The sequence below is a fragment of the Pseudomonas sp. PB101 genome (genome assembly GCF_009764265.1).
GTDB lineage: Bacteria > Pseudomonadota > Gammaproteobacteria > Pseudomonadales > Pseudomonadaceae > Aquipseudomonas.
Genome location: NZ_RWIR01000031.1, coordinates 1 through 57,671, shown reverse-complemented (window position 1 = coordinate 57,671; position 57,671 = coordinate 1). Strand labels below are relative to the sequence as shown.

Annotated in this window: 47 protein-coding genes (1 of these 47 running past the window's edge); 24 read left to right on the top strand and 23 right to left on the bottom strand. The window is 63.0% G+C overall.

From position 1 onward, the window contains the following. The 6 genes from EI969_RS10105 to EI969_RS10080 form a co-directional block, all read left to right on the top strand. Positions 1 to 70, top strand: the end of a protein-coding gene (locus tag EI969_RS10105) for a hypothetical protein (protein ID WP_160387506.1). 992 nt of this gene lie to the left of the window's left edge; only the last 70 of its 1,062 coding nucleotides appear in the window; its start codon lies beyond the left edge, outside the window; it ends in the stop codon at positions 68 to 70. 96 nt (positions 71 to 166) lie between these two features. Then, positions 167 to 1,699, top strand: coding sequence for an arylsulfatase (locus tag EI969_RS10100; RefSeq protein WP_160387504.1), 1,533 nt, complete (start codon positions 167 to 169; stop codon positions 1,697 to 1,699). Between the two features lie 87 nt (positions 1,700 to 1,786). After that, positions 1,787 to 3,223, top strand: coding sequence for a DUF1254 domain-containing protein (locus tag EI969_RS10095; protein WP_160387502.1), 1,437 nt, complete (start codon positions 1,787 to 1,789; stop codon positions 3,221 to 3,223). Continuing rightward, the gene (locus tag EI969_RS10090; RefSeq protein WP_256678292.1) at positions 3,216 to 4,694 is read left to right on the top strand and encodes a DUF1254 domain-containing protein; all 1,479 of its coding nucleotides are present in this window, start codon (positions 3,216 to 3,218) and stop codon (positions 4,692 to 4,694) included. The genes EI969_RS10095 and EI969_RS10090 overlap by 8 nt, the downstream gene beginning before the upstream one ends. A gap of 161 nt (positions 4,695 to 4,855) precedes the next feature. Further along, complete coding sequence (locus tag EI969_RS10085; protein ID WP_160387500.1) at positions 4,856 to 6,133, top strand: OmpP1/FadL family transporter; 1,278 nt, start codon at positions 4,856 to 4,858, stop codon at positions 6,131 to 6,133. 58 nt (positions 6,134 to 6,191) lie between these two features. Then, positions 6,192 to 7,199, top strand: a complete 1,008-nt coding sequence (locus EI969_RS10080) for an AraC family transcriptional regulator (RefSeq protein WP_160387498.1) — start codon at positions 6,192 to 6,194, stop codon at positions 7,197 to 7,199. Between the two features lie 133 nt (positions 7,200 to 7,332). On the opposite strand, the gene EI969_RS10075 is transcribed toward EI969_RS10080, so the two are convergent. From EI969_RS10075 to EI969_RS09985, 19 genes are all read right to left on the bottom strand, one after another. Then, positions 7,333 to 7,788, bottom strand: a complete 456-nt coding sequence (locus EI969_RS10075) for a YMGG-like glycine zipper-containing protein (protein ID WP_160387496.1) — start codon at positions 7,786 to 7,788, stop codon at positions 7,333 to 7,335. A gap of 100 nt (positions 7,789 to 7,888) precedes the next feature. Further along, positions 7,889 to 8,599 (bottom strand): NAD(P)H-dependent oxidoreductase, encoded by a 711-nt coding sequence (locus EI969_RS10070; RefSeq protein WP_160387494.1) that lies wholly within the window; start codon positions 8,597 to 8,599, stop codon positions 7,889 to 7,891. Positions 8,600 to 8,608: 9 nt separating this feature from the next. Continuing rightward, the gene (locus EI969_RS10065; protein ID WP_160387492.1) at positions 8,609 to 10,255 is read right to left on the bottom strand and encodes an ABC transporter ATP-binding protein; all 1,647 of its coding nucleotides are present in this window, start codon (positions 10,253 to 10,255) and stop codon (positions 8,609 to 8,611) included. Positions 10,256 to 10,257: 2 nt separating this feature from the next. Further along, entirely contained in the window at positions 10,258 to 11,085 is an 828-nt protein-coding gene (locus EI969_RS10060) for an ABC transporter permease (RefSeq protein ID WP_160387490.1), read from the bottom strand. 3 nt (positions 11,086 to 11,088) lie between these two features. Further along, complete coding sequence (locus tag EI969_RS10055; protein WP_110661184.1) at positions 11,089 to 12,048, bottom strand: ABC transporter permease; 960 nt, start codon at positions 12,046 to 12,048, stop codon at positions 11,089 to 11,091. Between the two features lie 168 nt (positions 12,049 to 12,216). Continuing rightward, positions 12,217 to 13,818 (bottom strand): ABC transporter substrate-binding protein, encoded by a 1,602-nt coding sequence (locus tag EI969_RS10050; RefSeq protein WP_160387488.1) that lies wholly within the window; start codon positions 13,816 to 13,818, stop codon positions 12,217 to 12,219. Between the two features lie 98 nt (positions 13,819 to 13,916). Continuing rightward, entirely contained in the window at positions 13,917 to 15,332 is a 1,416-nt protein-coding gene (locus tag EI969_RS10045) for an aldehyde dehydrogenase family protein (RefSeq protein WP_160387486.1), read from the bottom strand. Next, entirely contained in the window at positions 15,325 to 16,515 is a 1,191-nt protein-coding gene (locus tag EI969_RS10040; RefSeq protein ID WP_160387484.1) for a pyridoxal phosphate-dependent aminotransferase, read from the bottom strand. Before EI969_RS10040 ends, EI969_RS10045 begins: the two co-directional genes overlap by 8 nt. 13 nt (positions 16,516 to 16,528) lie before the next feature. Next, positions 16,529 to 18,139, bottom strand: coding sequence for a 5-guanidino-2-oxopentanoate decarboxylase (locus EI969_RS10035; protein ID WP_160387482.1), 1,611 nt, complete (start codon positions 18,137 to 18,139; stop codon positions 16,529 to 16,531). Positions 18,140 to 18,149: 10 nt separating this feature from the next. Next, complete coding sequence (locus EI969_RS10030) at positions 18,150 to 20,249, bottom strand: acetate--CoA ligase family protein (protein ID WP_160387480.1); 2,100 nt, start codon at positions 20,247 to 20,249, stop codon at positions 18,150 to 18,152. 18 nt (positions 20,250 to 20,267) lie between these two features. Then, positions 20,268 to 21,428, bottom strand: a complete 1,161-nt coding sequence (locus EI969_RS10025; protein WP_103393516.1) for an acyl-CoA dehydrogenase family protein — start codon at positions 21,426 to 21,428, stop codon at positions 20,268 to 20,270. 86 nt (positions 21,429 to 21,514) lie between these two features. After that, the gene (locus EI969_RS10020; RefSeq protein WP_160387478.1) at positions 21,515 to 22,306 is read right to left on the bottom strand and encodes an enoyl-CoA hydratase/isomerase family protein; all 792 of its coding nucleotides are present in this window, start codon (positions 22,304 to 22,306) and stop codon (positions 21,515 to 21,517) included. Positions 22,307 to 22,793: 487 nt separating this feature from the next. Continuing rightward, the gene (locus tag EI969_RS10015) at positions 22,794 to 24,206 is read right to left on the bottom strand and encodes an amino acid permease (protein WP_160387476.1); all 1,413 of its coding nucleotides are present in this window, start codon (positions 24,204 to 24,206) and stop codon (positions 22,794 to 22,796) included. A 208-nt stretch (positions 24,207 to 24,414) separates the two neighbouring features. Next, on the bottom strand, positions 24,415 to 26,670 hold the full coding sequence (locus EI969_RS10010) for an ATP-binding protein (RefSeq protein ID WP_160387474.1): 2,256 nt from the start codon (positions 26,668 to 26,670) through the stop codon (positions 24,415 to 24,417). Continuing rightward, a complete protein-coding gene (locus tag EI969_RS10005) occupies positions 26,667 to 27,440 on the bottom strand; it encodes an ABC transporter substrate-binding protein (RefSeq protein WP_160387472.1) in 774 nt (257 codons plus the stop codon). The genes EI969_RS10010 and EI969_RS10005 overlap by 4 nt, the downstream gene beginning before the upstream one ends. A gap of 5 nt (positions 27,441 to 27,445) precedes the next feature. Further along, positions 27,446 to 28,162, bottom strand: coding sequence for a response regulator (locus EI969_RS10000; protein WP_160387470.1), 717 nt, complete (start codon positions 28,160 to 28,162; stop codon positions 27,446 to 27,448). A gap of 92 nt (positions 28,163 to 28,254) precedes the next feature. Continuing rightward, positions 28,255 to 28,902, bottom strand: coding sequence for a TetR family transcriptional regulator C-terminal domain-containing protein (locus EI969_RS09995; protein ID WP_110659255.1), 648 nt, complete (start codon positions 28,900 to 28,902; stop codon positions 28,255 to 28,257). A gap of 245 nt (positions 28,903 to 29,147) precedes the next feature. Continuing rightward, the gene (locus EI969_RS09990; RefSeq protein ID WP_160387468.1) at positions 29,148 to 29,936 is read right to left on the bottom strand and encodes a class II aldolase/adducin family protein; all 789 of its coding nucleotides are present in this window, start codon (positions 29,934 to 29,936) and stop codon (positions 29,148 to 29,150) included. A 184-nt stretch (positions 29,937 to 30,120) separates the two neighbouring features. Further along, a complete protein-coding gene (locus EI969_RS09985; RefSeq protein WP_160387466.1) occupies positions 30,121 to 31,170 on the bottom strand; it encodes an ABC transporter substrate-binding protein in 1,050 nt (349 codons plus the stop codon). A 315-nt stretch (positions 31,171 to 31,485) separates the two neighbouring features. On the opposite strand from EI969_RS09985, the gene EI969_RS09980 reads away from it, so the two are divergent. Further along, positions 31,486 to 33,441 carry an FAD-dependent oxidoreductase gene (locus tag EI969_RS09980; RefSeq protein ID WP_160387464.1) on the top strand — a complete coding sequence of 652 codons (1,956 nt, stop codon included), beginning with the start codon at positions 31,486 to 31,488 and terminating at the stop codon, positions 33,439 to 33,441. A gap of 178 nt (positions 33,442 to 33,619) precedes the next feature. Further along, positions 33,620 to 34,207 (top strand): cupin domain-containing protein, encoded by a 588-nt coding sequence (locus EI969_RS09975; protein ID WP_160387462.1) that lies wholly within the window; start codon positions 33,620 to 33,622, stop codon positions 34,205 to 34,207. On the opposite strand, the gene EI969_RS09970 is transcribed toward EI969_RS09975, so the two are convergent. Continuing rightward, positions 34,204 to 35,136, bottom strand: coding sequence for a helix-turn-helix domain-containing protein (locus EI969_RS09970; RefSeq protein WP_110661034.1), 933 nt, complete (start codon positions 35,134 to 35,136; stop codon positions 34,204 to 34,206). The two genes, EI969_RS09975 and EI969_RS09970, sit on opposite strands and share 4 nt — an antisense overlap. Positions 35,137 to 35,298: 162 nt before the next feature. Between EI969_RS09970 and EI969_RS09965 the strand changes: the two genes are divergently transcribed. The 3 genes from EI969_RS09965 (at position 35,299) to EI969_RS09955 (ending at position 39,215) form a co-directional block, all read left to right on the top strand. After that, complete coding sequence (locus EI969_RS09965) at positions 35,299 to 36,657, top strand: glutamine synthetase family protein (RefSeq protein ID WP_160387460.1); 1,359 nt, start codon at positions 35,299 to 35,301, stop codon at positions 36,655 to 36,657. A 171-nt stretch (positions 36,658 to 36,828) separates the two neighbouring features. Then, positions 36,829 to 37,917 (top strand): polyamine ABC transporter substrate-binding protein, encoded by a 1,089-nt coding sequence (locus EI969_RS09960; protein WP_160387458.1) that lies wholly within the window; start codon positions 36,829 to 36,831, stop codon positions 37,915 to 37,917. Beyond that, on the top strand, positions 37,914 to 39,215 hold the full coding sequence (locus EI969_RS09955; RefSeq protein ID WP_160387456.1) for an FAD-binding oxidoreductase: 1,302 nt from the start codon (positions 37,914 to 37,916) through the stop codon (positions 39,213 to 39,215). The genes EI969_RS09960 and EI969_RS09955 overlap by 4 nt, the downstream gene beginning before the upstream one ends. Before the next feature lie 54 nt (positions 39,216 to 39,269). Here EI969_RS09955 and EI969_RS09950 read toward each other — a convergent pair whose 3' ends face one another. Then, positions 39,270 to 40,922 carry an arylsulfatase gene (locus tag EI969_RS09950; protein ID WP_160387454.1) on the bottom strand — a complete coding sequence of 551 codons (1,653 nt, stop codon included), beginning with the start codon at positions 40,920 to 40,922 and terminating at the stop codon, positions 39,270 to 39,272. 350 nt (positions 40,923 to 41,272) lie between these two features. Here EI969_RS09950 and EI969_RS09945 point away from each other — a divergent pair, with 350 nt between their 5' ends. From EI969_RS09945 to EI969_RS09915, 7 genes are all read left to right on the top strand, one after another. Then, a complete protein-coding gene (locus EI969_RS09945; RefSeq protein ID WP_160387453.1) occupies positions 41,273 to 41,869 on the top strand; it encodes a paraquat-inducible protein A in 597 nt (198 codons plus the stop codon). Continuing rightward, a complete protein-coding gene (locus tag EI969_RS09940) occupies positions 41,866 to 42,522 on the top strand; it encodes a paraquat-inducible protein A (protein WP_160387451.1) in 657 nt (218 codons plus the stop codon). The genes EI969_RS09945 and EI969_RS09940 overlap by 4 nt, the downstream gene beginning before the upstream one ends. Then, positions 42,503 to 44,179: an intermembrane transport protein PqiB gene (locus EI969_RS09935; protein WP_160387449.1), complete on the top strand. Its 1,677-nt coding sequence runs from the start codon at positions 42,503 to 42,505 to the stop codon at positions 44,177 to 44,179. Before EI969_RS09940 ends, EI969_RS09935 begins: the two co-directional genes overlap by 20 nt. Positions 44,180 to 44,196: 17 nt before the next feature. Next, complete coding sequence (locus tag EI969_RS09930; RefSeq protein ID WP_160387447.1) at positions 44,197 to 44,754, top strand: membrane integrity-associated transporter subunit PqiC; 558 nt, start codon at positions 44,197 to 44,199, stop codon at positions 44,752 to 44,754. A gap of 277 nt (positions 44,755 to 45,031) precedes the next feature. Continuing rightward, entirely contained in the window at positions 45,032 to 46,045 is a 1,014-nt protein-coding gene (locus tag EI969_RS09925; protein ID WP_160387445.1) for an iron ABC transporter substrate-binding protein, read from the top strand. A gap of 4 nt (positions 46,046 to 46,049) precedes the next feature. Beyond that, positions 46,050 to 47,648 carry an iron ABC transporter permease gene (locus EI969_RS09920; RefSeq protein WP_160387443.1) on the top strand — a complete coding sequence of 533 codons (1,599 nt, stop codon included), beginning with the start codon at positions 46,050 to 46,052 and terminating at the stop codon, positions 47,646 to 47,648. Further along, positions 47,645 to 48,715 (top strand): ABC transporter ATP-binding protein, encoded by a 1,071-nt coding sequence (locus tag EI969_RS09915; RefSeq protein ID WP_160387441.1) that lies wholly within the window; start codon positions 47,645 to 47,647, stop codon positions 48,713 to 48,715. Before EI969_RS09920 ends, EI969_RS09915 begins: the two co-directional genes overlap by 4 nt. Before the next feature lie 4 nt (positions 48,716 to 48,719). On the opposite strand, the gene xerC is transcribed toward EI969_RS09915, so the two are convergent. Further along, the gene (xerC, locus tag EI969_RS09910; RefSeq protein ID WP_160387440.1) at positions 48,720 to 49,658 is read right to left on the bottom strand and encodes a tyrosine recombinase XerC; all 939 of its coding nucleotides are present in this window, start codon (positions 49,656 to 49,658) and stop codon (positions 48,720 to 48,722) included. 256 nt (positions 49,659 to 49,914) lie between these two features. On the opposite strand from xerC, the gene EI969_RS09905 reads away from it, so the two are divergent. The 6 genes from EI969_RS09905 to EI969_RS09880 all read left to right on the top strand — a co-directional run bounded on the left by EI969_RS09905 (position 49,915) and on the right by EI969_RS09880 (position 56,167). Beyond that, positions 49,915 to 51,294: a UDP-glucose/GDP-mannose dehydrogenase family protein gene (locus tag EI969_RS09905; RefSeq protein ID WP_160387438.1), complete on the top strand. Its 1,380-nt coding sequence runs from the start codon at positions 49,915 to 49,917 to the stop codon at positions 51,292 to 51,294. A gap of 156 nt (positions 51,295 to 51,450) precedes the next feature. After that, the gene (locus EI969_RS09900; RefSeq protein WP_160387436.1) at positions 51,451 to 52,629 is read left to right on the top strand and encodes an MFS transporter; all 1,179 of its coding nucleotides are present in this window, start codon (positions 51,451 to 51,453) and stop codon (positions 52,627 to 52,629) included. Positions 52,630 to 52,789: 160 nt separating this feature from the next. Beyond that, on the top strand, positions 52,790 to 53,497 hold the full coding sequence (locus EI969_RS09895; protein WP_160387434.1) for an HPP family protein: 708 nt from the start codon (positions 52,790 to 52,792) through the stop codon (positions 53,495 to 53,497). Between the two features lie 97 nt (positions 53,498 to 53,594). Further along, a complete protein-coding gene (locus EI969_RS09890) occupies positions 53,595 to 55,058 on the top strand; it encodes a nucleobase:cation symporter-2 family protein (protein WP_160387432.1) in 1,464 nt (487 codons plus the stop codon). Between the two features lie 65 nt (positions 55,059 to 55,123). Next, positions 55,124 to 55,594, top strand: a complete 471-nt coding sequence (locus tag EI969_RS09885) for an LEA type 2 family protein (protein WP_160387430.1) — start codon at positions 55,124 to 55,126, stop codon at positions 55,592 to 55,594. Positions 55,595 to 55,621: 27 nt separating this feature from the next. Next, positions 55,622 to 56,167 carry a GNAT family N-acetyltransferase gene (locus EI969_RS09880; protein WP_160387428.1) on the top strand — a complete coding sequence of 182 codons (546 nt, stop codon included), beginning with the start codon at positions 55,622 to 55,624 and terminating at the stop codon, positions 56,165 to 56,167. Between the two features lie 2 nt (positions 56,168 to 56,169). Here the strand turns inward: EI969_RS09880 and EI969_RS09875 are convergent, their stop codons facing one another. Then, positions 56,170 to 57,186, bottom strand: a complete 1,017-nt coding sequence (locus EI969_RS09875) for an AraC family transcriptional regulator (protein WP_160387426.1) — start codon at positions 57,184 to 57,186, stop codon at positions 56,170 to 56,172. Between the last annotated feature and the right edge of the window lie 485 nt (positions 57,187 to 57,671).

Here is a 57,671-nt window from a genome sequence, read left to right as displayed (position 1 = left end):
GGGCACCCGTCCGGCGTTCTACGTCGGCCATGCCAGGCACGGCTCGCTGCAGCCGCGCCGAGGCGTCTAGCCAACCGAAAAACCCTCGCGCGCATTTTTGCGCAACCACAGATCGTGAACCACACTTCCAGCGGTTTGCCATCGCGCGCTTGAACAGGAATTCAACATGCACTTGATTCGAACTGCCCTGCTGGGCATCGGCCTGAGCCTCGCGGCGATGGGCGTTTCCCAGGCTGCGGAAAAGCCCAACATCGTCGTGATCATGATCGACGACATGGCCCCCATGGACGTCTCGGCCTACAACCGTGGGCTTGGCGCCGTGAAGACGCCGAACATCGACCGCCTCGCCCAGGAAGGCATGATGGTCTCGGACTACTACGCGCAACCGAGCTGCACCGCCGGCCGAGCGGCGTTCATCACCGGCCAGTATCCGATCCGCACCGGCCTGACCGCCGTGGGCCAGCCGGGAGCGAAAGTCGGCATCCAGGACAGCGACGTGACCCTGGCCCAGTTGCTCAAGGCCCAGGGCTATGCCACCGGCATGTTCGGCAAGTCGCACATCGGCGACCGCAACGAATACCTGCCGACCGCCCATGGTTTCGACGAGTTCTTCGGCTTTCTCTATCACCTGAACGTGATGGAGATCGCCGAGATGACCAACTTCCCCAAGGACCCGAACTTCCCCGGCATTCCGCGCAACATGATCCATTCCGTCGCGACCACGACCGACGACGCCACCGTCGATCCGCGCTGGGGGCGTGTCGGCAAGCAGAAGATCACCGACGAAGGCCCGCTGACCATCGAGCGCATGAAGAGCGTCGACGACCAGTTCACCGACCTGTCGATTGACTGGATCAAAAAGCAAAAAGCCGCCGACAAGCCGTTCTTCCTTTGGTACAACCCGTCGCGCATGCACCAGAAGATCCACGTCAGTGACGAGTGGCTGGGCAAGAGCGGCCATACCGAATACACCGACGCCATCCTGCAGCTCGACTCGCTGGTGGGCAAACTGCTGAAAAGCCTGGATGACCAGGGGCTGGCGCAAAACACCATCGTGCTGTTCACCTCCGACAACGGGGTCAACCTGTCCCACTGGCCGGACTCCGGCGCGGCTTCGTTCCGTGGTGAAAAGGGCCTGACCTGGGACGGCGGTTTCCGTGTGCCGATGCTGGTGCGCTGGCCGGGCAACATCAAGCCCAATACCTGGACGGGTGAGTTCATGACCTCCGAAGACTGGGTGCCGACCCTGATGGCGGCGGTGGGTCAAGCGGATGTAAAGGAAAAACTGCTGACCGGCCTTGAGGTCGACGGCAAAACCTTCAAGAACCACCTGGACGGCTACAACCAGCTGGACATGCTGACCAAACCCGACGGCAAGTCGAACCGCCATGAGTTCTTCTTCTTTGCCGAAACCAACATGAACGCCGTGCGTGTCGACCAGTGGAAAATCCACACCGCGGTGAAGGACAAGTGGATGGAGGATGCGAAGAAGATCCCGGGCGGCCTGGTCATCGACATCAAGGTCGATCCGTACGAGCGCTCGCCTGAAGCCGGCGACCATTTCCGCTGGCAGCAACAGCGCAGCTGGATCATCCCGATCATCGCACCGTACATGCAGGCCTTCGCCAAGAGCATGAAGGACTTCCCGCCGTCGCAGAAAGGTGCGGGCGGGATCGGCATGGCCTCGATGGCGAACTGACGCAACACCCTCCTTCTCATCACTGTCAGCACGTGCGACAGCGGGCGCCCCCATCGGGGCGTCCGCCGGGCGCACGGGAGAACGTTCATGTCGAAAAAAACCGTATGGCTGCGCTGCGCCCTCGCCACCGCCCTGCTTGGCGCCGGACTTCCCGGCGCCAGCGTTTTCGCCCAGGGTCAAGCCGATGCGCTGTTGAGCATGCCCACCAGCCAGGAAAACATCGTCGCCGGCCTTGAAGCCGACGCCTACGCCAACGGCATCAACGCCTATGTCTGGGGTTATCCGCTGGTGCGCATGGAGCGCGTGATGCGCGACTACAGCTCGGTGCCGAGCCCGCGCCCCGCCACCAGCTACCGTGCCCCGCTCAATCAGCTGGGCTGGGCGCAAGCGCTGGCCACGCCGGCGGCCAAGGACATGCCGACCGCCAACAACGACACGCTGTACCTGAGCGCGGTGGTGCAACTCGATGAACCTTACGTGCTGCACGTGCCCGACACCGCCGACCGCTACTACGTGGTCGACGTGTTCAACATGTGGCAGGAGCTGGAGCATTACGTCGGCCGCCGCACCACCGGCACGGCGGCCGGGGACTACGTACTGGTCCCGCCGGGCTGGCAGGGCACATTGCCGGAAGGCCTCAAGCGCCTGGATGTCAGCACCAAAAAGGTCTGGCTCTGGGGCCGCCTGCACGTCAAGGACGGCGAAGACCTGGCGCCACTGCATGCCTTGCAGCAGCAATTCACCTTGCGTCCGCTGTCGCAACGCGACAACCGCGACTACCAGCCCAAGGCGCAAGCCCTGGCGCCCCTGCCGGCAGCGAGCGACGACGGCCTGGACTTCTTCCGCGAGCTGGCGGCGGCGCTCAAGGACAATCCGCCGGCCCCGCGCGACGAGGCGTTGTTCGCCCAGTTCGCCCGCTTCGGCCTGACCGCCAAGGGTTTCGATCCAGCGCGGCTTTCGCCACCACAGAAAGCCGGGCTGCTGCGCGCCCTGGCGGACGGCCCGAAGGTCGCGGTGTCGGCACTGGCCACGGCAGCGACCCAGCGCAATGGCTGGGCCTGGGCCACCGGGCTTGACCACTTCGGCACCAACTACCCGTTGCGCGCGCTGGTCTCCGGCCCGTACCTGGGCGGCCAGGGCGAGAAAGAAGCGATGTATCCGCTGCGTTCCACGGACGCCAAGGGCGAGCAGCTCAGCGGTGCCAAGCGCTACGTGCTGCGCTTCAAGAGCGCACCGCCGGTCGATGCCTTCTGGTCGCTGACGGTCTACAACGCCGTGGACAAGATGCTGGTGGACAACCCCATCGCCCGCTACAAGCTCGGTTCCGATACCCGGGGCTTGAAAGTGCGCGCCGACGGATCGTTCGAAGTGCCGTTGCAGGCCGACAAGCCCGAAGGCGAATTCGCGGCCAACTGGCTGCCGGCACCCAAAGGGCCGTTCTACATGATCCTGCGGCTCTACCAGCCGAAAGGCCAAGTCCTAGAGGGCAAATATGAACTGCCACAGGTGCAAGCCATTGAATAAGCTCAGCCCCCCGCCATTCGTGCGCATGACCCTCACTGCATTGGCCGTGAGCGGCCTGCTGCTGGCCCTGCCGGCCAGCGCCAACGAAACCGTGGCTCCCGCAGGCCCGGTGGCCAACACCGTGATGACACCCGGCTACGCCCGCGCCGTGGCGCAAATGGCCTATGCCTGGGGCTGGCCGCTGGTGAACCTGCAAACCCGGCGCATGATGTACGAGCAGGTGCCGACCATCGGCCTGCTCGGCCCGACACCGGTTGCGCCGGTCAACCAGTTGGCGATGCTGTCGGACTACATCGACCCGGACATCCGCATCGTCGCCCATCCCAATCAGGACGTGGTCTACGGTTTCGGCGCCCTGGCGCTGGATAAAGCGCCGGTGATCCTGCAAGTGCCGGACTTCGGCGAGCGTTTCTGGATGTTCGAACTGGCCGACCAGCGTACCGACAGCTTTGCCCGGGTGGCGAAGATCTACGGCACCCAACCGGGTTTCTACCTGATCGTCGGCCCGGACTGGACAGGCGAAAAACCGGCCGGTGTCGAGGCCGTGCTGCGTTCGCCGACCAACACCGGCGTGGTGATCCCGCGCGTGTTCATGGCCGATACCGCCCAGGACCGCGAGGCGATCCAGCCGCTGCTCAACCAGATCGCCATGTACCCTCTGTCGACGTTCGACGGCAAGATCAAAACCATCGACTGGAAACACCTGCCCCGGTTGCCGCTGCCCAAGGCCGCCGCCGACAAACCGGCGGGTGAAACCCGATGGGTCACGCCCGAGCGTTTTTTTGCGCAATTGAAGGGTGTTCTGGCCCAGGTGCCGCCGCTGCCCGGCGAAGAGTCGTTGTATGCACAGTTCCGTGCGCTGATTGCCGCTGGCGAAACCGACCCGGCGATCGCCAAAGTGCTGCAGGACAGCGCGCAGCAAAGCGAGAAAGACATCGTCGATCCGTTGTTCTATCTGAGCCGCAATGGCGTGCGCATCGCCAATGGCTGGAACCGTCCATTCAACAACGCCGCCTTCGGCACCGATTACCTGACACGGCTGGCGATTGCCAAATCCAACATCTTCGAGAACCACGCCAGGGAAACCACCTACCTGTTCCGCGAAGAGGACGGCGACGGCCAGCGCCTGAGCGGCGAGCGCAGCTACACCCTGACCTTCCCGGCCGGGCAGACGCCACCGGTATCGGGTTTCTGGTCGCTGACCCTGTATGACCCGCTGCACTTCTTTGCCGCCAACGAGATCAAGCGCTACTCGACCGGCACCAAGAACAAGGACCTGAAATACAACGCCGACGGTTCGCTGACCCTGTACATCCAGCACCAGCGCCCGACCGAAGACAAAGTGGGCAACTGGCTGCCCGCGCCGCAGGGTGAATTCGCCCTGACCCTCCGCGCCTACGGGCCTTCGGATGCGCTGATCAAGGGCGACTGGGCACCGCCACCGTTGGTGCCGGGTCCGCAACACCACTAATCCCTTTGGCCTGATGCTGCCCCTGTGGGAGCGAGCCTGCTCGCGATGGTCGTTAACGATGACGCGGGCATTCTGTATGCACGCGTCGCCCTTATGTCCATCGCGAGCAGGCTCGCTCCTACAAGGGGTCCACAAGCAGCGCAATGACCAGGAAAGACCTGATGAAATCGATTCACCCCTTGATCCTCCTCGCCCTTGCCGGCAACGCAACCCAGGCTTTGGCCGGCGGCATCCAGCTCTACGAGGTCGGCCAGGAAGGCGCCGGGCTGGCCAACGCCGGTTCTGCAGCGCTGGCCAGCGACCCGAGCGTGCTGATGAGCAACCCCGCCGGCATCGCCGCCCTTGAGGGCACCCAGGTCAGCCTCAACGGCCAGGCAGTCCTCGGCGACCTGGGCTTTCAGCGCGACAGCGGCAATGACTTTTCCGGCAATGAAGGCGGCAACCCGCTGCCGATCCTGCCGGGCAGCAGCTTCTTCATCAGCCATGCCGTCAACGACCGCGCCAGCATCGGTTTCGGCCTGTACGGCAACTTCGGCCTGAGCGTGGATTACGGCGATGACTGGGCCGGGCGCTACTTCACGCAGAAGTCGACCCTGCTCGGCGTCTCGATGCAGCCGACCTTCGCCTACAAGATCAACGACGACCTGTCGTTCGGCATCGGCCCGCGCCTGGTCTACGGCTACTACAACACCGAAATGGCGGTCGACAACAACGCCCTGCTGCCGGTCAGCCCGTTCAAGCAGGATGGCCAGCTTCAGTACAAGGACACCACCACCGGTGTCGGCCTGAACCTCGGCCTGCGCTATCAACTGGATGCGCGCACCACGCTCGGCCTGGCCTACACCAGCAAGGTCAAGCTCGACTTCGAGGACTCGCCGCAAGCCAGCGGCATCCGCAACCCGCTGCTCCAGCAGGCGCTGTCCGGCCTGCAGGCCAACGACCTGGAACTCGACATGAACATTCCGCAGACGCTGACCCTGAGCGTGGCCCACCAGCTCAATGATCAGTGGACGCTGCTGGGTTCGGCGAACTGGCAGGACTGGAGTGATTTCGGCGACATCGGCGTCTCGGTGGACACGGCGGGCGGATCGCCTTCGGGCACTGTCAGCCGCCAGTACCAGGACACCTGGCACCTGTCCTTCGGCGCGCAGAACCAGCTCAGCCCGAAACTGCGCTGGAACATGGGCGTGGCCTACGACAGCTCTGCGGTCAAGGACAAGGACCGCACCGTGGACAACCCGATGAACGAGACCTGGCGCCTGGCGACCGGGCTCAACTACAAGCTCGCCGAGGACATGGACGTCAACCTCAGCTACACGCTGGTCTGGCTCGGCGACATGGACGTGCAGCAGCGCAAGCGTTCAGGCGAAACCCTGTCGGGCACCTACCCCGACAGCGCCCTGCATATCATCGGCGGCGGCGTGACCTGGCGTTTCTGATTCAACCTGGAAATGGCCCGCAGCCGGGCCAACCCGCAAAACAGGCAGACCCTTCGACATGACTTACCTCACCCGTGCGTCATCACTTCACGGCTTCCATGAATTCGCCCGCAGCCAGCACCTCAACCCCGCCGAGCTGCTGCGCGAAGCCGGCCTGGCCAGGGATGTGCTGGACAACCCGGACGCGCTGATTTCCTTCCACCGCTTCGCACTGGTGCTGGAGCTGGCCAGCAAAGCCAGCGATAACCTGCTGTTCGGCCTTGAGTTCGGCCTGTACCAGGGCGTGGGGATCTTCGGGTCCTTGCTCTACCTGATGCGCAATGCCAAGAGTGTCGGCGATGCCCTGCGCGACCTCGGGCACTATTTTCACGTGCACGACAACTATGGTGATGTCGCGGTGCACCGGGCGGACGATCACGCCCTGCTCTACTACGCCACCGAAGCGCAAAACCTGCCCGGCGGCCGCCAGGTCAGTGAATTGGTGGTGGGGGTCGGGCATCAGTTGATGCGCACCTTGCTTGGCAGCCGCTGGCAGCCGGCCGTGGCGATGTTCCAGCATGCGCCGGCCGTCAATCCGGCGCGCTACCGTCGTTTGCTCGGCGTGGCCCCGCGGTTCAACAGCGCTTTCGATGCCTGGATGTTCGACGTCAATCTGTTGAACGTCTCGCTGACCGATGCCGACCCGGCGTTGCACCGGCTCATGCAGCAGCACCTGGACAATGCCAGCCGCCTGCACAGCCACCAGTTGCCCAACCATATCCAGCGCCTGTTGCGCAGTTTCCTGCCGAGCGGCCGGGTGACCATCGACTACATCGCCGACTTCATGCGCCTGAGCCCGCGCTCCCTGCAACGCCATCTCGCCGAGCAAGGCACCTCGTTCCAGACGTTGCTGGACGACACCCGGCAGACCATGACCCTGCGCTACCTCGAAGAGTCCGACATGACCCTGATGCAACTGACCGAAGTGCTCGGTTATGCCAACCAGAGCGCCTTCAGCCGAGCCTTCCAGCGCTGGTTTGGCGTCAGCCCGCGACAGTGGCTCAAACAACAGAAAGCACGCCCCTGACTGGATCTGGATCCCTGTAGGAGCGAGCCTGCTCGCGATGGACTCAAGAGCGCCGCGTTAAACCAGTAAACACGCGTAATCGTTAACGACCATCGCGAGCAGGCTCGCTCCTACAGTGTGATCTGTACCCGATTCAAGGATTGACCTGATAACCCTTGCCCTGCAGACAGCTGCTGTAAGCCGACGAGGTATTCGCCTGGGTGGTTTTCTCGTCCGCCCGGCGTTCCTGGCGCTGACGCGAACCACCGACCACCATCCCGGCCGCGGCGGTCTGTTTGGCACGGTCCTGGCGATAGTCCTGCTTCCTGTCATCGTCGACACGATCATAAGCTTCGTCATGCTGATTGCCGCGCACCTGTGCCCCTGCCGCGCCGGCGGCGGCCCCGACGGCAGCGCCCTTGACCCTGCCGCCCGAAGGCGTGGAAGCCGTCGAGGCACTCTGGCTGGCGGCGATGCTGTTGCATTCGTTGATGTCGGTCTGGGTTTGTTGCGAACTCTGACCTTTCATAGGCACCACCGTTTGCGCCCATCCCGGGGCACTGAAAACCGACAGGGCGATACATAAACTGAGCGGTGAAAACCTTTTCATGATGACCTCCGGATGACCCCCAAAAGGAGTTTAGATCAGCCCCGCTCAGCCACCCGGTTACTGACCGACGGTGGGCCCGATTTCCCCCTGTAGGCGCTGATCAGGCGTTGGTGGTCAGCGGATAGAGCTTGTCATCGAACTGCGCCAGCTTCGGGAATCCCAGCGGTTGGTCGTCGCTCAGGTGCTGCAACCGCTGGTCGTAGTCGACCAGAAATTGCTGGCGCGCCTCTTCACTGATGTACGGCACGTGCCAGGCCACGAAGGGTTCCAGCACATCGAACCCAACATAGGCCAACGTGCCACGCAGGATAGGCCGCAGCATGTCCTCCAGCGGCCCATGAATCGCGCCTTCGCCAAACATGTGTTCACGACCGCCCAGGGTCACGGTCACCAGCGCTTTCTTGCCGGCCAGGCCGCCCTGGTCGTAGAAGCGTTTGCCGCCGTAGCAGATGCCGGACACCAGCACCCGGTCGATCCAGCCCTTGAGCATGGCCGGGGCGGAGAACCAGAAGATCGGGAAGTTGAGGATCAGCAGGTCGGCCCACAGCAGTTTGTCCAGCTCGGCCTGGATGTCCGCCGCCAGTGACTGGCTCTTCGCGCCCAGGCGTTGTTCCAGGGCATAGACCAGGTACTCGGGGTTTTCCCGGTTCGAGAAGTCGGCGTCGCTGGCCACCGGGTTCCAGTTCATTTTGTACAGGTCGCTGACCTGCACTTCGTGGCCCTGGGCCTGGAGGCTGGCGACAGCCTGGTCGCGCAGGGCGGCGGTGAAGGATTGCGGCTCCGGGTGAGCGTGGACGATCAGTACTTTCATGGTGGTTCCTTAGACTTGTTCCAGCGAATCGGTTGAAGGTGAAGTAGCGCGCGTGGCCAGCAAGCGGTCGAGCCAGTCGGGGTCCATTTGCGGTTCGGAAGAAAACAGCAGCCCGGTGTAGTCCTGATGCGGCGGAGTGAAGATCTGGCTGCGCGAGCCGTGATCGACCACCTTGCCCCGTTGCATCACCAATACCTCATCGGCAATCGCCCGCACTGTAGCAACATCGTGGGTGATGAACAGGTAGGCGACACCCAGTTGCTGCTGGATGCGATTGAGCAGTTTGAGTACGCCTTCGGCCACCAGTTGATCGAGGGCCGAGGTCACTTCGTCGCAGATGATCAGTTGCGGTTCGGCCGCCAGGGCCCGGGCGATGCAGATGCGTTGTTTCTGCCCGCCGGACAGCTCCCGGGGCTGACGCTCCATGAAGGTCGCCGGGTCGAGTTCGATCATCTCCAGCAGCTCGGCAACCCGGGCGCGCATGGCCTTGCCCTTGAGGCCGAGGTAGAACGTCAACGGCCGGCCGATGATGTCGACGATGCGCTGACGCGGATTGAGCGCCGTATCGGGGATCTGGTAGATCATCTGGACGCGCCGCAGTTGTTCCTTGCTGCGTTGGCGAAAGTCCGCCGGCAAGGGTTCACCGTCGTACAGTACCTGGCCGTAAGTCGGCGGCAGCAAACCGGTGATCAAGCGCGCAGTGGAGCTTTTGCCGCTGCCGGATTCGCCGATCACCGCGAGGGTCTGGCCGCGATACAGCTTCAGCGAAACGTCGTGCAGCACCGGTTGCTGGCCATAACTGGCGCAGCTGTTGCGCAACTCCAGTAGCGGTTGTTCCTGTTGCGGGCAGGCCTTGGGTTCGGTGCGGAAACTGCGCACCGCCCACAGCGACTTGGTGTAGTCCTCCTGCGGGTCGCCGAGCATTTTGCGGGTCTCGGCCTCTTCCACCAGTTTACCGTGGCGCAGCACCATGATGCGGTCGGCCATCTGCGCCACCACCGCCAGGTCGTGGCTGATGTAGATCGCCGCGCTGCCGTAGGTGGCTACCGCATCGCGAATGGCCGCCAGCACTTCGATCTGGGTGGTGACGTCCAGCGCGGTGGTCGGCTCGTCGAAGATGATCAGGTCCGGGTGGCAGGCCATCGCCATCGCGGTCATCACCCGCTGCAACTGGCCACCGGAGACCTGATGCGGATAGCGCTGGCCGATGGTTTCGGGATTGGGCAAGCGCAGCACGCGATACAACTCGACGGCTTCTTTCATCGCTTGATCGCGGCTCATGCCGCCGTTCTTCACGGCGGTTTCGACGTGCTGGTCGATCAGTCGGTGGGCCGGGTTGAACGAGGCCGCCGCGCTCTGTGCCACGTAGGCGATGCGCAGGCCACGCAGTTTGCGCAAGGCTTCAGGCCTGGCCTTGAGCAAGTCGATGCCGTCGAAATGCACCGAGCCACCGGTGATCCGGCAGCCATCGCGGGTGTAGCCCATGGCCGAGAGGCCGAGGGTCGACTTGCCCGCGCCGGACTCGCCGATCAGCCCCAACACTTCGCCCCGCTGCAGGGTCAGGTCGATGCCCTTGATCAGCGGATGCCAGGCATCTTCGTAATGGCCTTCGATGTGCAGGTCGCGGATTTCCAGCAAAGGTTTTGCAGTCGTCATGTTCAGCACTCCTTGAGGCCGCTGGATTTGTGCAGCATCCAGTCGACGACGAAATTGACGCTGACCGTGATCAAGGCCACGGCCAGGGCGGGCAGCAACGGGCTGATGTCGCCGAAAGTGATCAGCACGGCGTTGTCGCGCACCATGCTGCCCCAGTCGGCGGTGGGCGGCTGGATGCCCAGGCCAAGGAACGACAGCGCACTGATGAACAGGAACACGAAGCAGAAGCGCAGGCCGAACTCGGCAATCAGCGGTGCCGCCGCGTTCGGCAGCACCTCGCGGGTCACCAGCCACCACAGGCCCTCACCGCGCAGGCGTGCGGCTTCGACGAAGTCCTGCACCACCACGTTCATCGCCACCGCGCGGGACAGGCGAAACACCCGGGTCGCATCCAGCAGCGCAATCACCAGCACCAGCGAGGTCGCCGTGGTGCCGACCACGCTGAGGATCAGCAAGGCAAAGATCAGTTGCGGAATGGCCATCAGGATGTCCACCACCCGCGACAATCCCTGATCGACCCAGCCGCCCTTGATCGCCGCGACCAGGCCACTCAAGCCACCGAGCAGGAACGCCAGCACCGTGGTCAGGAAGGCAATGCCCAGGGTGTTGCGTGCGCCATAGACCAGGCGGCTGAACATGTCGCGCCCGAGGTTATCGGTGCCCAACAGGAACTGTCCGCCCCAGGGTTCAAAGCCCCCGCCCACCACCTGGGTTTCGCCGAATGGCGCCAATACCGGCGCGAACACCGCCACCAGCACGTACAGCACGATCATCGACAAACCGAACTTGGCGCTCAGGGGCGCCCGCCACACTTGTTTCAACAGGCTCATGGTCTACCCCTTCGGATGCATCAGGCGTGGGTTGCTGGCAATCGACAGCACGTCGGCACTGGTATTGAGCAGGATGTAGGTCGCGGCGAAGATCAGGCTGCAGGCCTGCACCACCGGGATATCGCGCTTGGCCACCGAGTCCACCAGCAACTGGCCGAGCCCCGGATAAACGAACACCACTTCGACCACCACCACGCCGACCACCAGGTACGCCAGGTTCAGCGCCACCACGTTGACGATCGGTGCCAGGGCATTGGGCAAGGCGTGGCGAAAGATGATCCGCGACTGGCTGATGCCCTTGAGCCGGGCCATTTCGATGTAGGGGCTGGCCAACAGGTTGATCAGGGAGGCGCGGGTCATGCGCATCATCTGCGCGATCACCACCAGGCTGAGGGTCGCCACCGGCAACACCGAGCGTTCCAGTATCGTGCCCAACGAAGCGTCCGGCGCCAGGTTCGAAATGCTCGGGAACCAGTTGAGTTTCACCGCGAACACCAGGATCAGGATGTAGGCGACGAAGAACTCGGGGAACGACACGGCGCTCAGGGCCGAGGTGTTGAGCAAGCGGTCGAACCAGCTGTTGCGATACAGCGCCGCGAGCATGCCCAGCAGCAAGGCCAGGGGCACCGACACCAGCGCCGCCAGCAATGCGAGGCTGAAGGTGTTGCCCAGGCGCGAGCTGACCAGATCGGCGATGGGCCGCTGGTTGGCCAGTGACACCCCGAGATCACCGTGCAGCAACTGCCAGATCCAGTGGCCGAAGCGGGTTAATGGCGGCAGGTCCAGGCCCAGTTGCGCGCGATAGGCGGCCACGGTTTCCGGGGTGGCCGACTGGCCGAGCATGGCCTGGGCGATATCGCCCGGGAGCATGCCGACGGCGAGGAAAATGATCACTGAAACGGCGAACAGCGAGAGCAGGCCTAAAGCAAGGCGCTGCCCCAACAGCTTGAAAATACTTCTCATCGTGCAGTTCCTTGAAGTGGGCACGCTGGTGAAGATTGCAAATTCCACTGTGGGAGCTGGCTTGCCAGCGATAGCGGTATGTCAGCCAACATCTATGTCGACTGTTACGGCGCCATCGCGGGCAAGCCCGCTCCCACAGGGATCTTCATTGTTTGATGGATCCGGGCATTACGCCTGCCACCACCGCTCTATCACCCGCAGGCCGTCCAGTTCGCCGTACGGCGCCGTCTGCCCACCATGCACGACCTTGTTCGAGCGCGCCGCCACGGAACTGGCGAACAGCGGCAAGATCGCCCCGCCCTCGTCCCGGCACAGCGCCTGCATTTCGTTGTACATCTCGCGGCGCAGCGGGTCGTTCATCTCGCCCCGGGCGGCGTTGAGCAGTTGGTTGAAACGCGGGTTGTCCCAGTGGGTTTCGTTCCATGCCGCGCCCTTGGCGTAGCCGATGCTGAACATGCGGTCGGCGGTCAGGCTGCTGTACCAGAACGAGGTGGTGAAGGGCTGCTTCATCCACACATTGGAGAAGAAGCCGTCGGCCGGCTCGCGCACCACGTCGATGTCGATCCCGGCGGCACGCGCCTGTTCCTTGAACAGCACCGAGGCGTCCACGGCGCCGGTGTAGGCCGCGTCGGAGGCTTGCAGGCGGACCTTGAGCGAATCCAGGCCGGCCTTTTTCAGGTAGAAGCGCGACTTGTCCGGGTCGTAGGTGCGTTGTTCCAGCGCGGTGTTGATGAAGCGGCTGCCGGGCTGGATCGGGTGGTCGTTGCCCACCAGGCCGTAACCGTGCAGCACCGAGGCCAGCAGGGTTTCGCGGTTGATCGCGTGCTTCATCGCCAGACGCACGTCGTTGTTCAGGAACACCTGGCTGTCGGTGAGCATCGGGAAGGTGTAGTGCTGGGCGCCCTTGGTTTCTTCGATGACCAGGTTCGGGTTGCGCTTGAGCAGCGCGACGGTCTTCAGGTCGACCTTGTTGATCACGTCCACTTGCCCGGTGACCAGCGCATTGACCCGCGCCGCGCCGTCGGCGATGGCAATCAGCTCGGCGCTGGCGAAATGCGCCCGGCCCGGTTTCCAGTAGTCCGGGCTGCGCTCCAGGGTCATGCGCACGCCCGGCTCGAAGTCCTTGAGGCGATAGCCACCGGTGCCGGCGCCGGCCTGCCAGTCCGCCGCGCCGTCCTTGCTCGGCATGATCGCCAGGTGATAATCGGCGACCACATAGGAGAAATCGGCGTTGCCCGAGTGCAGTTCGAACACCACGCTGTCGCTGCCGTTGGCGCTGACCTTGGCCACGTCGCCCAGCACGGTCTTGGCCGCCGAGGTGGATTTCTCGCCGAGGTGATGCTGGATCGAAGCGACCACATCGTCGGCGGTCAGGGTCTTGCCGTTGTGGAAGGTCACGCCCTGACGGATCTTGAAGGTCCAGATGCGCGCGTCCGGGGTCGAGGTCCAGCTTTCGGCCAGCTCGGGGATGGCGGTGCCGTCGACGGCGATTTCGGTCAAGGTGTTATAGACCGCCGAGAAGCCGACGAAGGTGAAGGTGTCGGCCCAGGAGCCCGGATCCTTGGAGTCGGTAGTGCTGCCACCGGCCAACCCAAGGCGCAGGACGCCGCCCGGTTTTGGTGTGGCCTCTTCGGCGAAGGCGCCGAACGGCAGGCCCATGGAAAACGCACCGGCCACGGCAGCCGCGGCAGCGCTGTACTTCAAGAAGTCCCTACGCGGGAAGCTGAATTCATGGTTCGCTTGAGTAATCTTGTTTTTGTTATCGCTCATTGCATTGCCCCTGATCAAAAGCTAATGGAATTTCAATTCAAAACCACGCAAGACACCGGGCCAGGGCCCGGTGCATACAACGTATGAATCGCCTGCCGTCACACCTGGATCGCCTTCACTTCGACGAACTCGTTCAGCCCTTCTTCCCCCCACTCGCGACCATTGCCCGATTGTTTGTAGCCACCGAACGGCGCCTGATAATTGAATGCTGCACCGTTGAGGAAGCACTGGCCGGCGCGCAGCTGCCGCCCCAGGTGCAAGGCGCGTTCGGCGCTGCCGGCCCAGACGCCGCTGGACAGGCCGAACGGCGAGTCGTTGGCGATCTGGATCGCTTGCGCCTCATCGGCGTAAGGGATCAGGCACAGCACCGGGCCGAAGATTTCTTCCTGGGCGATGCGCATGCGGTTGTCGACATCGGCGAACAACGTCGGGCCGACATAGAACCCGCGTTCGAAAGCCGACGGCGTATCACCGCCGCACAGCAGCCGTGCGCCCTCCTCCTGGCCGACCTTGATGTAATCGAGCACAGTGCGTTTTTGCCCTGCCGAACACATCGGGCCGAGGAAACTTTGCGCATCGAGCGGATCGCCCATGCGCAGGCTCAGGGTTTCAGCCAACGCCAGTTCCACCGCTTCGGCATAACGACTGGCGGGCAGCAACATGCGGGTCAGCGCGGTGCAGGTCTGGCCGGAGTTGATCATCACGTCCTGCACGCCGTAGCGCACCGCTGCGGCAAGGTCCGCATCCTCGGCGATCAGCAGCGGCGACTTGCCACCCAGCTCCAGGCACACGCGCTTGACCGAAGGTGCTGCTGCTTGCGCCACGCGAACGCCGGCGCCGGTGGAACCGGTGAACGACACCATGTCCACGTCCGGGTGCTTGGCCAGCGCTTCGCCGACTTTCGAACCCGGCCCGCTGACCAGGTTGAACACCCCGGCCGGCAGGCCGATGTCCTCGATCATTTGCGCCAGCAGGAAGGCATGCAGCGGGGTTTCCTGGCTCGGCTTGACCACCACCGTGCAACCGGCGGCCAGGGCCGGGGCGAGTTTGCCGATCAACTGGTGCAGCGGGTAATTCCACGGATTGATGAACGCGCACACGCCCACGGCCTCGCGGATCACCAGCGAGTTGCCGACCTCGCGCACTTCGTCCATGAGATGAGCCAGTTCGACGTACTGCTCGAGGCCAGCGATCGGTCCGTCGACCTGCACCGAGCGGCACCATTGCACCGGCATGCCCAGTTCCGTGGTGATGACCGCAGCCATTTCATCGGCACGCTTGCGCAATTGATCGGCCAGTGCGCGGATGTAACCGGCACGCACGCTGGACGCTGTGCGCGACCATGAGTCGAACGCCCGGCGTGCAGCCGCCACGGCGTTTTCGACATCGCGTTCATCACCCAGCGGCACGCTGCCGCAGGCTTCTTCCGTGGCCGGGTTGAGCACCTCGGCGATGCCCTGCCCCGACGGGGTTTGCCAGCGACCATCAATGAACAGTGTCTTGTGATTAAGCATGAACCTGGGCCTCCATCAATTCTTGAGCACAACGGGCAATGCGCTGGCAGGCATCGCGCAGGGGTTCGGTGCCGACCACCAGACCGAGGCGGATGTGCCCCGCCGCGCTCGGACCGAAGGCCTCACCCGCCAGGACCGACACGCCGTGGCGATCCAGCAGACGGTCGGCAAAGGCCTGGGCGCTGAGCCCGGTCTGGCGAATATCGAGCATCACGAACATGCCGCCATCGGGTTTCAACGCCCGTACGCCGGGGCAATCGGCCAGGCTCTCGCACACCAGGTCGCGACGCTGGCGATAGGCTTCGCGCATGGCTTCGAGTTCCGGCAGGTTGCTCTCCAGTGCGATAACTGCCGCGTCCTGAATGAAATCCGGTGAGCCGTAGAGCATGCACAGTGCGAGGTTTTCCAGGTTCGCGGCCAGGGACGGCGGCGCCACCACCCAGCCGACGCGCCAGCCGGTCATGGCGTGGGATTTCGACAGGCTGTTGAGGGTCGCGGTGCGCTCGGCCATGCCCGGCAGGCTGGCCGGACTGACGTGCTCGCCTTCGAACAGCAATTCGCTGTAGACCTCATCGGAAATCAGCCACAGGTCGTGGCCGATGCACAACTCAGCCAAAGCAGCCCAGGTGCTGCGCGGCAGACTGGCGCCGGACGGGTTGTGCGGGCTGTTGAGTGCCAGCGCCCGGGTACGCGGAGTGATGCGTGCGGCGACGTCTTCGGGCAGCACGCGGAAACCGTTTTCCGAGCGCACCGGCACCGGCACCACCACGGCGCCGCAGGCACCGAACACCGCTTCGTAGGTGACGTACATCGGTTCGGCGACGATCACCTCGTCACCCGGATTGAGCACGCATTGGGCCACGCTGAACAGCGCACATTGCGCCCCGGCCAGCACAATGACCTGATCCGCCGAAACGGACTGGCTGCTGCGTTGTTGATGCCGCTTGGCGATGGATTCACGCAGGGCACGCTTGCCGCGCACCTCGGCGTAATGGGTGTTGCCGCTCCGCAAACTGTCGATCGCGCCCTGCACGATGGGCTGTGGCGTGTCGAAATCCGGGTCGCCCACGGACAACAGCAGAATGTCTTCGCCCTGTTCGCGCTTGGCCAGGGCGCGGTAGTGAATGTCCCACGCGGCGGCGCCGTCACCGGCGATACGTTGAGTCAGATCGGAAAAGCGCATGGTTTCATCCCCTTCAAATACAGGCGTAAGCATGCTTGAGTTCGATCAGTGTCACGCCGTTGCGCTTGAAGCCATGGCGCAGGTCGGTCTGCAACTCGGCCAGGCTTTGCGGCTGGTTCACGGTGCAGCCGAACGCACGCGCGAGGGCGGCGAAATCCGGGTTGCGCGGCAACACGCCGATGGGCTCGATGTCCAGGCCGAGCATGTCGTCGCGGATTTGCCCCAGGGCGTCGTTGTTCCACAGCAGCACCACCAGCGGGCTGTCCAGTTCCTCGACGGCGGTCGCCAGCTCCTGCGCGGTGTAGAGGAACCCGCCGTCGCCGACCAGCACCAGGCCCGGCCGTTGCGGCGCGCCGAACTTGGCGCCGATGCCGGCCGGCAGGCCGTAACCCAGGGTGCCGTAGCCGGTCGGATGCAACCAGCTACGGGTGGCGGCGCTGTCATAGGCGTAGTTGCCGGTGTAGGCCAACTGGGTCATGTCGGTGCTGATGAAGGCGTTGTCCGGCAGCTCGGCGGCTATACGGTCGAGAATCGATTGATGGATCGACTGCAACGGGCCATGGCCGGCCTTGACCGCTTCACGCAGGGCGGCGACCGAGGCAACCGCGGCGCTGGCATCGCGCACCTCGCTCGGCAGGCGCTCAAGCAAACCGCTGAGGGTTTGCTGTGCATCGCCATGCAACGCCACTGCACAGGGGTAGAAGTCGTTGAACTTGCGCGGGTCGATGTCGATGCGCAGCAGCTCGCCATTGAGCGGCAGGCGTTCGCGCCAGAAGTCGGTATCGGCCATTTCGGTGCCGACCGCCAGCACCACGTCGGCCTCGGCGAGCAGGTTCCAGCCGGGCTCCACGCACAAGGAGGAACCGGCATTCAAAGGCGCGTCCGGGGGCAAGAGGCCCTTGCCGGCGACGCTGGTGAACAATGGCGCAGCGAGACGCGTGCTGAGTTCGTGCAGTTGCGCCGTTGCATTCAGCGCACCGCCACCGGCGATGATCATCGGGCGCTTCGCAGCGCTGAGTCTGGCCACGGCTTCATCCAGCGCGGTGGCGGATGCCGGGCCACGCCCCGGACGGCGCACCACTTCGTTGCTCCAGTCACGGGCAATTGGCGCCGCCAATACATCCAGCGGCACCGAGATGTGCACCGGGCGCGGCCGCTCGCTGTCGAACACCGCGTAGGCACGGGCGATCAGTTCCGGCAGGTCTTCGGCGGTCAGCGCCACGGCGGAGAATGCAGTGATCGGCGCGGTCATCGCGCGCTGGTCCTGGCATTCGTGCAGGCTGCCCCAGCCCTTGCCGAGGCTGGCGCTGTGGTTGACGCTGGAAATCACCAGCATCGGAATCGAGTCGGCGTAGGCCTGGCCGATGCCGGTGGCGGCGTTGGTCACGCCGGGACCGGTGATGACGAAGCACACGCCGGGTTTGCCGCTGACCCGGGCATAACCGTCGGCCATGAAACTGGCGCCCTGCTCATGGCGGGTCAGCACGTGGCGAATGCCACTGCCGGGCAAGCCGCGATACAGCTCAAGGGTGTGTACGCCGGGGATGCCGAACACGGTATCGACGCCGTAATTGGCCAGCAGGCGCACCAGCGCCTGGCCACCGGTCAAGGTTATGTTTTGCATGTTCATGTCCTCACGCATGGCCGAGGCGAATCAACGCATCGACCGCAGTGGTGCCCTGGGCACCGACCAACAATGGGTTCACATCGAGTTCCAGCACGTGCGCGGCGTTTTCGCAGGCGTAGTCGGCCACGGCGCGGATCGCCGTCACCAGAGCGTCCGGGTCGGCAGGCTCGCGGCCACGGAAACCTTGCAGCAGCGGCGCGCTGCGCAGGCCGAGCAAGGCATTGCGGATCGCGCCGTCGGTGGTCGGCAGCAACAGGCTGCGACTGTCCTTGAGCAACTCCACCAGAATGCCGCCGGTACCGATCACCAGCGCGAGGCCAAAATCGTTTTCACGCTTGATGCCGACGATCAGCTCGGCCAGTGGCGGTTTGGCCATGGGCTCCAGCAACAGTTGATCGAACGGCACGCCCGGTGCGTAGGCGGCGATGCTGACGCGCATCTTTTCCAGTGCAGCGCTCAATGCCGCGCCATCCTTGAGATTCAGCGCCACGGCGCCGGCCTCGGTCTTGTGCGGCAGCTGTGCGCTGACGGCTTTGAGTACCAGCGGATAGCCCAGTGCCTCGGCGTCTTCCAGGGCTTGATCCGGGGTGCTCAAAACACCGTTTGGCGTGGGCAGACCGAAGGCTCTCAGCGCCTGTTTGGAATCCCACTCATTGAGCAACTGCCCTTCGCCTTCCAGCGCGCTCGGGCACAGCGGCACCAACACCGATTCACCCAGGGCCAGCAAAACCTGACGATTGCGTTGATAACCGGCGATGCGGCCCCACGCAGCCAGGCCGTCTTCGACGCCTTGCAACGCCGCGACGCCCTGACTGTGCAGACGCTCACGGGCGTGGGCCGGCAGCAATTCAGGGAAGGCCGAGGTGACAAAACCGGTCTTGCCGTGGCGCACCAGTGCCGCGCAGAACAACTCCAGCAGCAGGTCGCACTCCTTGCGCTCGCCGGTGAACTGCGCCGGGTAGTCGAGCACCAGCATCGCGGCGTCGGCTTCGGTGCGCAGCGCGCTGTCGAGCATGCGGTTCAAGGCTTCGCCGTCGCCCCAGATCGCCGTGGTGAAATCCAGCGGGTTGACCAGGTTGGCGTAACCGGGCAGCACTTGCGCGAGTTCTCCGACCTGTCCTTGATCGAGCTTCGGCAGGCCCAGCTCGTTGCGTTCGGCGTAGTCGGCAATCAGCCCGGCGTCGCCACCGGAACAGGCCAGCGCGATCAGGCTGTTGCCCGCCGGCAGGTTGCCGCAGGCCGCGGCTTTCAGGGTTTCGACAAAGCTCACCGGACCGCTGACGCGGATCACCCCGAGGCGATCGAACAGCGCGTCGTACAGTGCATCGGAGCCGGACAAGGAACTGGTGTGACTCAAGGCCAGTTCGGCGCCGATCTGCGACACGCCGGTTTTCAGCGCGATGATCGGGATGCCTTTCTCCAGCGCCTTGTGCGCGGCACGGGCGAAACCCGGCACGTTCTTCAGGCCCTCCAGGTGCAGGCCGATGGCGGTGACACGCGGCTCGTCGAGCAACACGTCCATCAATTCAGCCACGCCCAGTTGCGCCTGGTTGCCCACCGAGGCCATGTAGGCCACCGGCAGCGAGCGGTCGCTCATGGACAGGTTGTAGGCGAAGTTGCCGCTCTGGGTCAGCACCGCCACGCCCTTCTCCACCGCCTTGCCGCCGTGCGCCACCGGCCACAGCGCGCAGCTGTGCAGGTAGTCGAGCAGGCCGTAGCAGTTGGGGCCGAGCAAGGCCATGTCGCCAGCGGCCTTGAGCAGTTGCTGTTGCAGGGCCTGGCCTTCGGCGCCGGTCTCGGCAAAACCCGAGGCGTAGCAGATCGCCCCGCCCGCGCCGATGGCGGCCAGTTCGGCGACGCAGGTCAGGGTCAGTTCGCGGTTGGTGGCGATGAACACGGCGTCCGGGCCGCAAGGCAGCTCGGCCACGCTGCGCACGCACGGCACGCCTTCGAGGCTGTCGTGCTGCGGGTTGATCAGCCACATTTGCCCTTGGTAGCCGCCTTCGGCACAGCGCTTGAGGGCGCGGGCCATGCTGCGGCCGCCGACGAACGCCACGTGTTGCGGCGCGAGCATGCGTTTGAGGTTGTCACGGATGGTTTGGGACATGGAAGTTCTCCGGGCCGATCAGCGCAGCAGCGGCCGCAGCAGCTCGCGGGAAATGATGTGGCGCTGGATTTCCGAAGTGCCTTCCCAGATCCGCTCGATCCGCGCGTTGCGCCAGATGCGCTCCACCGGGCCTTCGTCCATCAGGCCCATGCCGCCGAAGATCTGCACCGCTTCATCGGCGGTACGCCCGAGCACTTCACTGGCGAACAGCTTGGCCATGCCGGCCTCGCCATCGGTCATGGTGCCCTGGTCCATTTTCCAGGCGGTGTGCAGGGTCAGCAGTTCAGCAGCGCGAATCTGCGTGGCCATGTCGGCCAATTTGAACGACACTCCCTGGTAGGTACCGATCGGCTGGCCGAATTGCTTGCGGTCCGCCGCCCATTGCAAGGACACATCCAGTGCACGCTGGGCCTGACCGACGCAGTTGGCCGCGACCATCACCCGCCCGGCGGTCAGCCAGGCGTTGGCCACGTCCCAACCCTTGCCGACTTCGCCCAGCACTTTGCTGGCCGGCACGCGGCAGTCGTCGAAGAACATTTCGAAGGTGTGGTAACCACGGTTGCTCACGCACTTGGGGCCACGGCGGATGGTCATGCCCGGGGTATTGCGGTCGACCAGGAACGAGGTCACGGCGTTGCGCTTTTTGCCGTTGTGCTCGTAGGTGTCGGTGACGGCGAAGACGATGGCGAAATCGGCATGGCCGGCGTGGCTGATGAAGTGCTTGCTGCCGTTGAGAATGAAGTCGTCGCCTTCACGCACGGCGCGGGTCTTGATCGCATTGGCATCGGAACCGGCGCCCGGTTCGGTCAGGGCGAAGCAGTCGATCTTCTCGCCCTGGATGCTCGGCAACAGGTAGTCGTTGATCTGGTCGCCGGTGCAGGCCATGAGGATTTTCGACGGCCGTGCGACGAACACGTGCAGCGCCCAGGAGACCTTCGACAGTTCACGCTCGATCAGCGCCTGGGACAGGTAGTCCAGGCCGCCACCGCCCACTTCCTCGGGCATGTTGAAGGCGTAGAAACCGGCGGCAATCGCCTTGCCGCGAATCTGCGCGGCCAGTTCCGGGGACACCTCGTCGGCGCGGTCGACTTGCTCTTCATAGGGCAGCAGTTCCTTCTCGACGAAGCTGCGTACCGAGTCCACCAACATTTCTTGTTCTTGGGTCAGTTGGAAATTCATGGTGCTACCTGTTGTTCGTTCACAAAGAATGGTGTGCGAGGCTGAAGGTGATCGCTGGCAAGCCAGCGCCTACAGGACCGCTGCGATTAGCGGCCGACGAAGTTCGCCGGGCGTTTTTCCATGGCGGCGCGCAGGGCTTCTGTGCCGTCTTCGCTGCGACCGCACAGCAGGCCGGCGGCGAGCTCGGCTTGCAGTTGTTCGGCCAGGCTGCGTTCGGCGCCTTCACGCATGAGTTTTTTGGTCTGGGCGAAGGCGAAAGTCGGACCGGCGGCCAGGCGTGCGGCCAGCTCATGGGTGACCGTCAGCAGTTGCTCGTCGGCGCAGACTTCGCCGACCAGTCCGGCGGCCAGTGCGCGGTCGGCCCCCCACAATTCGTCGAGGAACAACAGGCGCTTGGCCTGTTCGCTGCCGATCAGGCGTGGCAGGTGCCAACTGGCGCCGGCATCCGGCGAGTACGCCATGCTGGTGTAGCCGGCCTTGAAGCGCGCCGATTGCCCGGCGATGCGCAGGTCGCAGCACAGGGTCAGGTCCATGCCGGCGCCGACGGCGGTGCCGTTGATGGCGGCGATGGTGGGTTTTTCCAGGCTGTGCAGACGGGTCATCAGGGCGTGGGCGGTTTCGGTCCAGCCGTAGGTTTCCAGGGCGCCCCGGGCTTCGGCATCGGCCCATTCATCGAGGTCGGCACCGGCGCAGAAGCTGCGGCCACTCCCCGTCAACACCACCACGCGCACCGCCGGGTCGGCGTTGAAACCGTCGAGCAAGGCATGCAGGTTCTTCAGCGTCGGAATGTCCAACGCATTGCGCTGGGCCGTGCGATTGAGGGTGATCCAGGCAACGCCTGCTTCGACCTGGCTGAGCAGCGACGATTGAGTGGTCATGGGAATCCTCGAATTATTGTGATTGGTCTGAGGTGATGCGACTTGAGGCCATACTAAACGAGTGTTCAGTAAGGCGGCAATCGGTGGAGAAACGAGCTGTAACAAGCTCAAAAAATCTGTAACACATTGGTTTTATTGAATTATTTCAATATTGGCGAGTATGGACCGCAGGCGCTGTTACAACTTCGAACAACTGGTGACACGCGGTCTTCCCGCCACCACACCCCCCTGTAGGAGCGAGCCTGCTCGCGAGAGACGCAAGGCCACCGCGGGAAACCAGACAGCCCGCGTTATCGTTGACGACCATCGCGAGCAGGCTCGCTCCTACAGGGAATCTGCGGTGTGCATAGAAGCTGGGGATGCCACAAAACACTGTGGGAGCGGGCTGGCCCGCGATGACGGCATCACATTCAACATCTCTGTTGACTGACATACCGCTATCGCTGGCAAGCCAGCTCCCACAGGGGGTTGTGTTCAGCTCAAGGGATCAGGCAGTCGGCAAGCTCGGTGCCAGCACGCCCTGGCGCTTGCGATGAATCAGGAAGTACGCGCCATAGCACAGCGCAATGAAGCCAAAGCCCCAATACAGCGACGGACGCTGGGTTTCATCCAGGGCCAGGAACACGAACAGCGAGCAGCACAGCGTGATGCACATCAGCGGCAGCACCGGGAACCACGGTGCGCGGTACTTCAGGTCGCTGAGTTTGTTGCCGTCACGCAGCCAGGCCTTGCGGAACTTGTACTGCGCCAGCGCGATGACAATCCAGGTCACGGTGCCGGACATGCCGCTCACCGCCATCAGCACCATGAACAAGGTGTCAGCGGCGACGAAGCTGGTCATCAGCGACACCAGCGCGAAGCACAGGGTGATGCTCAAGGCGCGCAACGGCACGCCGCGCTTGCTCAATGGCGACAGGCTTTTCGGCGCCATGCCGGTTTTCGACATCGCCCACAGGATGCGCGTCGAGGCGTACAGGCCGGAGTTGCCCACCGACAGGATCGCGGTGAGGATCACGAAATTCATCAGGTCGGCCGCATAGGGAATGCCGACCATGTCGAACACCTGCACGAACGGGCTTTCCATCAGCCCCGCCTGCTGCCACGGCACGATGGCCGACAGCACGATGATCGCCAGCACGTAGAAGATCAGCACGCGGAACACCACGTTGCGCACGGCCCGCGGAATGCTCTTTTCCGGCTGATCGGTTTCACCGGCGGCCACGCCCATGATTTCGCAACCCTGGAACGCGTAGACCACGGTCATCATCACCGCGAACACCGCCGACAGGCCATTGGGGAACAGCGAATCGCCAAGCAGGTTGCTCGCCATCGGTGCCGGGGCGCCGCTGCTCAGGGGCATCACGCCGAAGATCACCAGCACGCCGACCACGATGAAACCGAGAATCGCCGCGACCTTGATCCCCGAGAACCAGTATTCCGCTTCACCGAACGCGCGGGTCGCCATGGCATTGATACCGAACAGCACCACCACGAACAGTGCCGACCAGTACCAGATCGGCACAGTCGGGAACCAGCGCGTCATCAGCATGCCGGCGGCGGTGAACTCCAGGCCGACGGTGGTGGCCCAGCTCATCCAGTACACCCAACCGATCATGAACCCGGTGGCCGGGCCGATGTACTTGGTGGCGTGGGTCTGGAACGAACCGGACACCGGCATCTGCACCGACAGTTCGCCCAGGCAGACCATCACCAGGTACATCAGGAAACCGGCGACCAGGTAAGCCAGGATCGCCCCGACCGGGCCCCCCTGGTTGATGGTCACGCCGGAGCCCATGAACAGCCCGGTGCCGATGACGCCACCCAGGGACAGCATGAAAATGTGCCGGCTTTTCAGGGCGCGGGTCAGCTGTATGCCTTTACGATCAGTGTTCTCGTTCATGTCGGCACCTCAGCAGTCGGTGAGGTGTGCAACGCGCGACAGGACGTCACGGCGCAGGGAGGGATCAGCTTTACGGCAATTCATTATTATTATCTCCAATAAGCTTCGAAGACCGCGCTGCGGCGGTTGCGTCGATTATTGGAAAGCCATGTAAGTTCGCGTTGACCATCAGGATCGAAGTTGTACAAAGTCGTAACAAACTTGTACGTCAGCTCTGCAACAGGCCTTTGAGGGTGTTCAGCGCGAGTTGCAATTGCTCATCCAGCGCCGGGGTCATGCGGCGGATCGCCGATTCATCGTTGACCAGCGCCAACGCCTCCAGCGCCCTCAGGGTATTGGCCAAGGCACGAAAGCCCAGCGAATCGCCGCTGCCGGCCAGACGGTGCGCCAGTTGCGCGACCTCTGTGCAGTCATCGGCGGCAATGGCCTCCGTGAGTGCATCGCGGTGCTGAACGATCGAGTCGCGCAGCACCGCCAGCAAGCCCTGGACTTTCTGCTCGCCAAGCAGGGTGCGATGGGTCTGCAACAGCGGCCAGTCCATCGTCTCATCACCCGCAACCGCCTCGGCGACGGGCACATGCCCTTCCAGCACCTGGCGCAGGTTTTCCAACTTCAGGGGTTTGGCCAGGACGCCGTCCATGCCGGCCTCCAGATAACCGCGCACCAGCGCCGGCTGCACGCTGGCGGTCAGGGCGAAAATCCGCGTGCGGCGATTCGGCCCGTCGCTGTTGCGGATCTGCCTGCATAACTCGACACCGCTGATGCCCGGCAGGTGCACGTCCAGCAGCAGTAAATCGAAAACCTGCGCGGCACAGTGTTGCAGCGCCTGCTCCGCTTCTTCGGCCAGCCACACCCGGTGGCCGTCCCGTTGCAGCAAACCCTTGGCCACTTCGCGATTGAGCGCCACGTCTTCGACCACCAGGATGTTCAACGCCGGCCCCGCCGCGCGAACCGGCGCAATTGCAACTACGGCGCTGGCCGGCTGCAAGGACAGCTCGAACCAGAAGCAACTGCCGCGCCCCTCTTCGCTGTCGACGCCGATGTTGCCACCCATCTGCTCCACCAGATGCTTGCAGATCGCCAACCCCAACCCGGTGCCGCCAAAACGTTGCGCGACTTCTTCGCTGGCCTGGGTGAAGCGCTCGAAAATCTTCGCCTGCATTGCCGGGGCAATGCCGATGCCGTCGTCAGTGACGCTGACCCGCAGGCGTTGCCCGCCCTGTTCGCCGGTTTCGTTGAGCAGCGCTACCTCGACGCTGACTTCGCCGCCTTCGGTGAACTTGATCGCGTTGGCCAACAGGTTGCTCAGCACCTGACGCAAAAACTGCTCGGCGCCGTGGTGATGTTCGGCAATCCGCTGGTCGACGCGGCAACTGAGGACCGTGTCGTTGCCGAGCGCGCGCGGCTCCAGCAGTGTCAGCACCTCGTCGAGCAACTGGCGCAGCGAGAAATCCACCGGCTCGGGGTGGCTGACGCCCTCCTCCAGCTTGGCGAAATACAGCACTTCATTGAGGATCGTCAGCAAGCCTTCGCCGGCCTTGTGCAAGGCATCCAGGCGTTTGCCGTCCTGGGCGTCCAGACCCGCGCCGCGCAGCAGCTCGGCCATGCCGAGGATGCCGTTGAGCGGCGTGCGCAGTTCATGGCTCATGGTCGCCAGGAACCGCGATTTGGCGAGGTTGGCCGCTTCCGCCTCATCCTTGGCGCGCATCAGGCTGGCAGTACGGCGCTCGACCATTTTCAGCAGTTCGTCGCGGTTGTCCTGCAGGGCCAGGCGATCGGTTTCCCGGCGCTCGATGTCGCGCAGGATCGCCCGGCGCATGTCGTCCAGCGCGTGGGCCACGGTGTCGATTTCATCACTGCCGCGACGCTTGTCCAGGTGCAGGGGTTCGTGCCATTCACCGGCGGCGATGCGCCGGGCAAACTCGGCCATGACTTTCAGGTGGCGGGTCACCAGTCGATAAAACAACCCCGACAACGCCACGGCCAGGCCGCAGAGGAACACCGCCATCCACAACAGGCTGGTCAAACCGGTGGCGTAGAGACGCTGGTACACCGCCCCCAGATCGGTACTGACCTCCAGCTCGCCAAGGTGGCGCAACGGGCCGGACGGCGGCTGATAGTCCAGGGCAAAGCGCTCGATACGCAACGGTCCCGCCGGGTCTGGATTGCCCTGCACCAGGTCGAAATCGGCACTGCTCAGATGCACCCGGGCGACGTCGGAGAAGTCCACCAGGCCGCGCAACTGCACGTTCAGCTGTTCCTGGTTCAAGTCCCAGAGGCTGCGCTCCAGGCTGGCCAGATAACCGGCGCGGATCAGCTCCATGCGCGCATCGATGTCGCGCATTTCCCGGCGATACTCGATGTACAGTTGCACGCTGCTGGCGAGCACGGTGAAGCACAGGCTGAACAGCAGGATGAACAGCAGCAGCCGTCGTAGCAGCCCACCGGGACGAGCGCGAATCATTGCGCATCCGCCGGCAGGTTGATCATGTCGCGGTAGGTCACCTCGCTTTCGTTGAGCCAGCGTTCGATGTCGCCGGCATCGACCAGGCGCTGCAACTGCGCATCGATCTCGGGCATGCGAGCGGCCAAGGGCGAGCGCCGCGACACGGCGACCCGCAGGTAGTCCACGCTCAACGCCTTGGGCAAGGCGACGATGTCCTGGCCACCGGGCAATTTTTCCACGTACAGCTGGCCGGTGCGCCGCTCCTGGGTGATGAAATCGATGCGCCCGCGAATCAGCTTGCCGAAGTTCTGGTGGCTGTCGGAAACCCACTCGATATTGTTGTTGCGCGCGACCATCTGATCGAACTCCACGCCATAGCTCTCGCCGAACAACAGGCCGCCACGGTAACGGGCCAGGTCGTCCAGTTGTTCGAACTTCACCGGGTGCTGGCGGTTGATGAACAGCGCCACTTCTTCGCGCAATACCGGCACCGTCGAGAACAGCATGCTCTGCTCGCGTTGCGCGGTGCTGTAGGCCAGCACCACGTCGACCCGGCCTTCGGCGGCGTCCAGCAGGCAGCGTTTCCAGTTGCCCAGCACGACAATCTCGACCTCATAACCCAACTGGCCGAACAGGTTTTTAACCACGCTCGGCGCCAGGCCGCGCACCTGTTTGCCGTCGCTCCAGGAGATCGGCGGATACACCGGATAATCGCAATAGCGAACCTTGTCCGCCGCCCCGGCATGGCCGGCCACCAGCAACGCCAGCAGGCAAAACCATCGCCTCATCGGGCTCAGGCCGCCACACCGGCGGTAAACAGGTAACCGGCGCCGTGGATGGTGATGATCAACTGCGGTTCGGCCGGATCGTCGTGCAACTTGCGGCGCAGGCGCCCGACCAGCACGTCGATGGAGCGGTCGTTGGGCACCCATTCGCGGTTGCGGATCTGATCCATCAACTGGTCGCGGCTGAGGGTGTGGCCGCTGTTGCGCAGGAACACGCTGAGCAACTGGTATTCGCCGTGGGTCAGCAGGGTTTCGCTGCCGGACGCATCGATCAGGCGCCGACGGTCGGTGTCCAGCGCCCAGTCGGCGAACTGCTTGACCGGTTTGGCCACCGCGACGGCAGGCGCTGGCGTTTGCGCATAGCGGACCCGGCGAATCAGGTTTTTCGCCCGGGACACCAGTTCCCGTGGATTGAGGGGTTTGATCACATAGTCATCGGCGCCGCATTCGAGGCCGACGATGCGGTCGATTTCGTCGTTGCGCCCGGTGATCAGGATGATCCCGACTTCCGAGCGCACCCGCAGTTCGCGGGTCAGGGTCAGGCCGTCCTTGCCCGGCAGGCGGATGTCGAGCATCACCAGGTCGACGGTCTGGCTGGCCAGGAAGGTTTCCGCCAGCTCCGCCGTGGCGGCGCAATGCACTTCATAGCCTTCCTGGGACAGGTAGGCGTGCAGCAGATCGCGAATCAGCGGATCGTCATCGACGATCAATACCCGAGGAGTCATCGCTTGGTGTCCGGCTCAGGCCCGAAGGCCAGTTTCTTATTAGAGTGTTTTCCTGCATCGGCGCCAGAGAGTATCGATTGCTGAACGACTGATCAACAGTCGCTCGTCTGCACGCAAAAACGCTGGCGTCCGCCGGCCTGCAAACCATCGACCCAGGCCTCGCAAATCTGGATGCCCTGCTCCGGGGTGAAGGTGCCGGGGTTGAGCCCGGACTCCAGCCACAAGCCATCGAGCAAGGCGCTGAGGCTGATGGCGGCGAGGTCGGCGTCGAAATTTTCCCAGCCTTCCTCCCGGGCCAGTTCCGCCAGCACCTTGCGCAGGATGCCGCGATACTCGCCATAGGAATGATCGTGGGCCTGGTTGATGGCCTCGGCGGTTTTCACCGCGCCCCAGAACGCCAGCCAGGCATCGATGAGTTGCGGATCGAGCAGCTCGGCGGAAAACGAACCACGGAAAAACGCCGACAAACGCTCCCGGGCATTCGGCGCGGCTTGCTCCATGGCATCGCGCAGCAAGGTCATGACCCGCCCGGTGATCGCCATGTAGGCCTCGGCCACCAGTTCGTCCTTGCCGGAATAGTGATGGCTGATCAGCCCCACCGAGACCCCGGCCTCGGCGGAAATCTTGCGGATCGACGCGCCCTGGAAGCCGTGACGCTTGAGGCACACCAACGTCGCCTCGATCAGGTTGGCTTTGCGCAACTCCGGTTCCATGCGGGAAAAACGGGCTTCCTGATTCATGGGCGACACGCTCCTTGGTTCGATCGATTAGGCCCGCGCGGGTTAGCGGCGAGCTGAACGACTGTACAGCAAGAGCGGGCCATTTCTCCAGTCGGGTGTAAGTCAGGCAGACCGTGGTGTGCCCATCGCGGGCAAGCCACGCTCCCACAGGGTCTCGGTTGCTCGCGGATTTTGCGTACACCCACACACCCTGTGGGAGCTGGCTTGCCAGCGATGAGGCCAGCCCGAACAACCGAGTCTTCAGATCAGTCCCGATACCCCGGCGCCACCCGATCCAGCAGTCGCAGCAACGCCGCCCATCCCAGATGCATGGCATCCGGATCAGCCAGCTCCCCCTCTTCCAGCGGCCGCCCCGGGTCGTTGAACTGGCGCTCGGTGTGTTCGCACACCTCGGCCGGTGGCAGCACGACCTCTCCCGCCGCCATGGCCGTCAACTGGATTTCACAGGCCTTTTCCAGGTAGTACATACGCAGGAACGCCTGGCTCACCGTTTCGCCGACGGTGAGCAAACCGTGGTTGCGCAGCATCAGCACGGGCTTGTCGCCGATGTCCTTTACGAGGCGCTCTTGCTCGCTCAGGTCCAGCGCGACGCCTTCGTAGTCGTGGTAGGCAACCCGACCGTAGAACTCCATGGAAATCTGGTTCACCGGCAACAATCCGCACTTCAACGCCGCCACCGCGCACCCGGACTTTGTGTGGGTGTGCAGCACGCATTGCGCATCTTCGCGGGCGCCGTGGATGGCGCTGTGGATCACGAAACCGGCCGGGTTGACCGGGTACGGCGACGGTTCGACCGCCTGCCCATCGAGGTCGATCTTCACCAGGTTGGACGCGGTGATTTCGTCGAACATCAGCCCATAGGGGTTGATCAGGAAGTGATGCTCCGGCCCGGGAATGCGCACCGAGATGTGGGTGAAGATCAGGTCGGTCATGCGAAAGTGCGCAATCAGGCGGTAACAGGCCGCCAATTCCTCGCGCAGGCGCTGTTCGGTAGCGCTGCGCTCGGGGGCCAGGCGGGTGGCGATTTTATTCATTGTCGGGGTTCTCCAGGCTAATCGGCTACGGCAGACCTTAAGGCTGGACGCTTGTGTACGTCCAGCCAACTATCTCTGTAGGAGCCGGCTTGCTGGCGATGACGGCCTGCAGGTCAATGCAAGGTTCAAGGCAGCCATCGCCAGCAAGCCGGCTCCTACAAAAGCCAGCTCCTGCAAAGTCTGGTTATTTGCTGGCCCAGGCATTGAAGCGCTCTTCGAGCTCTTCGCCATGATCGACCCAGAAACCGACGTTCATCGACAGCGCGCCCTTGAGATTCTGCGGCGCCGTGGGCACCCATTGCGCCAGTTTATCGTCCAGGCGTGCGGCGGCCTGGGTGTTGGTCGGGCCGTAGGGGATCTGTTGCACGTAGTTGACCTGGGCGTCCGGCTGATTGGCGAAGGCGATGAAACGCTTGGCCTGATCGACATGCCTGGAGCCTTTGATGATCGCCCAGTAGTCCATGCCGTACAGGCTGCCGGGCCAGACCAGGCCGAGGTGGCTGCCTTTCTGCGCGGCGTCGGCGATGCGACCGCTGTAGGTCGAGGTCATCACCACGTCGCCGGCGGTCAGCCATTGCGGCGGTTGCGCGCCGGCTTCCCACCATTGGATGTAGGGCTTGAGTTCAGTCAGCTTGGCGAATGCCCGGTCCACGCCTTGCGGGGTGCCGAGCACCTTGTAGACGTCTTCGGTTTTCACCCCGTCCGCCATCAGGGCGAATTCCAGGTTGTACACCGCGCGCTTGCGCAGCCCACGCTTGCCGGGGGTTTTCTTCACGTCCCAGAAGTCGGCCCACGAGGTCGGGGCCTGGGCCAGTTTGTCGGTGTCGTAGGCAATCGCCACGCTCCACACCAGCGCGGCGGACCCGCATTCCTGTGCCGCGTCGGGAATCAACTGGTCGGCCTGGCCCAGGCGTGTCCAGTCCAGGCGCTCGTACATGCCCTCTTCGCAGCCGCGCATCAGGTCCGGGCCTTCGATCTGCACCACGTCCCAGTCGACGTTGCCGGTGTCGACCATCACTTTGATTTTCGCCATTTCGCCGTTGTATTCGCTCTGGATCACCTTGCTTTGATCCACGGCGGCAAAAGGTTGAAAGAACGCCACGTCCTGGGCTTTTTGTCCGGCTCCGCCGTAACCGACCACCACCATGTCCGATGCTGCCTGGGCGCTGCCCAGGCCCATGGCCACAGACAACACCAAGGGACAAAAACCGTGCTTGAGCGTGTGCGATTTCATCGATGGTTCCTCTTGCAGGTGCTGACCGGAACGAGGCCCGCGCAGCCCTTTTTTATTGTTGTGAGGTTTGGCCCGGGAGCGGGCTCGAAACGAAACTACTCCACGCCGCAGTAAAAAAACAAGTTGATTTTTTACTGCGGGTAAATTTCTATAGACCAATAATAACAACCGAAAACCTGATGCCGCTGTAGGAGCGAGCCTGCTCGCGAAGGACCTGAGAACACCGCGGGGTGTCAGATACCCAGCGTTATCGTTGACGTCCATCGCGAGCAGGCTCGCTCCTACAAAGAGCAGACTGCCTGGAGTAATCGCACCATGCCGACACCCGCCTTCGCGCACCTGTTCGAACCCCTGGAAATCCGTGGCAAGCGCCTGAAAAACCGCATCATGTCCAGCGGTCACGACACGTCGATGCCCACCGACAACCTGGTCAACGAGCAATTGATCGCCTATCACCGGGCACGTGCCGAAGGCGGTGCGGGGCTGATCGTGCTGCAGGTGGCCGGCGTGCACGACAGTGCGCGCTACACCTCCCACGTGCTGATGGCCACCGACGATGCGTGCATCGAGGGCTACCGCAAACTGGCGCAAACCTGTCACGCCCACGGCACCGTGGTGTTGTCCCAGGTGTTCCATCCCGGGCGGGAAATCATGGAGTCCAGCGATGGCCTGCTGGCGGTGGCCTACTCCGCCTCGTCGGTGCCCAACGAACGTTTCCGGGTGATGCCCCGCGCGCTGGACCAGGCGATGATCGACGAGATCGTCGACGGTTACGCCGCTGCCGCCCGGCGCCTGCATCAGGCCGGGATCGATGGCGTCGAAGTGGTCGCCAGCCATGGGTACCTGCCGGCGCAATTCATCAATCCGCGGGTCAACCGGCGGACCGATGGCTACAACGGTGAGCTGGAACAGCGCTTGCGTTTCCTGCGCGAAGTCATCGCTGCCGTGCGTGCGGCGACCGATGAGCAGTTCATCGTCGGCCTGCGCATCTCCGCCGACGAGCGCGACCCCGAAGGCTTGACCGAAGACGAATCCCTGGCCGCCGTGCAACTGCTGCAGACCCAACTCGACTACGTGCACATCGTCGCCGGCACCTCGGCGTCCCTCGGTGGCGCAGTGCATATCGTGCCGCCGATGGCGATCGAAGCGGCATACCTGGCCAAGGAAGCCGGGACGTTCAAGGCCGGCCTGGACATTCCGCTGTTCGTCACCGGGCGCATCAACCAGCCCCAGGAAGCCGAGCTGATCCTGGCTCGCGGCCAGGCCGATGTGTGTGGCATGACCCGCGCCTTGATCTGCGATCCGCAGATGCCCAACAAGACCGACACCGGCCGCGTCGAAGACGTGCGGGCGTGCATTGCCTGCAACCAGGCCTGCATCGGGCACTTCCACAAGGGCTTGCCGATTTCCTGCATCCAGCACCCGGAAACCGGGCGCGAACTGATTTTTGCGGAGCGTAAACCGGCGAACAAGCGCAAGCGCATCATGATCGCCGGCGGTGGCCCGGCCGGGATGAAAGCCGCCGCCGTCGCCGCCCAGCGCGGTCATGACGTGACCCTGTATGAAGCCGGTGCGCAATTGGGCGGCCAGGTATTGCTCGCGCAGTTGTTGCCTCGGCGCAGCGAATTCGGCGGCGCCAGCACCAACCTGCAGCGGGAAATGGAGCTGGCCGGCGTGCGCGTGGTGCGCAATACCCGGGTCGACCGGGCACTGGTGGAGCAGGAAAAACCGGACGTGGTGATCGTCGCCACCGGTGCCGAACCTTACTGGCCAGCCTTCGAGCGCGGCGGTGAGTTGCAGGTGGTGGACGCCTGGCAGGTGTTGCGCGACGAAGTACAGATCGGCCGTTCGGTGGTGGTGGTCGACTGGCGCTGCGACTGGATCGGCCCCGGCATCGCCGAGCGTCTGGTCCGCGCCGGGCACCAGGTGCAACTGGCGGTCAACGGCACCCATTGCGGGGAAAACCTGCCGCTGTACGTGCGCGATCAACTGGCCGGCGAGCTGCATAAACTCGGCGTGCCGATCACGCCGTACGCCCGGCTGTATGGCTGCGACGACAACACGGTCTACCTGCAACACACCGCCAGCGGCGAGCCGATGCTGATGGAGAACATCGACACCCTGGTGCTGTGTCAGGGTCACCAACCGGTGGACACCCTGGGTGCCGAGCTGCAAGGCCTGGTGGATTTTCGCCGCATCGGCGACTGCCTGGCCCCGCGCACCGCCGAAGAAGCGATTTATGAAGGGCTGAAAGTCGCGTGGGAGCTCTGAGGCTGTTTATACTCCGGGGCTTTAACGGCTAATACCCCCCCCTGTAGGAGCGAGCCTGCTCGCGATGGTCGCTAACGATAACGCTGGAAGCCTGACACCCAGCGGTGTTCTCGGGTTCATCGCGAGCAGGCTCGCTCCTACAGGGGGATGTGGTCCCCCTCCCGGTTCGGAATTTTCCATGAGCAACAATAGCAAGACCCAGCCCGCCGCCGAACCGCACTTTCTCGGCACACGCATTCGCGGCCTGCGCAAACGCCGGGGCATGACCCTGGCGGAACTGGCGCAACAGAGCGAACTCACCGCCGGCTACATCAGCCAGCTGGAGCGCAACCTCGCCTACCCGTCGATTCCGGCGCTGTTCAACATTGCCCGCAGCCTCGGCGTCACCATCCAGTGGTTCTTCGCCAGTGAAGCGGTCACCGCGCCTGAAGACGACGGCATCGTGGTGCGCAAGCACAGCCGCCTGAACGTGCATTACGAAGACGGCATCGTCGACCAGTTGCTGACCCCGCAAGCCAACCGCCAACTGGAAATGCTCCACTCGCGCTTCCCGCCCGGCACCTACAGCCAGCAAAGCTACAGCCACGATGGCGAAGAAGCCGGTTACCTGTTGTCCGGCAGCTTCGAGCTGTGGGTCGGCGAGCGGCATTTCCAGCTCAATGAAGGCGACAGCTTCAGCTTTTCCAGCCAGGAGCCGCACCGCTACGGCAATCCCGGCGATGTCGATGCGGTGGTGATCTGGGTGATTACGCCGCCGACGTTCTAACGCCGGCTGCGACCGCTTGCCTGAGTGGTACTCGCACGCTTGAGGGTGTCGCTCGGCAGCTCGTTGAACAACGCGCGATAGCTGCTGGAAAACCGTCCCAGGTGCCAGAACGACCAGTGCATCGCCACTTCAGCCACGGTGGTTTGCGTGGGCGTGCGGCTGAGCAATTCGCGGCGGGCGCTGTTGAGTCGGCGCAAGCGCAGCCATTGGGTCGGCGCCATGCCGGTGTAGGTCTTGAACGCGTGCTGCAACTGGCGCAGTGAAACGCCCGCGACCTGGGACAGTTCCAGCAGGTTGAGGTGTTCTTCCGGGGTGTCCGCCGCCCATTCCCCTACCCGCTTCATGATCGCCCGCTCTCCGGCACGGCGCTGCAACGCGCCCTGGTCGAGGCCGACGCAGGCGTTGTCGAGAATGAACAGGCAGTCTTCCAGCAGTTGCTGGGTCAGCGCTTCGCGGCTCGGTGGATCGAAGGTCTGCGACAGGCGCGTCAGGGTCCCGCTGAGCCAACGGCAGAACAGCGCGTTCTGCTGGGAATCGAGCGGCGCCATGAACAGCCCTTCGAGCCGGGCGATGTCCAGGCTGTGACGCTTCACAAACTCCGGACCGAACACCACGGCGATTTCCTGGTAGTTCTCCGGGGTGATCCAGATGTTGCGGCTCTCGCCATTCAACACGTACAGCGCGTTGTCGCCCCGGTCGAAACAGAACGACAACGAACCCTGGGGCGCGCTGAAATTCTGCTCGACCCGGGTGTTCATCGATTCTTCGTAAATCTCCACGCCCTGCAGATCCAGATAGCGCACCCTGCCCGCGAAATGCCCCGGCGACATCTGCTGGTAATGCTGGGTCCAGCCCGGCGTGGCGCGGATTTGCTCGGCGACATCGGCGGTGTTGAACGCTTGGACCTGGAGGGAATTGCAACCTGTCATGGGGCGACCTTACGCACTCTTTTGGTGCGCTTTGTGCTGCTTAAAGTGGATAGATGGAACCGCAAGGCTCGCCCAAGATAGACCTCAACGCGCTACAGGGGAAGTGTCCGGCGGATGAAACCGGTCTCTCCTGGCGTTAATAAAACCAATAACGAGGTCTTTATGAATGTCCCTTTCGATCAGCTGCTCACTTGGCTGAAAGATCACAAGATTACCGAAGTCGAGTGCGTCGTCAGCGATCTGACCGGCATTGCACGCGGCAAAATTGCACCGACCAACAAGTTCCTGCATGAGCGAGGCATGCGCCTGCCGGAAAGTGTCCTTCTGCAAACGGTAACCGGGGACTTTGTCGACGACGACATCTACTACGACCTGCTCGACCCGGCCGACATCGACATGGTCTGCAAGCCGGACGCCGACGCTGTCTACGTGGTGCCGTGGGCCATCGAGCCGACCGCCATCGTGATCCACGACACCTTCGACAAGTTCGGCAACCCGATCGAGCTGTCGCCGCGCAACGTGCTGAAGAAAGTCCTGCAGCTGTACACCGACAAAGGCTGGCGGCCGATCGTCGCGCCGGAAATGGAGTTCTACCTGACCCAGCGCTGCGAAGACCCGGACCTGCCGCTCAAGGCGCCGATGGGCCGTTCAGGCCGTGCCGAAAGCGGTCGCCAGTCATTCTCCATCGACGCGGCCAACGAATTCGATCCGCTGTTCGAAGACGTCTACGACTGGTGCGAACTGCAAGGCCTGGACCTCGACACGCTGATCCACGAAGACGGCCCGGCGCAGATGGAAATCAACTTCCGTCATGGCAACGCACTGGACCTGGCCGACCAGATCACCGTGTTCAAGCGCACCATGCGTGAAGCGGCACTCAAGCACAACGTGGCGGCCACCTTCATGGCCAAGCCGGTCGGCGACGAGCCGGGCAGCGCCATGCACATTCACCAGAGCGTGGTGGACATTGCCACCGGCCAGCCGATCTTTGCCGATGCCGATGGCAACATGAGCGAGCTGTTCCTGCACCACATCGGGGGCTTGCAGAAGTACATCCCGAAAGTGCTGCCGATGTTCGCGCCGAACGTCAACTCGTTCCGCCGCTTCCTGCCGGACACCTCGGCGCCGGTGAACGTCGAATGGGGCGAAGAAAACCGCACCGTCGGTTTGCGCGTACCGACTTCCAGCCCGGACGCCATGCGCGTGGAAAACCGTCTGCCGGGCGCCGACGCCAACCCGTACCTGGCCATCGCCGCCAGCCTGCTGTGCGGTTACCTGGGCATGGTCGAGCGCATCGAGCCGAGCGCCGCGGTACAGGGCCGTGCCTACGAGCGCCGCAACCTGCGCCTGCCGATCACCATCGAGGACGCCCTGACCCAGATGGAAGAGTGCGACACCATCAGCCGCTACCTGGGCAGCAAGTTCGTACGCGGCTATGTCGCGGTCAAACGCGCCGAGCACGAGAACTTCAAGCGCGTGATCAGTTCGTGGGAGCGTGAGTTCCTGATGCTCAGCGTTTAACACCCCGCTCCCCCAGGCATCACACAATCCCTGTGGGAGCGGGCTTGCCCGCGATGAGGCCGGTACATTCAACATCATCGTTGCCTGACAGGCCGCCATCGCTGGCAAGCCAGCTCCTACAGGGGTTTGGTGAATTCCTATAGATCCCAATAATTCCAAGAAGGTATCGACATGCGTCTATTGAAATCCATGGTCCCGGCCGCGCTGGCGGTCTTGTTCAGCGCCGTAGCCCAGGCTCAGCCCCAGGTCAGTGTCTACAACTGGACCGACTACATCGGCGAAACCACCCTCGCCGACTTCCAGGCGAAAACCGGGATCAAGGTGATCTACGACGTATTCGATTCCAACGAAACCCTGGAAGGCAAGTTGCTTGCCGGCCGCACCGGGTATGACGTGGTGGTGCCGTCCAACCACTTCCTCGCCCGCCAGGTAAAGGCCGGCGCGTTCCTCAAGCTCGATCGCGAGCAACTGCCGAACTTCAAGAACCTTGACCCGAAACTGCTGACGCTGCTGGAGAAAAACGATCCGGGCAACGCGCACTCGGTGCCTTACCTGTGGGGCACCAACGGCATCGGCTACAACGTCGACAAGGTCAAGGCTGTGCTGGGCATCGACAAGATCGATTCCTGGGCCGTGCTGTTCGAACCGGAGAACATCAAGAAGCTGAGCGCCTGCGGTGTGTCGATGATGGACTCGGCGGACGAAGTGTTCCCGGCGGTACTCAACTACATGGGCATGGACCCGCGCAGCGAAAACCCCGAGGACTTCAAGAAGGCCGAAGCCAAGCTGCTGGAGATCCGCCCTTACATCACCTACTTCCACTCCTCCAAGTACGTCTCGGACCTGGCCAACGGCGACATCTGCGTGGCGTTCGGTTACTCGGGCGACGTGTTCCAGGCCGCCAACCGCGCCAAGGAAGCCGGCAACGGCGTGAACATCGCCTACGCCATTCCCAAGGAAGGCGCCAACCTGTGGTTCGACCTGCTGGCCATCCCCGCCGACGCCAGCAATCCGAAAGAAGCCCACGCCTTCATCAACTACCTGCTGGACCCGCAAGTGATTGCCAAGGTCAGCGCGTCGGTCGGCTATGCCAACCCGAACCCGGCCGCCAAGCAGTACATGGACCCTGAGCTGGTCAACAACCCCGAGGTGTATCCGTCCCAGGAAGTCCTCGACAAACTCTACATCTCCACCACGCCGCCGCAGTCGATCATGCGCCTGATGACCCGCTCGTGGAGCAAAGTGAAGTCCAACAAATGAATCAGTACACCAAGGAACACACCCACTCCTATTACGCGGCGTCCGCCAAGGGCATGAGGCAGCGTGCCGCGCTGGCCTCGGACCTTGAGGCCGATGTGTGCGTGGTCGGCGCGGGTTTCACCGGCATCAACACCGCCATCGAGCTGGCCCAGCGCGGGCTCTCGGTGGTCCTGTTGGAGGCCCGGCGGATTGGCTGGGGCGCCAGCGGGCGCAACGGCGGCCAGTTGATTCGCGGCATCGGGCATGACGTCAGTGGTTTCGCCAAACACATCGGCGCCGAGGGCGTGCAATACCTGGAACACGCCGGGACCGAATCGGTGCAAGTGGTGGCCAATCGCATCGGCGAACACGCCATTGATTGCGACCTGCGCTGGGGTTTCTGCGAACTGGCCAACACCAAGGCGCACTTTGCCGGGCTGAAGGCCGAGCACGCCGAACTGCTCGAGTCCGGTTATGCCCATGAAACCCGCTTGATCGAAGCCGGCCAGATCCGTGAGCAGGTGGTGAATTCCGGCGTCTACGCCGGCGGCCTGGTGGACATGGGCTCGGGTCACCTGCATCCGCTGAACCTGGCACTGGGCGAAGCGCAAGTCGCCGAATCCCTCGGCGTGCAGATCTTCGAGCAGAGCCCGGTGCTGGAGCTGATCCACGGCAGCACCGTGCAAGTGCGCTGCGCCGGGGGCACCGTGCGTGCGGGCACCCTGGTGCTGGCCTGCAACGCGCACCTGGAAGAGCTGGAACCGAAGCTCAGCGGCAAGGTGCTCCCGGCGGGCAGCTACATCATCGCCACCGAACCCTTGTCGGAGGATGCCGCCAGGCAACTGATCCCGCACAACGTCGCACTGTGCGACCAGAAGGTCGGCCTGGATTACTACCGGCTCTCGGCCGACCGGCGCCTGCTGTTCGGCGGTGCCTGTCATTACTCCGGGCGCGATCCTTCGGACATCGCGGCCTACATGCGCCCGCAGATGCTCAAGGTGTTCCCGCAACTGGCCGATGCGCGCATCGATTATCAGTGGGGCGGCATGATCGGCATCTCGGCCAACCGCTTCCCGCAGGTCGGGCGCCTGAGCCAGCACCCGAACGTCTTCTACGCCCAGGGCTATTCCGGCCACGGCCTGAACGTGACCCACTGGTGCGCGAAGTTGTTGGGCGAAGCGATCCATGCCGGCCACAGCAAAGGTTTCGACGTGTTCAGCGCCGTGCCGCACATGACCTTCCCCGGCGGACGCGCCCTGCGCTCGCCGTTGCTGGCCCTGGGCATGTTCTGGTATCGGATGCGGGAAATGCTGGGTTGACCAGCGGGCGCCTGAGACGAGGGTCGGCCCCTCGCCTCAGGCATCCGGACAGGCTTATTGAGGAATCGGAATGTTGACGCCTTCCTTCTGCAGATCCTCGCGAACCGACTGGAACTTCTGATACTTGGACAGTTCGATCGGCCCGTCATAGGTCATGCTTTGCATCTTGCGTGGCGGATACTTGATGTAGGTCTGCATGAGCTTGTTGATCGCCTGACTGATCGGCACCATGGTCCAGGTACGCTCGGTGACGTTACTCATGAAAATGTCATAGCGCTCCTGTGGGTCTTGATACAGATCGAAGATCTGCGGCACCGTCGCCACGTACTTGGTCGCGCCTTTCCAGCCCAGGTTGGTGTCCACGGCCAGGCCGCCAGTCGGTACACCATCGTCGCCGCGCAGGTTGAACACGGCTTTGTAGTTGCCCACACGAGCAGCCCCCGGCGACAACTCGTTTTCAGTGAAGTAGAACCATTCTTTACGCGGGTCGGGACCCGTGCCGGTGATCACCGGGGTCATGTCGTAGCTGTCGAAGTAGATTGGCTGGCCTTCACGATCCTTCTCCGGCAACTTGATGCCGGCCACCGAGGCGAAGGTCGCCATCAGGTCGAGCCCGCCGAGAATGTCGTGGTTCTTGAAATTGGGCTTGATTTTGCCAGGCCAGGTCATGATCGCCGGAACCCGGTTGCCGCCCTCGCGCACGGTACCCTTGGTGCCACGGAAAGGCGTGTAGCCGGCATCCGGGTAAACGTCCTGCCACGCGCCGTTGTCGGTGGTGTAGACCACCAGCGTGTTCTTATCCAGGCCCAGCGCCTTGAGCTTGTCCATGATATGGCCGATGCGCGTATCCAGTTCGACCACCGAATCGGCGTACTTGGTCTTGGATATCGACTTGTGGACGAACTCCGGTGCCGGCAGGTTCGGCTGGTGCACTTTCATGAAGTTGACGTTGATGAAAAACGGCTTGTCGGACTTGGCGGCGGTGTCGAGGAACTCCAGTGCGGCCTTCTCGACATAGCTGTCGAAGAAAGGAATGCCGACCACGCCGGGTTTGCCGTCGATGACAGGCGTATCGACATACTGGCCGTTGATCTTGAACTCTTCGACGGGTTTCTCCCCGGCCTTGCCCGAGAGTGCGCCCTTGGTCACCTGGGCAAACATCGCGCGGGTTTCCGGGTCCATGTCGGGGAACCAGGTCGGGTCCGCGTAGGTGTAGGCATTGAGGTGATAGAGGCCGACGTACTTCATCACGTCATAGCCCTGGGCATTGGGCATGGCGTAATCGGCTTCGCCCAAGTGCCACTTGCCGGTGAAGTAGGTCTCGTAACCGCCGGTCTTGAGCACTGAAGCCAGCGTCCACTCGGCGGCTGGCAAGCCACCGCCCTGGCCCTGGAAGGCCACGGTGGTCATGCCGCTGCGATTGGGGATGCGCCCGGTCTGCATGGCGGCCCGGCCGGGTGTGCAGCTCGGTTGGGCATAGAAGGAGTAGAAGGTTGTACCTTCAGCGGCCAGTTGGTCGATGCTGGGGGTCGGCATGCCGCGGCCGACACCGCCACCATACGGCCCCAGGTCGCCGTAACCGGTATCGTCGGAAACGATGAACAGGATGTTGGGCTTTTCCGTTTGTGCAGCCTGGGCAATGCCGTTAAGCGCAATCAACAATGAGCAGCCAACGTAAAACCTGAAGCGATGCGGGAGCCTTTTCATGGTGACCTTCCTTTATCCGGATGGGTTCCGGTGGCTGGCTACTCATCCTGCAAGTACGCAACTACCGGACCCTGGTGAGTGATCCCCCAAACAATGTGCCTGGAAAGTTCAAGGAAGACTGCCGACCAAATAATGGAACTCCCCTACTACTCAAGGCGCTCGCAATAGCCTAGTACGTTATTTTCATGGCGCACCGCGCAGGCGATGCCATTAAAAGTCATTCGTCGCTTTCACAGCGCCATTAAAACCGCCGATAACACCCGTGATTGGACTTTCGATTTGCTCAATTGCGAGGCACTTCTATATTGAGGGGGTGCTCTGAACTTCCTGCCTTCTGTTGAGCTTGACCTATGGCAACTACTGATCAACTGATCATCTGCGAGCACTGCGACAGCGTTTACCAGAAAGTATCGCTCGCCAAACATCAGAAAACCCTGTGCACGCGCTGCGGTGGCGTGCTTCAGCGTTATAACGGCCTCACGGTGGAACAACGTCTGGCGTTGACCTTCACAGCGTTGATGCTTTGGCTGTTCGCCAATTTCTATCCCGTGATGAGCATCAGCCTCAAAGGCCTGAAAAACAGTGCGACCCTGTGGGATTCGGTACTGGCCCTGAGCCTGGGACCTATCACCTTCATCGCCATGGTCGCGGCGATCGCCATGATCATCGCGCCGATCTTCCAGTTGTTGCTGCTGATCTGGGTGCTGGGCTTCGCCCTCGCCGGGCAACGCTCGCCGGGGTTCAAACTGTGCATGCGCTGGCTGGAAGCCTTGCGGCCCTGGAGCATGCTCGAAGTCTGCCTGCTGGGCGCGATGGTCGCGGTGATCAAACTCGCCGGCCTGCTCGATGTGCTGCCCGGCATAGGGTTGTTTGCCCTGGCTGCGCTGAGCCTGATGATGATCCGCATCGCCGGGCGCGACATCCGCGAACTATGGGACATCGTATGAGCACGCCTCCGTACGCCGACGAGCTCAACCTGTGCCTGTGCCACAGTTGCGGGCTGGCCTGCGACATCACCGACGACCCTCACGAATGCGAGCGTTGCGGTGCGCCGCTGCACCGGCGCAAAACCAATGCGCTGACCCGCACCTGGGCCTACATGCTCGCGGCCCTGGTGTTTTACATCCCGGCCAACCTGCTGCCGGTGATGAACACCAAGATGGTCGGCAACGGCGCCGACAGCACGATCATCGGTGGCGTGCTGGAGTTCTGGGAAGCCGGCGCCTGGGACATCGCCCTGATCATTTTCATCGCCAGTATCGCGGTGCCGGGCATCAAGTTCGTCGCCCTCACCCTCCTGCTGGTCACCGTGCAACGCGACAGCGAGTGGGCACGCGTAGAGCGCTCGAAGCTGTACCGGTTCGTCGAAGTCATCGGCTACTGGTCGATGCTCGATGTGATAGTGGTGGCCCTGGTTGCTTCCCTGGTGAAATTCCAGGCCCTGGCCGACATCGAGCCGCGCGCGGGCATTCTGTTTTTTGGTCTGGTGGTGGTGTTCACCATGCTCTCGGCAATGAGTTTCGATCCCCGCATGATCTGGGATAAAGAACGGGAAAACCCACACAATGAGGAGGTCACGGATGAAGTCACAAGCCACTGACGGGCCGCAAGCCCCCGGGCAGGCGCCGATCAAGACCGGCCGTTTCAGCGTTTCGCTGGTCTGGATCGTGCCGATCGTTGCGGTACTGGTGGGTATTTCGCTGGTGGTTCACAGCATTCTGCAGCAAGGCCCGGTCATCGTTGTCACGTTCAAGACCGGGAGCGGCCTGACCGCGAATAAAACCGAGGTCAAATACCGCAATGTCGTGATCGGTCATGTCTCCGACGTGCAGTTGAGCGGCGACCAGAAGAGCGTCAACGCCACCATCAAGCTGGAAAAGCAGGCCGAAAGCTTTACCCGTGAAGATTCGCAGTTCTGGGTCGTGCGGCCGCGCATTGGCGCTGGCGGTGTGTCCGGTATCGACACGCTGCTGTCGGGCGATTACATCGGTGCCGATATCGGCCAGGCCAACGCCCGGGCAAAAAACTTCACCGGGCTGGAGAATCCGCCCCCCATCACCTATGGCGAGCCGGGCAAGCGCTTCACCCTGTTCACCCAGGATCTGGGCTCGCTGGATATCGGCTCTCCGGTTTACTTCCGCAAGATCCCGGTGGGTCAGGTGGTCGCCTACGCACTGGACCCGGATGGCAAAGGCGTGAACATCGAGTTGTTCATCCATGCACCCAATGACAAGTACGTCACCGAAAACACCCGTTTCTGGAACGCCAGCGGCATTGACGTGAACGTCGGCGCCAACGGTTTCGCGGTCAAGACCGAATCGCTGTCGGCCTTGCTGGTGGGTGGCATCGCCTTCCGCGCGCCAGACTACAGCCCTGGCGACAAACCTGCGGCAGCCGAATACGCCTACGAACTGTTCGACGACCAGCAGACCGCCCTCGCCCCGCCAAACGGCAAGCCGCAGTACCTGGCCATGCGTTTCGACCAGGCAATGCGCGGGCTCAAGGTGGATGCCCCGGTGGAATTCCTCGGCGTGGAAATCGGCAAGGTGGTGTCGGTCAACCTGGATTTCGACGAGAAAAAACGCTCCTTTCCGGTCAACGTCGGCATCGTGATTTACCCGCAACGCCTGGGCCAGGCCCATCTCAAGATGCTCAAGGCGCTCAATCATGACCCCAATGACGAAGCCGGGAGCGTGCGTCTGATCGGCACCTTCATCGACAACGGCCTGCGCGCCCAGGCGCGCACCGGCAACATCCTGACCGGCCAGTTGTACATCTCTCTGGACTTCTACCCCAAGGCGGAAAAGGTCGCATTCGATGCAAGCGCCCGCCCGGTCGTCATTCCAACCATTCCGGGCAGCCTGGAGCAATTGCAGGAAAAACTCGAAGCCATGGTCGACAAGATCAACAAACTGCCGATCGAGCGCATTGCCGGCAATCTGGACGGCAATCTCGTCGAACTGCGCAAAGGCATGATGCAATTCAACGGCAAGATCCTGCCGGGCGTACAGACCACCCTGTCGGACTTCAGCAAAACCCTGGAAACGGCCAATACGACCCTGCAATCAGCCAGTTCGACCCTGGCCGATGACTCGCCACAGCGGGAAAAACTGGGGCAGACCCTGGACGAACTGGGACGCACGTCGAGATCCTTGCGTGACCTTTCGGATTACCTGGGAAGGCATCCGGAATCGCTGATCCGCGGCCGTCCGAACAATGCCGCGCCCCTGGATCTGCAAGGGCCACCGCGCAATTGAACACAGGAGCAACACCCATGGCTTTTCCGTTGAAGTTCACACTGCTCACCGCGTTGTTGCTGCTCGCCGCCTGCCGCAGTGACCCGATTCAGTTCCACACCCTGACCCCGACACAGGTGGGCGATCATTCAAGGACCACCGTCGGGGTGATTCAGATCGAGACGCTCAGCGTGCCGCCCCAGGTCGATCGCGCGCAGATCGTCGTGCGCGAGGGCAATAGCGGCCTGGCGATTCTCGAGACCCATTGGTGGGGCGCCACGCTGGTGGATGAATTGCGCAGTGCCCTGGCCGATCAACTGAGCAACAGCCCCGTACAGGGCAAGCATTCGGTACGGGTCGATGTGCAGCGTTTTGACTCGGTCCCCGGTCAATACGCGTTGATGGACGTGAAATGGCGCCTGCGCAGCGCCGACACCGGCGACAAGGCCCGGGTGATTTGCCGCAGCACCCTGCAAACGCCGGCAGGCGCGAGCATCGATGAGCTGGTGCTTGCCCAGCAAAACAACATCAAACGCCTGGCCGCGATGATCAGCCAGGCGGCCACCCGACCCCAGGCGAGCTGCCCTTCGTCCTGAATGACCCTTCCCCTCGCGGATCGACGGCGACACGTTCGCCGTTGATCTGGCGAACAGCCGAGGCCAACGGCACATTCTGAGCGACTAGTCGAAACACAGTGGCCGCAGTGCTGCTAATCTGAATGAAAATTACATGTATTAGCGGTTTTTTTGACGTTATTTTCTCATTTGGATCTCTACATTCCCTGCAATCCAAAACATGCAAACGATTCGCATTGGTTAACTGGCGTTTCAATGCGCATGACTTTCAAGAAATGCATCAGGAGCAGCCCGCAGAATGATTCCCAAAATCCCTTCGTTCTTGAAAAAAGCCCTGCTGGCCACCGCTTTGCTGAGCGCTGGCCAGGTCTATGCCGCTGACACCGTCGGCATCGTGGTGTACAACGCCCAACACGAAGGCCTGACCAAGGCCTGGGTCGAGGGTTTCACCCAGGAGACCGGTATTCCCGTGACCTTGCGCAACGGCGATGACACCGAGATGGGCAATCAGATCGTGCAGGAAGGCGCGGCTTCTCCGGCGGATGTATTCCTGACCGAAAACTCCCCGGCCATGGTGCTCGTCGACAACGCGGGGCTGTTCGCCCCTGTCGACAAAACCACGCAGGAGCAGGTCGACCCGGCCTATCGTCCGGCCCATGGCAAATGGGTCGGGATCGCCGCGCGCTCCACGGTGTTTGTCTACAACCCGAGCAAGCTGTCGGAAACCAATCTGCCGAAATCGATCATGGACCTGGCCGACCCAAGCTGGAAAGGTCGCTGGGGCGCGTCGCCAGGCGGTGCCGACTTCCAGGCCATCGTCGCTGCCATCCTGCAACAGAAAGGTGAGACCGCCACGCTCGATTGGCTCAAGGGGATGAAAGCCAACTACACCAGCTACCGTGGCAACAGCTCGGTACTCAAAGCGGTGAATGCCGGGCAGATCGAAAGCGGAGTGATCTACCACTATTACAGCCTGGTCGATCAGTCCAAGACTGGCGAAAACAGCAAGAACACCGCCCTGCACTATTTCAAGCACAAGGATCCGGGCGCTTTTGTCAGCATCTCCGGTGGCGGCGTCCTTGCTTCCAGCAAGCACAACGAACAGGCCCAGGCGTTCCTCAAGTACATCACCGGCAAGGACGGCCAGGCCATCCTCAAGAACGGCAAGTCGTTTGAATACGCCGTGGGCAAAGGTGCTGAATCCAACCCTAAACTGGTGCCTCTGAATCAACTCGATGCGCCGACTGTCGATGCTTCGAAACTCGACAGTAAAAAAGCCGTGGAGCTGATGACACAGGCCGGACTGCTCTAAATTGATGCCTGAAACCCTGCCTGCGGACGTCGCCGAGGCGACACCCGCCAATATGCGTCGACGATCGCGCGGACTATTCGCCGGGCGTGGCGGCGTATGGGTGATCGGTTTGTCGGTGCTGGTTTCGTTACTGGCACTGCTACCGATCGCTTACGTTATCGGCGTGTCCCTGCAGACAGGCTGGTCAACCGTCGTGGCCCTGGTGTTCCGCCCCCGGGTCGGTGAACTGCTGGTCAACACCGTGTTGCTGGTGCTGCTGACGATTCCCTTGTGCGTGGCACTGGGGGTGACGCTGGCGTGGCTCACGGAGCGCACGAATCTGCCGGGACGGCGCTGGTGGTCGTTGCTGGCCACCGCCCCGCTGGCCGTGCCTGCGTTCGTTCACAGCTACGCCTGGGTCAGCCTGGTGCCACCGATCCATGGCTTGTTTGCCGGCGTGCTGGTCTCGGTCATCGCCTACTTCCCGTTCCTGTATTTGCCGGTGGCGGCCACGTTGCGCCGACTCGACCCGGCCATCGAAGACGTCGCCGAATCCATGGGGCTCAAACCCTGGAAAGTGTTTTTTCGCGTGGTGCTGCCGCAATTGCGCCTGGCGATCTGTGGCGGCGCGTTGTTGGTCGGCCTGCACCTGCTGGCCGAATATGGCCTGTACGCGATGATCCGTTTCGACACCTTTACCACCGCGATCTTCGATCAGTTCAAATCGACCTTCAACGGCGCAGCGGCGCACATGCTCGCCAGTGTGCTGGCGCTGTGTTGCCTGGCGATGTTGACGGCCGAATCCGCCGCCCGGGGCTCGGCGCGTTATGCGCGCGTCGGTTCGGGCAGCGCCCGGGAGCAACGGGTGGTATGCCTGAAACCGGCATCCACCCTGCTCTCTCTGACCCTGCAGATCGTGACCTGCGCCCTGGCCCTGGGCGTGCCCCTGATCACCCTGGGTAAATGGCTGATCGCCGGCGGCGTGGAAGTCTGGGACATGGCCGAGCTGTTGCCGGCCCTGGAGCAAACCCTGCTGCTCGGAATCGCCGGCGCGGCGCTGACCACCTGTGCGGCGATCCCGATTGCCTGGCTGTCGATCCGCTACCCCGGCCGCCTGCAACGGGTGCTGGAAAGCTGCAACTACATCACCAGTTCCTTGCCCGGGATCATCGTGGCGCTGGCGCTGGTGACCGTCACCATCCATTTTGCCCGGCCGATCTACCAGACCACCATCACCGTGCTCCTGGCCTACCTGCTGATGTTCCTGCCCCGCGCCCTGGTGAGCCTGCGCGCCGGCATTGCCCAGGCCCCGGTGGAACTGGAAAACATGGCCCGCAGCCTGGGCCGTTCGCCGGCCCGGGCCTTGTGGCTGATCACCTTGCGCCTGGCCGCGCCCGGGGCTGCCGCCGGCGCGGCGCTGGTGTTCCTGGCGATCACCAACGAATTGACCGCCACCCTGCTGCTGGCCCCGAACGGCACGCGCACCCTGGCCACCGGATTCTGGGCCTTGACCAGCGAAATCGATTACGCCGCCGCTGCGCCCTACGCCTTGTTGATGGTTGTGCTGTCGCTGCCGCTGACCGGACTTCTTTATCACCAATCGAAAAAAACGGCTGGCCGATGAACACTCTAGAACTGAATGCCCTCTACAAGTCCTATGGCGCCTACTGCGCCCTGGACAACATCAGCCTGTCGGTGCCGAGCGGCAGTCGCACGGTCATCGTCGGCCCGTCCGGCTCGGGCAAAACCACCTTGCTGCGGATGATTGCCGGCTTCGAATTCCCCGATTCCGGGCGTCTTTCGCTCAACGGCCAGACCCTGGTCGACGGCACCCACGAAGTACCGGCGCATCAACGCCTGATCGGCTATGTGCCGCAGGACGGCGCCCTGTTCCCGCACATGACCGTGGCGGCGAACATCGGCTTCGGTTTGTCGATCAAGGGCACGGAAAAACAACAGCGCGTCGCCGAACTGATGGACAGCGTGGCGCTGGACGCGAAGATGGCCGGGCGCTGGCCGCACGAATTGTCCGGTGGCCAGCAACAGCGAGTGGCCCTGGCCCGGGCACTGGCGCAACAGCCACGGCTGATGCTGCTGGACGAGCCGTTCTCGGCGCTCGATACCGGATTGCGCGCCGCCATGCGCAAGATGGTTGCGCGGCTGCTGGAAGACGCAGGCGTCACCACCATCCTGGTCACCCACGACCAGAGTGAAGCCCTGTCGTTCGCCGACCAGCTGGCGGTGATGCGTCACGGCCGACTGGTGCAGTCAGGGCATCCGCTGGACCTTTACCGCTATCCCGAAGACGAGCAGACCGCGCTGTTCCTGGGGGATGCCGTGGTCATGCCGGCACGCATCGAGGCCGGTTGGGCGCATTGCGACCTGGGGCGGATTCCGGTCAACAACCACCGCAACAACAGCGCGGCGCAGATCATGCTGCGCCCCGAGCAGCTGCAACTGGCCAGTGTCCTGCCCAGCGACCCGGACGGCACTGGCTGCCGGGCCGTGGTCACTGATCGGGACTTCAGCGGCAACACTTGCACGCTGACGGTCGAACTCCAGTCATTGACCCCTCGCGATCAACCGGGCCGATCATTGCTGGTGCGCAGCTCAGGCATGTATGCACCACCGGCCGGCAGCGCGGTCCAGGTCTCGACCATTGGCCACGCCCATGTGCTGAGCGAGCTGTAGTCGTTCACAGATCGAATCGATCCACCGCCCGACGTCGCTCGTTGTCATCGCGCACATCGTAGTTGGCCGTGGTCTGGATGTTGCTGTGATGGGCCAGTTTCTGCGCAATCGACAAGTCATGCTCTTCGATCACCCGGGTAATGAATGAACGCCGGAAGTCGTGGGGCATGATTTTCACCCCGACCTGCGCCCCGCGTTGCCGGGCAATGTAGTAGATCGCATGTTTGGTGATGCGCTCACGGGTGATGTGGCTGCCCCGGCGGATGCGGTTGAACAGGAACGGGTCGTCCGACTCGCCTTCCTTGAGCAGCGAACGGCGCAGTTCCAGCCAGGCTTGCAGTTTGGCGAAGGCCCAGGACGGTGCGTATTTGATCAACTGCTTGTTGCCCTTGGCAGTCACCCGCAGGCTGCGCTCGCTGAAATCGACCTGGCTGAGTTCCAGGTTCACCGATTCGGATTTGCGCATGCCCGAACCGTACAGAATCCCGATGATCGCCGCATCGCGCAGGCCTTGCGGCCGCGGATCGGCGGCACAGACCGCCATCAATTCCTGGATCAGCGTGCGCCTGAGATTGCGCCCCTGGGACAGCCGTGTCCCGGCAATGCCCTTCACCGAGCGCATCTTCAACAGGTGCTCCTGAGAAATCAGGCTCATGCGCCACGCTTCGTTCATCACCCCGCGCACCGCGTTGACGTACAGCGAAGAGGTGTTCGGCGCGTAGCCGTCTGTGCGCAAAGTGGCCACCAGCGCAATCACGTCCTCGGGCTGCAGGTTGTGCCAGGGGATCTCCTCGATATCGTGATCTTCGAAACCCAGGCGGTCGGCGGCATCCTGCAGCACATAACGCATGGTCAGTTGGCTGGACGGCGCCAGTCGCGCCAGATACAGGGTCAGCGGATTGGTCAGGGACGTGCGTGAATCAGTTGCAGGTAAGTCAATCAAACGAAACAGCCTTGAAGGTAAACAGTTCAGTGAAACAGGCAGGAAGTGAAATTACGCAAATGTAAAAGACATTGCCCCTGCTGGACTTTTCGCAAGTCGGCGCAGCCCGAATGGACGTGCAACCTGCCGGCCATAGCGAAAAAAGTCAACCGATACGCCCCCCAGTGGTTCTTTCAAGCGATAGCCGAATTGAAACATGGCCCTGCCTATCCTGCGTCACCGAACCAGTCCGTGCGCCCTAACAAAGGAGTGTCCAATGAAGATCAGCGTATTTGGTAGCGGCTATGTTGGCCTGGTGCAAGCAGCGGTACTGGCGGAAGTCGGCCATGACGTGGTCTGCATGGACGTTGACGAGAAAAAGGTCGAGCTGCTGCAACAGGGCCACGTGAGCATTTTCGAACCAGGGCTCGCCAGCCTGGTGCGCGAAGGCCTGGACGCCAGGCGGTTGCAGTTCACCAGCGAGGAAAAATTTGCCGTCCAGCACGGCCAGGTGCTGTTCATCGCGGTCGGCACCCCGTCCCGGGACGATGGCTCGGCAGACTTGCGCTACGTGATGTCGGTGGGCGAAGCGGTTGCCCGGCATCGCGAACAGCCGGCGATCCTGGTGGAGAAATCCACTGTCCCGGTCGGCACCGGCGACGCCTTGCGCGCGCACATCGACAAATGCCTGCTCAGCGCCGGGCGTCTTTTGCAGTTCGATATCGTCTCCAACCCGGAGTTCTTGAAAGAAGGTTCGGCCGTGACCGACTGCCGCCGCCCGGACCGTATCGTCGTCGGCTGCGAACGCGAAGAAGTGCGCGAAGTGATGCGCGACCTGTACTCGCCCTTCAACCGCAACCACGAACGCATCATGTTCATGGACCTGCGCAGCGCCGAACTGACCAAATACGCCGCCAACTGCATGCTGGCGACCAAGATCAGCTTCATCAACCAGATCGCCGAGCTCGCCGAACACCTGGGCGCCGACATCGAATCGGTGCGCCTGGGCATCGGTGCCGACTCGCGCATCGGCTACCACTTCATCTACCCCGGTTGCGGCTACGGGGGCTCATGCTTCCCCAAGGACATGCGCGCCCTGATCCACAGCGCCGAACAGGCCCATTGCTCCAGTGACCTGCTGCAAGCGGTGGAAGCCATCAACGAGCGGCAGAAACACAAGCTGTTCGAACGCATCAACGCGTTCTACCGGGGCGATTTGCGTGGCAGGACCTTTGCCGTCTGGGGCCTGGCATTCAAACCCAATACCGACGACGTGCGCGATGCCCCGAGCCGGGTATTGCTGGAGTCGTTGTGGGCCGCCGGGGCGAATGTCCGCGCATTCGATCCCGAAGCCATGCAGGAAACCCAGAAGCTCTATCCCGATGAATCGAAGCTGATGCTCATGGGTACGCCCGAGTCAGTCCTGTCCGGCGCCGATGCGTTGATCATCTGCACCGAATGGCAACAGTTCAAGGCGCCGGACTTCGAGCTCATCCGCCAGCGACTCAGCGCACCGGTGATCTTCGATGGTCGCAACCTGTACGACGCAGACCGCCTGGCACGCATCGGCTTCACCTACTTCCCGATCGGCCGGGGCGAATCGCGCAAGTTGCCGATGCCTTACCAGCAATGGTTCGCCGAATCCGTGGTGGCCTGAGCCGCATGTCCCCCGACCTGCGCCGACAGTCCCGCGTGCCGGGCCTGTCGGCGGGCATCGCCAGTCAATTTCGTCGCAACAAGCGAGTGTCCGACTGCTAGAGTAGCGCTCACGATTGGCCTGATACCGGCCCGATCGAATAAGGACATTCACGCCGTGACCGCCTACTCCCCGCTCATCCGCCGCCTGCTGATCTGCTCGCTGACCATCGTCGTCAGCCGCGCCATCACCAGCCCTTTGCTGACGCTGTTCGTCAGCGACAAGCTTGGCCTCAACCAACAGGATGTCGGCTTGCTGCTCGGCATTGCGGTGTTCGTCGCCACCCTGCTCTCCCTCTATGGCGGCTACATCATCGACCGCTTCGAAAAACGCCGGTTGCTGGTGCTGTCGATGGCGTCCAGCGCGGTCGGCCTGGTGTTGCTGACCTTTGCCGACAACCTCTACCTGACAACGCTCACCCTGATCGTCACCGAAACAGCCTCGGCGCTGTTCCTGATCGGTTCCAAGGCGATCCTCAGCGACAACCTGCCCGTGGGTCAGCGGGCCAAGGCGTTTTCCCTGAGCTATACGCTGACCAACATTGGCTACGCCGTCGGGCCGATGATTGGCGTGCTGATCGCCGGGGTCTTTGCCAGTGCGCCGTTCCTGATCGCGGCGGCTATCGCTTTTTTCAGCATGTTCCTGATGACCGGCATTCCCGCAGGCCCGGCCAGTGCACCTGCAACCGCTCAAGCGCAGAGTTTTCTCAAGACCCTGATCACCCTGAAAAACGACCGGACCCTGATCATGTTCACCGCCGGTTGCCTGCTCAGCACGGTGGTGCACGGGCGCTTCACGTTCTACCTGTCGCAGTACCTGCTGGCGACCAGCGACGCCAAACACACCATGGACGTCATGGCCGCCCTGCTGGCCTGCAACGCCATCAGCGTGATCCTGTTGCAATACCAGGTCGGGCGTTTTCTCAAGCGCGAGCAACTGCGCCAGTGGATCGTCGCCGGCACCGGCCTGTTCATCCTCGGGCTGATCGGCTTCAGCCTCGCGGACAACCTGGTGAGCTGGTGCGTGGCGATGTTCATCTTCACCCTCGGTGAAATCATCATTTACCCGGCCGAGTTTCTCTTCGTCGATACCCTGGCGCCCGAAGAGCTGCGCGGCAGCTACTACGGCGCGCAAAACCTGGCGGCCCTTGGCGGGGCGTTGAGCCCGGTGATCTGCGGCTTCATGTTGATGCACACCCCGGCCCCGACGATGTTTTATGCCTTGAGTGCACTCGCCGCCGTCGGGGGTTTGTTGTGCTACATGAGCGGTCGACGGGGCCATATAAAGCAAAATTAATGCACTGAAAGCTCATTAATATGAATTTGTCAGTAGCTGGATTGAACGGCACACTGTGCCTGTTCCTCCCCCAACAGTTGGAACACCTTCAAGGGCTTTCTGGGTTTCCCAGCTAAGCCCTTTTTTTACCTCGATTTTTTCTGCCGGAGTTTGCCTCAGTATGCTCGCCCGCTGGTTGCCCGCCGCCATCAACACCCGCCCCACCGAATGGAGCCGCGCCGCCATCGGCATGGCCCTGGGAACGCTGGTCAGCGTGTGGCTGTGTGGCCAGGTGTTCGGCATCGAGGTGGCCCAGCACCTGATCGGCCCGCTGGGGGCGTCGGCGGTGCTGTTGTTTGCCGTGTCTTCGGGAGCGCTCGCCCAGCCCTGGTCGATCCTGGGTGGCTACTTGTGCGCCGGGGTGATTGCACTGCTGGTGGCCCATGTGTTGGGGCGAACCCTGGGCAGCGCTTGCCTGGCGGCAGGCATGGCGTTGTTGCTGATGTGCTGGCTGCGCTGCCTGCATCCACCGGCCGGGGCATTGGCCCTGACGCTGGTGCTGGCCGATCCGGCGACCATCGCCATGGACTGGAAAGCTATCGAGCCGGTGATGCTCGGCGCCGCGACGATGCTGCTCTGCGCCCTGGCCTACAACAACCTGACCCGCGTTCGTTACCCCAAGAGTGCCAGCGAACCGGTGGCCAGGATTCCTGCCGATCACCCACCGGTCGACCGTCAGGCCATCACCGCCGAAGACCTGAAACTGGCGCTGGCCGATATGGAGGCGTTCTATGACGTCACACCCGAGGACCTCGAACAGTTGATCCAGGCCAGCCAATTGCACGCCAAACGCCGCAGTGTCGGCGAGGTGCTCGCTCAACGATTGTAAGTCGCTGTTCTGGAGGTTCTTTTGCCGTGGCCGGGCGATTCTGGCATCCTGCGCCTCCATTTTCTGACCCGGCCCGCCTTCTGGCACGCAAACCACCATGACCGCCTCCGAAAAAGCCCCCGCTCCACGCCACAACGACTTGATCTACGGCCTCGATGACCGCCCGCACCTGACCGCCACCGTCTTCGCCGCCCTGCAGCATGTGCTGGCGAGTTTCGTCGGCATCATCACCCCGACGCTGATCATGGGCAGCGCCCTGGGCCTGCAAAGCGAAATCCCTTATCTGATCAGCATGGCGCTGTTCGTCTCCGGCCTGGGCACCTTCGTGCAGGCGCGGCGCTTTGGCCCGGTGGGTTCGGGCCTGTTGTGCCTGCAGGGCACCAGCTTCTCGTTCATCAGTGTGATTCTCAGTGCCGGCTTCATGGTCAAGGCCCGGGGCGGCGGCACCGACGAGATCCTCTCGACCATCTTCGGCGTGTGTTTTTTTGCCGCGTTCATTGAAGTGGTGTTGAGCCAGTTCATCGGCAAGCTGCGCATGTTGATCACCCCGGTGGTGACCGGGACGATCATCACGCTGATGGGATTGTCGCTGATCAAGGTGGCCATGACCGACATCGCCGGCGGCTTCGGCGCGCCGGACCTGGGGGCCGCCAGTCACCTGGCCCTGGCCGCGCTGGTGCTGGGCACCATCGTGGTGTTGAACCGGGTGGACGTGCCGTTTCTGCGCCTGGGCGCGATTGTCATCGGCCTGACCCTGGGTTACGGGGTGGCCTGGCTCATGGGCCAGGTGGATTTCAACAGCCTGCCCGACGTCCCGCTGGTGAGCGTGCCGGTGCCGTTCAAGTACGGGTTCAACTTCGATTGGGTGGCGTTCATTCCGGTGGCGGTGATTTTCCTCGTTTCGCCGCTGGAGGCCGCCGGTGACCTGACGGCCAACTCGATGATCTCCCGGCAACCGGTCAAAGGCCCGTTGTACATTCGCCGGATCAAGTCCGGCCTGCTCGCCGACGGCCTCAACTCGGCCATGGCCGCGGTGTTCAACAGCATGCCGATGGTGACCTTCGCCCAGAACAACGGGGTGATCCAGCTTACGGGCGTGGCCAGCCGCTACGTGGCGTTTTTCATTGCCGGCTTGCTGGTGGTGCTCGGCCTGTTCCCGATGATCGGCGCGGTCCTGCAACTGATGCCCAAACCGGTGTTGGGCGGCGCGGAGCTGGTGATGTTCGGCACCGTCGCCGTGGCCGGGATCAAGATTCTCGCCGAGGCCGGCCTGCATCGGCGCAACATGCTGATCGTGGCGATCTCCCTCGGCATGGGCCTGGGTGTCGCCGCCGTGCCGGAAGTCTTGCGTGAACTGCCCAAGGCGCTGCACAACATTTTCGAATCGCCCATCACCGTCGGCGCGCTGTGCGCTATCGTTCTTAATATCTTCCTGCCCGAGGAGTTCATCGAGCTGGAAGAAGACGAATTCGATCCGGAAGCCTCCGTGCTTCAGGTGATGCAGAACCCCGATGTGACCGCCAGGGATGAACCCGCGAAGGCTGCGGTGGTCGCACCGTAAACCGCTGGACGAGCTCAGGGGCTGAGCCGCTGGCGGTTCAGCCCTTTTCAGATGAGAGCACGTCCATGCGCAGCGTCCACGCGGTCCTGATTTCCCTCCTGCTCTGCCTGAGCGCCTGTTCATCGCTGCCCAATCGGGATCCGTTGAAAATCAACGTCGTGGGTATCGAACCCCTGCGGGGTGAAGGCATGGAAGTGCGCTTTACCGTGAGAATCCGCGTGCAGAACCCCAACGACTACAGCCTCACCTACAGCGGCGTCGCCCTGGACCTGGACATCAACGGCCAGCCATTCGCCTCCGGCGTCACCGATGAGCGGGGCTCGATCGGGCGCTTTTCCGACACCGTCGTGAGTGTGCCGGTCAGCGTTTCGGCATTTTCGGTGATCCGCCAGACCTATGGCATCAGCCAGATGAAAACGCTCAACAACATGCCTTATGTCCTGCGCGGCAAACTCTCGGGCGGGGTGTTCAACACGAATCGTTTCGTGGACAGTGGCACCATCAATCTGCCGGCGCCGACCACTGGCAGTCGTTAAAGCCCGACCCAAGGAGCTACACCGCCAATGGAAGCCACCCCCACGCTCTACACCGAGCGCCTGATCCTGCGTCCGCTGGAACTGGCGGATGCCGACGCCATACAGCAACAGTTCCCGCACTGGGAAGTGGTGCGCTACCTCAACGCCCTGGTGCCATGGCCCTATCCGGCCGACGGTGCGTTGATGTACTTGCGTCACAACGCCCTGCCCGCTGTCGCCCGTGGCGAGGAGTGGCACTGGTCGATCCGCTTGAAATCGGCACCCGGGCAGTTGATCGGCAACATCAGCCTGATGAACGAACAGGACAACAATCGCGGTTTCTGGCTCGGTCCAAAGTGGCAAGGTTCGGGTCTGATGAGCGAAGCCAGCGCGGCTGTGACCGAGTACTGGTTCACCGTGCTGGGTCGCACGGTGTTGCGTGTGCCAAAAGCGACACCCAACATTGCCTCGCGCAGACTCTCCGAACGCACGGGCATGCGCCTGGTCGGTACGGATGAAGGTCGCTTTGTCGGCGGGGTCTTCCCGAAGGAAACCTGGGAAATCACCCGCGAAGAATGGTTGGCGCGCCGCTGAACTCACTCAACGTCATTGAGAATCAGGCTGCGGTAATGCCCCGGGTTTGACCCCGACCACTTGCGAAACGCCTTGTAGAACGAACTGACGTCGGCGAACCCGAGCCGTGTGGCGATTTCGCTGAAGCTGATCGCCGGCTCGGCCAGCCAGACAATCGCCAGCTCCTTGCGCACGCTGTCCTTGAGGCCTTGATAGGTTTGCCCTTCTTCGGCCAGCCGGCGGCGCAAGGTGGATGCCGACATGCACAGGCGTTGCGCCAGGGTTTCGGTTTCCGGCCAGTGTTCGGCCGACAGGTGGCGCAGGTCGTGTTTGATGCGACTGGCCAGGCTCTGCGGGTCGCGGTATTTCACCAGAATGTTCGCCGGCGCCAGGGCCAGGAAGCGCTTGAGCTCTTCGGGGCTGCGCTTGATCGGCAAGTCCAGGCAATCGGCGGAGAAAATCATCCGCGTGCGCGGCCGGTCGAAACGCAGGTTCTCGGAAAACATCACCTGGTAGTCGTCGCAGAAATCCGGTTTCGAACACCGCAGTTCAATGGCCAGAATCGGAATCCGCCGCCCTGCCAGCCAGCACGCAACGCCGTGCACGATCATCCAGTAGGTGAAATAGGTGAAGGCCCGGCGCGGGTCCTTGTCGTCCTCCAGCAGGACGATTTCCGCCAGGCTTTGCTGGCGCACCAACTGCGCTGGCAGCCTTTCAAGCATCAGCGACAGAAAGTCCAGGCCGCAGGTCAGTCCCGCCGCCACGTTGGGCTGGAGCATGGCCGTGCGACACAGGAAGGCAAAGCTGCCGGACTTGAGTTTGCGCGGGTCCATGCCAAAGAACTCGTCGTCCCCGCGCCGTGCCAGCAGGCGCCAGCACTTTGCATAGGTGGTGGCGGGCAAGCGGGCTTCGGTGCTGTCGAGCAACCTGGGGTCGATGCCGAGTTTGTGCAGGACTTCTGCGGTGGCGGCTCCCGGGGCGCAACTTTGCAGCAGTGCTTCACGCAGCAGTTGGGCGGAGATGGTGTCTTTTTCCGACATGGATCGCGGTAAGCCTTGTTCTTGTTCGGGTGGGGGGCATCTTAGCTGAAACCGCCTGCCTGCCGCTGATCCCCTGTGGGCTATGAAACCCTGTGGGAGCTGGCTTGCCAGCGATGACGGCCTGATGGCCGACTATTTTTCGTGAGTGTGGCGTACATATCCATTGCTACGGTCACGGCGACTATTGGGTCACTTGGAAAAGCCTGTAGGAGCTGGCTTGCCAGCGATGGCGGCCTTATGGCCGACTATTTTCCGTGACGTGTACATATCCGTTTCTGCGGTAACGGCCGCTTATGGTTCCGCTCTTACAGCGGGTCACTTTGAAAAGCCCAAAGTAACCAAAGGCTCTTGCCCCTTTCGTTCGGTGCCTCGCCTAGGCTCGGCATTCCCTCGCTCCGGTCCTGCTCCGTGGGCCCGCCGCCATCGGCCATCCATGGCCGGGGGCGGCTAACCCGGCATCCATGCCGGGTTGCCCACTGCGCAGA

Excerpts from the sequence above, each read along its gene's own strand:
- EI969_RS10100 (WP_160387504.1), top strand. The coding sequence starts at position 167 with ATGCACTTGATTCGAACTGCCCTGCTGGGCATCGGCCTGAGCCTCGCG.
- EI969_RS10095 (WP_160387502.1), top strand. The coding sequence starts at position 1,787 with ATGTCGAAAAAAACCGTATGGCTGCGCTGCGCCCTCGCCACCGCCCTG.
- EI969_RS10085 (WP_160387500.1), top strand. The coding sequence starts at position 4,856 with ATGAAATCGATTCACCCCTTGATCCTCCTCGCCCTTGCCGGCAACGCA.
- EI969_RS10080 (WP_160387498.1), top strand. The coding sequence starts at position 6,192 with ATGACTTACCTCACCCGTGCGTCATCACTTCACGGCTTCCATGAATTC.
- EI969_RS10075 (WP_160387496.1), bottom strand. The coding sequence starts at position 7,788 with ATGAAAAGGTTTTCACCGCTCAGTTTATGTATCGCCCTGTCGGTTTTC.
- EI969_RS10070 (WP_160387494.1), bottom strand. The coding sequence starts at position 8,599 with ATGAAAGTACTGATCGTCCACGCTCACCCGGAGCCGCAATCCTTCACC.
- EI969_RS10065 (WP_160387492.1), bottom strand. The coding sequence starts at position 10,255 with ATGACGACTGCAAAACCTTTGCTGGAAATCCGCGACCTGCACATCGAA.
- EI969_RS10060 (WP_160387490.1), bottom strand. The coding sequence starts at position 11,085 with ATGAGCCTGTTGAAACAAGTGTGGCGGGCGCCCCTGAGCGCCAAGTTC.
- EI969_RS10055 (WP_110661184.1), bottom strand. The coding sequence starts at position 12,048 with ATGAGAAGTATTTTCAAGCTGTTGGGGCAGCGCCTTGCTTTAGGCCTG.
- EI969_RS10050 (WP_160387488.1), bottom strand. The coding sequence starts at position 13,818 with ATGAGCGATAACAAAAACAAGATTACTCAAGCGAACCATGAATTCAGC.
- EI969_RS10045 (WP_160387486.1), bottom strand. The coding sequence starts at position 15,332 with ATGCTTAATCACAAGACACTGTTCATTGATGGTCGCTGGCAAACCCCG.
- EI969_RS10040 (WP_160387484.1), bottom strand. The coding sequence starts at position 16,515 with ATGCGCTTTTCCGATCTGACTCAACGTATCGCCGGTGACGGCGCCGCC.
- EI969_RS10035 (WP_160387482.1), bottom strand. The coding sequence starts at position 18,139 with ATGCAAAACATAACCTTGACCGGTGGCCAGGCGCTGGTGCGCCTGCTG.
- EI969_RS10030 (WP_160387480.1), bottom strand. The coding sequence starts at position 20,249 with ATGTCCCAAACCATCCGTGACAACCTCAAACGCATGCTCGCGCCGCAA.
- EI969_RS10025 (WP_103393516.1), bottom strand. The coding sequence starts at position 21,428 with ATGAATTTCCAACTGACCCAAGAACAAGAAATGTTGGTGGACTCGGTA.
- EI969_RS10020 (WP_160387478.1), bottom strand. The coding sequence starts at position 22,306 with ATGACCACTCAATCGTCGCTGCTCAGCCAGGTCGAAGCAGGCGTTGCC.
- EI969_RS10015 (WP_160387476.1), bottom strand. The coding sequence starts at position 24,206 with ATGAACGAGAACACTGATCGTAAAGGCATACAGCTGACCCGCGCCCTG.
- EI969_RS10010 (WP_160387474.1), bottom strand. The coding sequence starts at position 26,670 with ATGATTCGCGCTCGTCCCGGTGGGCTGCTACGACGGCTGCTGCTGTTC.
- EI969_RS10005 (WP_160387472.1), bottom strand. The coding sequence starts at position 27,440 with ATGAGGCGATGGTTTTGCCTGCTGGCGTTGCTGGTGGCCGGCCATGCC.
- EI969_RS10000 (WP_160387470.1), bottom strand. The coding sequence starts at position 28,162 with ATGACTCCTCGGGTATTGATCGTCGATGACGATCCGCTGATTCGCGAT.
- EI969_RS09995 (WP_110659255.1), bottom strand. The coding sequence starts at position 28,902 with ATGAATCAGGAAGCCCGTTTTTCCCGCATGGAACCGGAGTTGCGCAAA.
- EI969_RS09990 (WP_160387468.1), bottom strand. The coding sequence starts at position 29,936 with ATGAATAAAATCGCCACCCGCCTGGCCCCCGAGCGCAGCGCTACCGAA.
- EI969_RS09985 (WP_160387466.1), bottom strand. The coding sequence starts at position 31,170 with ATGAAATCGCACACGCTCAAGCACGGTTTTTGTCCCTTGGTGTTGTCT.
- EI969_RS09980 (WP_160387464.1), top strand. The coding sequence starts at position 31,486 with ATGCCGACACCCGCCTTCGCGCACCTGTTCGAACCCCTGGAAATCCGT.
- EI969_RS09975 (WP_160387462.1), top strand. The coding sequence starts at position 33,620 with ATGAGCAACAATAGCAAGACCCAGCCCGCCGCCGAACCGCACTTTCTC.
- EI969_RS09970 (WP_110661034.1), bottom strand. The coding sequence starts at position 35,136 with ATGACAGGTTGCAATTCCCTCCAGGTCCAAGCGTTCAACACCGCCGAT.
- EI969_RS09965 (WP_160387460.1), top strand. The coding sequence starts at position 35,299 with ATGAATGTCCCTTTCGATCAGCTGCTCACTTGGCTGAAAGATCACAAG.
- EI969_RS09960 (WP_160387458.1), top strand. The coding sequence starts at position 36,829 with ATGCGTCTATTGAAATCCATGGTCCCGGCCGCGCTGGCGGTCTTGTTC.
- EI969_RS09955 (WP_160387456.1), top strand. The coding sequence starts at position 37,914 with ATGAATCAGTACACCAAGGAACACACCCACTCCTATTACGCGGCGTCC.
- EI969_RS09950 (WP_160387454.1), bottom strand. The coding sequence starts at position 40,922 with ATGAAAAGGCTCCCGCATCGCTTCAGGTTTTACGTTGGCTGCTCATTG.
- EI969_RS09945 (WP_160387453.1), top strand. The coding sequence starts at position 41,273 with ATGGCAACTACTGATCAACTGATCATCTGCGAGCACTGCGACAGCGTT.
- EI969_RS09940 (WP_160387451.1), top strand. The coding sequence starts at position 41,866 with ATGAGCACGCCTCCGTACGCCGACGAGCTCAACCTGTGCCTGTGCCAC.
- EI969_RS09935 (WP_160387449.1), top strand. The coding sequence starts at position 42,503 with ATGAAGTCACAAGCCACTGACGGGCCGCAAGCCCCCGGGCAGGCGCCG.
- EI969_RS09930 (WP_160387447.1), top strand. The coding sequence starts at position 44,197 with ATGGCTTTTCCGTTGAAGTTCACACTGCTCACCGCGTTGTTGCTGCTC.
- EI969_RS09925 (WP_160387445.1), top strand. The coding sequence starts at position 45,032 with ATGATTCCCAAAATCCCTTCGTTCTTGAAAAAAGCCCTGCTGGCCACC.
- EI969_RS09920 (WP_160387443.1), top strand. The coding sequence starts at position 46,050 with ATGCCTGAAACCCTGCCTGCGGACGTCGCCGAGGCGACACCCGCCAAT.
- EI969_RS09915 (WP_160387441.1), top strand. The coding sequence starts at position 47,645 with ATGAACACTCTAGAACTGAATGCCCTCTACAAGTCCTATGGCGCCTAC.
- EI969_RS09905 (WP_160387438.1), top strand. The coding sequence starts at position 49,915 with ATGAAGATCAGCGTATTTGGTAGCGGCTATGTTGGCCTGGTGCAAGCA.
- EI969_RS09895 (WP_160387434.1), top strand. The coding sequence starts at position 52,790 with ATGCTCGCCCGCTGGTTGCCCGCCGCCATCAACACCCGCCCCACCGAA.
- EI969_RS09890 (WP_160387432.1), top strand. The coding sequence starts at position 53,595 with ATGACCGCCTCCGAAAAAGCCCCCGCTCCACGCCACAACGACTTGATC.
- EI969_RS09885 (WP_160387430.1), top strand. The coding sequence starts at position 55,124 with ATGCGCAGCGTCCACGCGGTCCTGATTTCCCTCCTGCTCTGCCTGAGC.
- EI969_RS09880 (WP_160387428.1), top strand. The coding sequence starts at position 55,622 with ATGGAAGCCACCCCCACGCTCTACACCGAGCGCCTGATCCTGCGTCCG.
- EI969_RS09875 (WP_160387426.1), bottom strand. The coding sequence starts at position 57,186 with ATGTCGGAAAAAGACACCATCTCCGCCCAACTGCTGCGTGAAGCACTG.